This is a genomic window from Microbacterium sp. sgz311019, from assembly GCF_056135325.1.
Genome location: NZ_JBWAXO010000009.1, coordinates 1 through 56,340, shown reverse-complemented (window position 1 = coordinate 56,340; position 56,340 = coordinate 1). Strand labels below are relative to the sequence as shown.

Annotated in this window: 51 protein-coding genes and 1 pseudogene (1 of these 52 only partly in view); 20 read left to right on the top strand and 32 right to left on the bottom strand. The window is 69.2% G+C overall.

The genetic code is table 11. The features are described 5' to 3' along the window. From AC0NZN_RS14700 to AC0NZN_RS14685, 4 genes are all read left to right on the top strand, one after another. A protein-coding gene (locus AC0NZN_RS14700; RefSeq protein WP_474593181.1) for a formylglycine-generating enzyme family protein crosses the window boundary here: on the top strand, positions 1-509 show its 3' portion. Its footprint begins 382 nt before the window's first position; only the last 509 of its 891 coding nucleotides appear in the window; the start codon falls outside the window, past its left edge; its stop codon occupies positions 507-509. 250 nt (positions 510-759) lie between these two features. Next, the gene (gadC, locus tag AC0NZN_RS14695) at positions 760-2,247 is read left to right on the top strand and encodes a glutamate/gamma-aminobutyrate antiporter GadC (protein WP_474593061.1); all 1,488 of its coding nucleotides are present in this window, start codon (positions 760-762) and stop codon (positions 2,245-2,247) included. An 18-nt stretch (positions 2,248-2,265) separates the two neighbouring features. Next, positions 2,266-3,660 (top strand): glutamate decarboxylase, encoded by a 1,395-nt coding sequence (gene gad, locus AC0NZN_RS14690; RefSeq protein WP_474593060.1) that lies wholly within the window; start codon positions 2,266-2,268, stop codon positions 3,658-3,660. 97 nt (positions 3,661-3,757) lie between these two features. Then, positions 3,758-4,285, top strand: a complete 528-nt coding sequence (locus tag AC0NZN_RS14685; RefSeq protein WP_474593059.1) for a DUF1269 domain-containing protein — start codon at positions 3,758-3,760, stop codon at positions 4,283-4,285. Between the two features lie 31 nt (positions 4,286-4,316). On the opposite strand, the gene AC0NZN_RS14680 is transcribed toward AC0NZN_RS14685, so the two are convergent. Next, entirely contained in the window at positions 4,317-5,135 is an 819-nt protein-coding gene (locus AC0NZN_RS14680; protein WP_474593058.1) for a mechanosensitive ion channel domain-containing protein, read from the bottom strand. 149 nt (positions 5,136-5,284) lie between these two features. On the opposite strand from AC0NZN_RS14680, the gene AC0NZN_RS14675 reads away from it, so the two are divergent. Continuing rightward, on the top strand, positions 5,285-6,496 hold the full coding sequence (locus AC0NZN_RS14675) for a glycosyltransferase (RefSeq protein ID WP_474593057.1): 1,212 nt from the start codon (positions 5,285-5,287) through the stop codon (positions 6,494-6,496). Positions 6,497-6,504: 8 nt separating this feature from the next. Continuing rightward, a complete protein-coding gene (locus AC0NZN_RS14670) occupies positions 6,505-7,776 on the top strand; it encodes a glycosyltransferase family 4 protein (protein WP_474593056.1) in 1,272 nt (423 codons plus the stop codon). Between the two features lie 57 nt (positions 7,777-7,833). Here AC0NZN_RS14670 and AC0NZN_RS14665 read toward each other — a convergent pair whose 3' ends face one another. Then, complete coding sequence (locus AC0NZN_RS14665) at positions 7,834-8,244, bottom strand: DUF7144 family membrane protein (RefSeq protein ID WP_474593055.1); 411 nt, start codon at positions 8,242-8,244, stop codon at positions 7,834-7,836. Positions 8,245-8,455: 211 nt separating this feature from the next. On the opposite strand from AC0NZN_RS14665, the gene AC0NZN_RS14660 reads away from it, so the two are divergent. Then, the gene (locus tag AC0NZN_RS14660; RefSeq protein WP_474593054.1) at positions 8,456-10,129 is read left to right on the top strand and encodes a SulP family inorganic anion transporter; all 1,674 of its coding nucleotides are present in this window, start codon (positions 8,456-8,458) and stop codon (positions 10,127-10,129) included. Positions 10,130-10,137: 8 nt separating this feature from the next. Here the strand turns inward: AC0NZN_RS14660 and AC0NZN_RS14655 are convergent, their stop codons facing one another. Further along, entirely contained in the window at positions 10,138-10,299 is a 162-nt protein-coding gene (locus AC0NZN_RS14655) for a hypothetical protein (RefSeq protein WP_474593053.1), read from the bottom strand. Positions 10,300-10,400: 101 nt separating this feature from the next. Here AC0NZN_RS14655 and AC0NZN_RS14650 point away from each other — a divergent pair, with 101 nt between their 5' ends. Then, positions 10,401-12,587 carry an ATP-dependent Clp protease ATP-binding subunit gene (locus tag AC0NZN_RS14650; RefSeq protein WP_474593052.1) on the top strand — a complete coding sequence of 729 codons (2,187 nt, stop codon included), beginning with the start codon at positions 10,401-10,403 and terminating at the stop codon, positions 12,585-12,587. Positions 12,588-12,590: 3 nt separating this feature from the next. On the opposite strand, the gene AC0NZN_RS14645 is transcribed toward AC0NZN_RS14650, so the two are convergent. Together AC0NZN_RS14645 and AC0NZN_RS14640 are read right to left on the bottom strand one after the other, a co-directional pair. After that, a complete protein-coding gene (locus AC0NZN_RS14645; RefSeq protein ID WP_474593051.1) occupies positions 12,591-13,409 on the bottom strand; it encodes an MIP/aquaporin family protein in 819 nt (272 codons plus the stop codon). A 139-nt stretch (positions 13,410-13,548) separates the two neighbouring features. After that, positions 13,549-14,859, bottom strand: a complete 1,311-nt coding sequence (locus tag AC0NZN_RS14640; RefSeq protein ID WP_474593050.1) for an MFS transporter — start codon at positions 14,857-14,859, stop codon at positions 13,549-13,551. Positions 14,860-14,916: 57 nt separating this feature from the next. On the opposite strand from AC0NZN_RS14640, the gene AC0NZN_RS14635 reads away from it, so the two are divergent. Further along, the gene (locus tag AC0NZN_RS14635) at positions 14,917-15,456 is read left to right on the top strand and encodes a helix-turn-helix domain-containing protein (RefSeq protein ID WP_474593049.1); all 540 of its coding nucleotides are present in this window, start codon (positions 14,917-14,919) and stop codon (positions 15,454-15,456) included. Between the two features lie 3 nt (positions 15,457-15,459). On the opposite strand, the gene AC0NZN_RS14630 is transcribed toward AC0NZN_RS14635, so the two are convergent. From AC0NZN_RS14630 to AC0NZN_RS14610, 5 genes are read right to left on the bottom strand one after another with little or no spacing between them, the layout of a single operon-like run. Next, positions 15,460-15,981, bottom strand: a complete 522-nt coding sequence (locus AC0NZN_RS14630) for a phage tail protein (RefSeq protein WP_474593048.1) — start codon at positions 15,979-15,981, stop codon at positions 15,460-15,462. A 14-nt stretch (positions 15,982-15,995) separates the two neighbouring features. Then, positions 15,996-16,493: a phage tail protein gene (locus AC0NZN_RS14625; protein ID WP_474593047.1), complete on the bottom strand. Its 498-nt coding sequence runs from the start codon at positions 16,491-16,493 to the stop codon at positions 15,996-15,998. Between the two features lie 37 nt (positions 16,494-16,530). Continuing rightward, positions 16,531-17,028: a phage tail protein gene (locus AC0NZN_RS14620; RefSeq protein ID WP_474593046.1), complete on the bottom strand. Its 498-nt coding sequence runs from the start codon at positions 17,026-17,028 to the stop codon at positions 16,531-16,533. Further along, positions 17,025-17,540, bottom strand: a complete 516-nt coding sequence (locus AC0NZN_RS14615; RefSeq protein ID WP_474593045.1) for an N-acetyltransferase family protein — start codon at positions 17,538-17,540, stop codon at positions 17,025-17,027. Before AC0NZN_RS14615 ends, AC0NZN_RS14620 begins: the two co-directional genes overlap by 4 nt. Further along, positions 17,537-17,977 carry a DUF6916 family protein gene (locus AC0NZN_RS14610; RefSeq protein ID WP_474593044.1) on the bottom strand — a complete coding sequence of 147 codons (441 nt, stop codon included), beginning with the start codon at positions 17,975-17,977 and terminating at the stop codon, positions 17,537-17,539. The genes AC0NZN_RS14615 and AC0NZN_RS14610 overlap by 4 nt, the downstream gene beginning before the upstream one ends. A 134-nt stretch (positions 17,978-18,111) precedes the next feature. Here AC0NZN_RS14610 and AC0NZN_RS14605 point away from each other — a divergent pair, with 134 nt between their 5' ends. Then, positions 18,112-20,844 carry a beta strand repeat-containing protein gene (locus tag AC0NZN_RS14605; RefSeq protein ID WP_474593043.1) on the top strand — a complete coding sequence of 911 codons (2,733 nt, stop codon included), beginning with the start codon at positions 18,112-18,114 and terminating at the stop codon, positions 20,842-20,844. Positions 20,845-20,927: 83 nt separating this feature from the next. Here the strand turns inward: AC0NZN_RS14605 and moaC are convergent, their stop codons facing one another. From moaC to AC0NZN_RS14590, 3 genes are read right to left on the bottom strand one after another with little or no spacing between them, the layout of a single operon-like run. Further along, complete coding sequence (gene moaC, locus AC0NZN_RS14600; RefSeq protein ID WP_474593042.1) at positions 20,928-21,422, bottom strand: cyclic pyranopterin monophosphate synthase MoaC; 495 nt, start codon at positions 21,420-21,422, stop codon at positions 20,928-20,930. Further along, a complete protein-coding gene (locus AC0NZN_RS14595) occupies positions 21,415-22,689 on the bottom strand; it encodes a molybdopterin molybdotransferase MoeA (RefSeq protein WP_474593041.1) in 1,275 nt (424 codons plus the stop codon). Before AC0NZN_RS14595 ends, moaC begins: the two co-directional genes overlap by 8 nt. Before the next feature lie 3 nt (positions 22,690-22,692). Continuing rightward, positions 22,693-22,941 carry a MoaD/ThiS family protein gene (locus tag AC0NZN_RS14590; RefSeq protein ID WP_474593040.1) on the bottom strand — a complete coding sequence of 83 codons (249 nt, stop codon included), beginning with the start codon at positions 22,939-22,941 and terminating at the stop codon, positions 22,693-22,695. Between the two features lie 90 nt (positions 22,942-23,031). On the opposite strand from AC0NZN_RS14590, the gene AC0NZN_RS14585 reads away from it, so the two are divergent. Both AC0NZN_RS14585 and AC0NZN_RS14580 read left to right on the top strand, forming a co-directional pair. Next, positions 23,032-24,183, top strand: coding sequence for a ThiF family adenylyltransferase (locus AC0NZN_RS14585; protein ID WP_474593039.1), 1,152 nt, complete (start codon positions 23,032-23,034; stop codon positions 24,181-24,183). Positions 24,184-24,259: 76 nt separating this feature from the next. After that, complete coding sequence (locus tag AC0NZN_RS14580) at positions 24,260-24,673, top strand: molybdenum cofactor biosynthesis protein MoaE (protein ID WP_474593038.1); 414 nt, start codon at positions 24,260-24,262, stop codon at positions 24,671-24,673. Positions 24,674-24,686: 13 nt separating this feature from the next. Here the strand turns inward: AC0NZN_RS14580 and moaA are convergent, their stop codons facing one another. The 5 genes from moaA to AC0NZN_RS14555 all read right to left on the bottom strand — a co-directional run bounded on the left by moaA (position 24,687) and on the right by AC0NZN_RS14555 (position 28,998). Beyond that, a complete protein-coding gene (moaA, locus tag AC0NZN_RS14575; protein ID WP_474593037.1) occupies positions 24,687-25,781 on the bottom strand; it encodes a GTP 3',8-cyclase MoaA in 1,095 nt (364 codons plus the stop codon). A 64-nt stretch (positions 25,782-25,845) separates the two neighbouring features. Continuing rightward, positions 25,846-26,961 carry a sulfate/molybdate ABC transporter ATP-binding protein gene (locus AC0NZN_RS14570; RefSeq protein WP_474593036.1) on the bottom strand — a complete coding sequence of 372 codons (1,116 nt, stop codon included), beginning with the start codon at positions 26,959-26,961 and terminating at the stop codon, positions 25,846-25,848. Then, positions 26,958-27,794, bottom strand: coding sequence for an ABC transporter permease (locus AC0NZN_RS14565; RefSeq protein WP_474593035.1), 837 nt, complete (start codon positions 27,792-27,794; stop codon positions 26,958-26,960). The genes AC0NZN_RS14570 and AC0NZN_RS14565 overlap by 4 nt, the downstream gene beginning before the upstream one ends. Beyond that, entirely contained in the window at positions 27,791-28,597 is an 807-nt protein-coding gene (gene modA, locus AC0NZN_RS14560; RefSeq protein WP_474593034.1) for a molybdate ABC transporter substrate-binding protein, read from the bottom strand. The genes AC0NZN_RS14565 and modA overlap by 4 nt, the downstream gene beginning before the upstream one ends. Then, the gene (locus AC0NZN_RS14555) at positions 28,594-28,998 is read right to left on the bottom strand and encodes a TOBE domain-containing protein (RefSeq protein WP_474593033.1); all 405 of its coding nucleotides are present in this window, start codon (positions 28,996-28,998) and stop codon (positions 28,594-28,596) included. Before AC0NZN_RS14555 ends, modA begins: the two co-directional genes overlap by 4 nt. 255 nt (positions 28,999-29,253) lie before the next feature. On the opposite strand from AC0NZN_RS14555, the gene AC0NZN_RS14550 reads away from it, so the two are divergent. Together AC0NZN_RS14550 and AC0NZN_RS14545 are read left to right on the top strand one after the other, a co-directional pair. Further along, positions 29,254-29,766, top strand: a complete 513-nt coding sequence (locus AC0NZN_RS14550) for a nucleoside deaminase (protein ID WP_474593032.1) — start codon at positions 29,254-29,256, stop codon at positions 29,764-29,766. Between the two features lie 39 nt (positions 29,767-29,805). Then, positions 29,806-31,341 (top strand): NCS2 family permease, encoded by a 1,536-nt coding sequence (locus AC0NZN_RS14545; protein WP_474593180.1) that lies wholly within the window; start codon positions 29,806-29,808, stop codon positions 31,339-31,341. Between the two features lie 248 nt (positions 31,342-31,589). Here AC0NZN_RS14545 and xdhC read toward each other — a convergent pair whose 3' ends face one another. The 4 genes from xdhC to AC0NZN_RS14525 form a co-directional block, all read right to left on the bottom strand. Further along, the gene (gene xdhC, locus AC0NZN_RS14540) at positions 31,590-32,408 is read right to left on the bottom strand and encodes a xanthine dehydrogenase accessory protein XdhC (RefSeq protein WP_474593031.1); all 819 of its coding nucleotides are present in this window, start codon (positions 32,406-32,408) and stop codon (positions 31,590-31,592) included. A 19-nt stretch (positions 32,409-32,427) separates the two neighbouring features. Beyond that, a complete protein-coding gene (gene xdhB / locus AC0NZN_RS14535) occupies positions 32,428-34,821 on the bottom strand; it encodes a xanthine dehydrogenase molybdopterin binding subunit (protein WP_474593030.1) in 2,394 nt (797 codons plus the stop codon). Then, positions 34,818-36,272, bottom strand: coding sequence for a xanthine dehydrogenase small subunit (locus AC0NZN_RS14530; RefSeq protein ID WP_474593029.1), 1,455 nt, complete (start codon positions 36,270-36,272; stop codon positions 34,818-34,820). Before AC0NZN_RS14530 ends, xdhB begins: the two co-directional genes overlap by 4 nt. 531 nt (positions 36,273-36,803) lie before the next feature. Beyond that, positions 36,804-37,562 carry an IclR family transcriptional regulator gene (locus AC0NZN_RS14525; protein WP_474593028.1) on the bottom strand — a complete coding sequence of 253 codons (759 nt, stop codon included), beginning with the start codon at positions 37,560-37,562 and terminating at the stop codon, positions 36,804-36,806. Between the two features lie 239 nt (positions 37,563-37,801). On the opposite strand from AC0NZN_RS14525, the gene aceB reads away from it, so the two are divergent. The 3 genes from aceB to AC0NZN_RS14510 are packed head-to-tail and all read left to right on the top strand — an operon-like array spanning position 37,802 to position 41,497. After that, entirely contained in the window at positions 37,802-39,427 is a 1,626-nt protein-coding gene (aceB, locus tag AC0NZN_RS14520) for a malate synthase A (protein ID WP_474593027.1), read from the top strand. Continuing rightward, positions 39,427-40,668 carry a DUF6986 family protein gene (locus AC0NZN_RS14515; RefSeq protein WP_474593026.1) on the top strand — a complete coding sequence of 414 codons (1,242 nt, stop codon included), beginning with the start codon at positions 39,427-39,429 and terminating at the stop codon, positions 40,666-40,668. Before aceB ends, AC0NZN_RS14515 begins: the two co-directional genes overlap by 1 nt. Positions 40,669-40,684: 16 nt before the next feature. Then, positions 40,685-41,497 (top strand): bifunctional allantoicase/(S)-ureidoglycine aminohydrolase, encoded by an 813-nt coding sequence (locus AC0NZN_RS14510; protein WP_474593025.1) that lies wholly within the window; start codon positions 40,685-40,687, stop codon positions 41,495-41,497. A gap of 95 nt (positions 41,498-41,592) precedes the next feature. Here AC0NZN_RS14510 and AC0NZN_RS14505 read toward each other — a convergent pair whose 3' ends face one another. Then, a complete protein-coding gene (locus AC0NZN_RS14505; protein ID WP_474593024.1) occupies positions 41,593-42,771 on the bottom strand; it encodes a DUF8173 domain-containing protein in 1,179 nt (392 codons plus the stop codon). Positions 42,772-43,408: 637 nt separating this feature from the next. Here AC0NZN_RS14505 and AC0NZN_RS14500 point away from each other — a divergent pair. Together AC0NZN_RS14500 and AC0NZN_RS14495 are read left to right on the top strand one after the other, a co-directional pair. Then, positions 43,409-44,334, top strand: a pseudogene (locus AC0NZN_RS14500) (formylglycine-generating enzyme family protein). Positions 44,335-44,485: 151 nt separating this feature from the next. Further along, positions 44,486-46,138, top strand: coding sequence for a SulP family inorganic anion transporter (locus AC0NZN_RS14495; protein WP_474593023.1), 1,653 nt, complete (start codon positions 44,486-44,488; stop codon positions 46,136-46,138). Between the two features lie 69 nt (positions 46,139-46,207). Here AC0NZN_RS14495 and AC0NZN_RS14490 read toward each other — a convergent pair whose 3' ends face one another. From AC0NZN_RS14490 to AC0NZN_RS14460, 7 genes are all read right to left on the bottom strand, one after another. Continuing rightward, complete coding sequence (locus AC0NZN_RS14490) at positions 46,208-46,369, bottom strand: hypothetical protein (RefSeq protein ID WP_474593022.1); 162 nt, start codon at positions 46,367-46,369, stop codon at positions 46,208-46,210. Position 46,370: 1 nt separating this feature from the next. Further along, positions 46,371-46,796 carry a DUF6325 family protein gene (locus AC0NZN_RS14485; protein WP_474593021.1) on the bottom strand — a complete coding sequence of 142 codons (426 nt, stop codon included), beginning with the start codon at positions 46,794-46,796 and terminating at the stop codon, positions 46,371-46,373. 132 nt (positions 46,797-46,928) lie between these two features. After that, complete coding sequence (locus tag AC0NZN_RS14480) at positions 46,929-47,591, bottom strand: hypothetical protein (protein ID WP_474593020.1); 663 nt, start codon at positions 47,589-47,591, stop codon at positions 46,929-46,931. Positions 47,592-47,686: 95 nt separating this feature from the next. After that, complete coding sequence (locus AC0NZN_RS14475; protein WP_474593019.1) at positions 47,687-50,038, bottom strand: sulfatase-like hydrolase/transferase; 2,352 nt, start codon at positions 50,036-50,038, stop codon at positions 47,687-47,689. A gap of 13 nt (positions 50,039-50,051) precedes the next feature. After that, complete coding sequence (locus AC0NZN_RS14470) at positions 50,052-51,062, bottom strand: DUF1254 domain-containing protein (RefSeq protein WP_474593018.1); 1,011 nt, start codon at positions 51,060-51,062, stop codon at positions 50,052-50,054. After that, positions 51,059-51,733, bottom strand: coding sequence for a hypothetical protein (locus tag AC0NZN_RS14465; RefSeq protein ID WP_474593017.1), 675 nt, complete (start codon positions 51,731-51,733; stop codon positions 51,059-51,061). Before AC0NZN_RS14465 ends, AC0NZN_RS14470 begins: the two co-directional genes overlap by 4 nt. Positions 51,734-51,803: 70 nt before the next feature. Next, complete coding sequence (locus AC0NZN_RS14460; protein WP_474593016.1) at positions 51,804-52,487, bottom strand: helix-turn-helix transcriptional regulator; 684 nt, start codon at positions 52,485-52,487, stop codon at positions 51,804-51,806. Between the two features lie 215 nt (positions 52,488-52,702). On the opposite strand from AC0NZN_RS14460, the gene AC0NZN_RS14455 reads away from it, so the two are divergent. Further along, a complete protein-coding gene (locus tag AC0NZN_RS14455; RefSeq protein WP_474593015.1) occupies positions 52,703-53,959 on the top strand; it encodes a cation:proton antiporter in 1,257 nt (418 codons plus the stop codon). Between the two features lie 110 nt (positions 53,960-54,069). On the opposite strand, the gene AC0NZN_RS14450 is transcribed toward AC0NZN_RS14455, so the two are convergent. Both AC0NZN_RS14450 and AC0NZN_RS14445 read right to left on the bottom strand, forming a co-directional pair. Beyond that, positions 54,070-54,288, bottom strand: a complete 219-nt coding sequence (locus AC0NZN_RS14450) for a hypothetical protein (RefSeq protein ID WP_474593014.1) — start codon at positions 54,286-54,288, stop codon at positions 54,070-54,072. 1,186 nt (positions 54,289-55,474) lie between these two features. After that, positions 55,475-56,218, bottom strand: a complete 744-nt coding sequence (locus tag AC0NZN_RS14445) for a hypothetical protein (protein WP_474593013.1) — start codon at positions 56,216-56,218, stop codon at positions 55,475-55,477. Between the last annotated feature and the right edge of the window lie 122 nt (positions 56,219-56,340).

Below are 56,340 nucleotides of genomic sequence, written 5' to 3'. Positions count from 1 at the left end.
AGGATGCGACGGCCTACGCCGCGTGGGCGGGCATGCGGCTGCCGACCGAGGCCGAGCACGAGTTCGCCTCGCGCGGCGGTGTGGACGGGGCCCGCTTCGCGTGGGGCGAGGACGCCTACCCCGGAGGGGTGCCGCAGGCCAACTCGTGGCTGGGCCGCTTCCCCTACGACAACCAGGGCGTGGGCGGCACCGCACCTATCGGCTCATACCCCGCGAACGGCTTCGGGCTGTATGACATGATCGGCAACGTGTGGGAGTGGACCAGCGATTTCTACACCCCGCGCCACATCGTGCTCAGCGACAGCCCCGTGGATGCCGGCCGGCGGCAGAACCTCCTCGCGACCGCCAGCGCGCGCGAGGGCGAGTCGATTCCCCGTCGCGTGCTGAAGGGCGGATCGTTTCTGTGCTCCCCGGAGTACTGCCTGCGATTCCGCCCGGCGGCCAGGTCGCCGCAGGCGGAGGACACCGGCATGTCGCACATCGGATTCCGCTGCGCGGTCGACGCCTGAGTTCCCGCGCGACGTCTCTCGACTCTCATCCCATCCGGATGATGTCGCCCGCCGGTCCCCGGGACTAACGTGCACGGCATGGGCGCCGACTGTTGCGAGGGAATGGTCGACCGTCGATGTTCATTCGGCGGCTCTTCCCTCGGGCGCGAATGCACACTATCGTCACACGGGAATAGTCGTCGAAAATTCGGGGGATCGTCTTCCGGCGACGCATTTGCCCATTTCGGGCATGAACGATTGAGGGGATCGAATGTCAGTGAATAACAGCCCCAATCAGACCCAGAAGCCGAAGACGGCAGCCGCAATGTCGTGGACGACGATGGCGATTCTCATCGCCACGGCCGTGGCATCCGTCCGTGGTCTTCCCGCGATGGCGGGCTATGGATGGGCGTCCATCTTCCTCTACGTGCTGCCCGCGATCGTCTTCATGATCCCGGTCGCACTCGTCGCCGCCGAGCTCGCGAGCGGGTGGAAGGGCGGCGTGTTCGTCTGGGTGAAGGAAGCCTTCGGCGAGCGCATGGGGTTCAGCGCCATCTGGCAGCAGTGGATCCAGAATGTCGTCTGGTACCCCGCGCAGCTGGCCTTCTTCGCGTCGGCGCTGGCGTATGTGTTCAACCCGGCACTGGCCAACAACGGCCTCTTCACCGGACTCGTCATCCTCGTCGTGTACTGGTTCTCGACCTTCATCGCTTTCCGCGGCGTGAAGGCGTTCGCCGGGGTGAGCAAGTGGGGCTTCATCGCGGGCACGATCGTGCCTTCGCTGGGCCTGGTGCTGTTCGCCATCCTGTTCCTGTCGAGCGGCGGCCACTCGAGCCTTCCCCCGGCATCTCAGGGACCGTGGCTGCCGACCTGGACGGGTCTGGCCAGCATCGTGCTGATCGTGAGCAACTTCCTGTCCTACGCGGGCATGGAGATGAACGCGGTCCACGTGAACGAGATGGACAAGCCGAGCCGCAACTTCCCGCGCGCGATCGTCCTCGCCGCGATCATCATCCTCATCGTCTTCGTCTTCCCGACGCTGGCGATCTCGGTGGGTGTCCCGGCGAGCAGCATCAACCTGACCCAGGGTGTGCTGCAGGCGTTCGACGTGTTCTTCAACCAGATCGGCATGCCGTGGGGCACAACGGTGATGGCATTGCTCATCGTGTTCGGCATCCTCGCATCCGTCGTCACGTGGATCCCAGGACCGAGCAAGGGCCTTCTGCTCGTCGGCCGGCAGGGTTACCTGCCGCCGAGCCTGCAGAAGACGAACAAGAACGACATGCAGGTGCCGATCATGGTGATCCAGGGGATCATCGTCACCGTGCTCGCCGTGCTGTTCGCCGTCGTGCCGAACGTCCAGAGCGTGTTCTGGATCTTCTCCGCGATGGCCGTCCAGCTCTATCTGATCATGTACATGATGATGTTCCTCGCCGCGATGCGCCTGCGGCGGACACATGCCGACGTGAAGCGCGGCTTCCGCACGCCCGCCATGGGACTCGTGGGTTGGGTGGGCTTCCTCGCGAGCCTGCTCGCCTTCCTGATCGGGTTCGTCGAGCCCGAGGGCAGCACGATGGGGCAGCTCGGCTACTCGCTGCTGCTGCTCGGCGGCATCATCGGGCTCGGCGTCTGGCCGTTCATCATCATCCTGTTCCGCAAGGAGAGCTGGAAGGTGAACCCGCCCGAGTCGCACGAGCATGAGCCCGCGACGCCACCGGCTGCGGCGAGCACGGCGACCGCACCCGAACCGACAGCCTGATCCAGGGGGAGAGAAAGAATGCTGCATAAGAGAGAGAACATCCGCGACGAGATCCTCGACGAGGTCTTCTCGTCGACCGACATGTCCGTATCGATGCCGAAGTACCGGATGCCGGAGAAGGAGCACCTCGCCCGGCACGCGTACCAGGTCGTCTCGGACGAGCTGATGCTGGACGGCAATTCCCGTCAGAATCTCGCGACCTTCTGTCAGACGTGGCTCGAGCCCGAGGTGCGTCTGCTCATGGCCGAGACGCTCGACAAGAACATGATCGACAAGGACGAGTACCCCCAGACCGCGGCGATCGAGGAGCGCTGCGTGCACATCCTCGCGGACCTCTGGAACTCGCCCGATGCCGTGAACACGCTCGGCACGTCGACCACCGGCTCGAGCGAGGCGGCGATGCTCGGCGGCATGGCGCTGCTGTGGAACTGGCGTGCCCGCCAGAAGGCCGCGGGCAAGCCCATCGACAAGCCGAACATGATCACCGGTCCCGTTCAGGTCTGCTGGCACAAGTTCGCGCGCTACTGGGGCGTCGAGCTCCGGGAGATCCCGATGGAGGGCGAGCGCTTCCACATGAACGCCGAGGAGGTGCTGAAGCGTGTCGACGAGAACACGATCGGCGTCGTCCCGACCCTCGGTGTCACCTTCACCGGCGCGTTCGAACCCGTGCAGGAGGTCAGCGAGGCGCTCGACAAGCTGCAGGCGGACACCGGGCTCGACATCCCGATCCATGTGGACGGCGCGAGCGGGGGGTTCCTGGCTCCGTTCACGGCGCCCGACATCGTGTGGGACTTCCGCCTCCCGCGCGTGAAGTCGATCAACACGTCCGGCCACAAGTTCGGCCTCGCCCCGCTGGGCGTCGGCTGGGTCGTGTGGCGGGATGCCTCGGACCTTCCCGAGGACCTGATCTTCAACGTGAACTACCTCGGTGGCAACATGCCGACGTTCGCGCTGAACTTCTCACGCCCCGGCGGCCAGATCGTCGCGCAGTACTACAACTTCCTGCGCCTGGGCAAGGAGGGCTACCGGAAGGTCCACCAGGCCTGCTACGACACGGCGATGTACCTCGCAGCCGAGATCGACAAGCTCGGGCACTTCGACATCATCAACGACGGCAGCCCGCAGGTCGGGATTCCGGCGGTGTCGTGGAAGCTCAAGGATGGGATGGAACACAACTTCACGCTGTTCGATCTCGCCGACCGTCTCCGCGCCCGCGGTTGGCAGGTGCCGGCCTACACGATGCCGCCCCACCGCGAGGACCTGCCCGTTCAGCGGATCCTCGTCCGGGCCGGCTTCGAGCGGGATCAGGCCTCCTTGCTGATGGACGACTATCGGGCCGCCATGGAGCATTTCGGCAAGCACCCGATCACGGTGTCGATGACCGAGGAGGAGGCGGGGGCCTTCCACCACTGAGAGACATCGGGGTCGGTCCGCTCGGGGGAGCGGGCCGACCCCTGTGACATCGCCGCGCGGAACGCCGTCGGCGATGAGGAAACGAGGAGGAGAGAACATGGGTTCGGACAATCTCGCGCTGGTCGTCGGCGCCTATGACGACGCGACCGCGGCGCAGGACGACTACGACGCGCTCGAGAAGGGCCAGTCGGAGGGCGAATACGAGATCGTCGGCGCCGTCGTCCTTCAGCGCGATGCAAGCGGCAAGGTGACGGTCAAGGAGCACAAGGACGGCACGGTCGGGCGCGGCGCCGCATGGGGTGCGGGCGCCGGCGTCGTGATCGGCCTGTTCGCGCCGCCGCTGCTCGCCGCCACGGCGATCGGCGCCGGCATCGGCGCCATCATCGGCGCGATCAAGAAGGGCCACGACGAGAAGGAGATGGGCGTCGACGTGGACGAGTACCTTCCACCTGGGTCCTCGGCCGTCATCGCGGTCGTCGACGACAAGTGGGCCGACAAGGTCGAGGCCGCGCTCGAGAGGTCGGACAAGCGCATCAGCAAGGCGATCGACAAGGGCGACTACGACAAGCTGCAGGAGGCCATCGAGAAGTCGGTCGACGACGTCTCTGACGCGGTCGAATCCTGATCGACGGCGTCTCGATGAGCGTGCAGGAGTCCTACTTCTGCACGCTCATCACCGTCACCTCGGCGCCCAGATCTGCGAATGCCGCAGCGAGCGCCCGAACGACATCGGATCTGACCACCACGGTCTGACCCGGGTCATGCCAGAGCTGCACCACCCCGGTCACGCGGCCCTGCAGCACCATGGTGGCGAGCGTGCGCGGTGCGGGATCGGCCTGCACGGCCGGCACGGCCGCCGTGACCGCGACCACGCGGGCGAGCAGATCGTCCGCCGACTGACCCTCCGCGGGCGCGAGCCGGAACTGGATCTCGCTGCGACGCGCGCCGTGGAGCGTGTGGTTCACGACCGAGTCGCCGAGCAGCTTGGCGTTCGGCACGACGACGGTGCGCCCGTCCGCGGTCAGCAGGATGACGGCCCGTGCCGACAGCTCGGTGACCGTTCCGATCACGGCGCCGCCGGGGGTCTCCACCTGGATCTCGTCGCCGATGCGCACCGGGTTCTCGGACTGGATGATCACGCCCGCGGTGAAGTTGTCGGCGGTCCCCCGCAGCACGAGCACCGCCACCACGGCGACGATGATGACGACGGCCAGGAGCGGCTGGATGTTGGCGCCGAGGATTGCCAGGGCGACACCGATCCCGAGCGCGACGACGAGGTACTCCGCGATCCGCGCCGTGGGATATGCGGCCGGCTTGGGCAGGCCCGGGGCGCGTGCGAAGAGGGCGAGCACCGCCTTGCGGCTGAGCCTTCCGAGAATCCAGCCGACGACGATGACGATGATCGCGACGATCAGCTGCCACCACTGGATGCCCGCCAGCAGGGTGGCCAGATCGACGTTCACGAGTTGCCGCACGATCACACGGTAGAGCGTCGGCGTCGTCTCCCCCGGAAGCCCCTCCGGGCGAGTGCGCCGTGGCCCGGTGGCGCCTGGCGGGTCGCCTCACTCGCTCCGGTAGAGTTGAGCGGTCCGCGCGCCGCGCCACAGAGAGCAGCCACAGACCCATGACCTCCCCCGCCATGCCCGATTCGCACCCGGAGGGCGATCGACGCCCGCTGACGGTGCTCATCGGAGCCGACACCTTCTGGCCGGATGTGAACGGAGCCGCCCGCTTCGCGGAGCGCCTGGCGGCCGGTCTCGTCCAGCGCGGCCACGACGTGCACGTCATGGCGCCGAGCAAGACGCATGCGCAGCACGGCACATACCGCGAGACGATCGAGGGTCAGGAGATGACCGTCCATCGGCTGCCGTCATGGCGGTGGTACCCGCACGACTGGCTGCGATTCGTGCTGCCGTGGATGTCGAAGCACTACGCCCGCAAGGTGCTCGACGATGTGAAGCCGGATGCTGCGCACATCCAGTCGCACATCGTGATCGGGCGTGGACTCATGCGTGAGGCGCGCAAGCGCAATGTGCCGGTCGTCGCGACCAACCACGTCATGCCGGAGAACATCGTCGACTTCACGACCCTGCCGCCGTTCCTCGACAAGGTGGTCGTGAGGCTCGCATGGGATGACGCGGCCCGCACGCTGCGCATGGCCCGTGCCGTCACGACACCGACGCAGAAGGCGGCCGACTTCCTCACCGCGGCGACGGGCATGACCGGGGTGATCCCGGTCAGCTGCGGCATCGACCGCTCGCACTACTCGCCCGACCTCTCTCCCCGCGCCTCCAACCGGATCCTCGTCGTCGGACGCCTCACGACCGAGAAGCACATCGACGTCACGCTCAAGGCCGTCGCGAAGCTCGACCCGGCGCTCGACGTGACGGTCGAGATCGTCGGCGGAGGCGACCAGCGCAAGAACCTCGAGGTGCTGACCAAGCAGCTCGGGCTCTCCGACCGCGTGGAGTTCGTCGGCCGTGCGTCGGACGAGGAGCTCCGGCGCCTCTACTCCGAGGCGAGCCTCTTCGTCATCTCGTCGATCGCCGAGCTGCAGTCGATCGCCACGATGGAGGCCATGGCATCGGCCCTGCCGGTCGTGGCCGCGGATGCCGTCGCGCTCCCGCACCTCGTCCACGACGGAGAGAACGGCTACCTCTTCCCGCCGGGCGACGTCGACGCGCTGGCCGACCGCATCACCCGCGTGCTGACGGCATCGCCGGAGGAGCGGCTGCGGATGCAGCAGGCATCCCTCGACATGGTCGCCGTGCACGACATCAACCGCACTCTCGACACCTTCGAGGCGCTCTACCGCGGCGCACCGCTGCCCCTCTGAGGCCCGCCGTGCACGTCGTTTTCTTCGGCGACCAGCACCTCGAGTCGCTGGGCGGAGCCCAGGTCTCCATGCGCCTGCAGAAGACCTACCTGGAGCGCGCCGGGCACACGGTGTCTGTGGTCGCGCCGCGCATGCACGGCCGTCGCGCGCGCGAAGCGCGGAAGGATGCCGCGTACCTCGATCTGCCGAGCATCCCGATCACGCTCGACCTGGAGTACGCGATGACGTGGCCGAGCCGGCGCACCGACCGCTGGCTCGACCGTGCGATGGCCGACCGGCCGCCGGTGGACGTCGTGCACGTGCAGGCCGACTTCTGGGGTGCGTTCATCGGCCACCGCTTCGCGGGGCGCCACGGCCTGCCGGTCGTGCACACCATGCACAACCGGGTGGAGGTCGGGATCGAGGCGACGGCGCCCTTCCCCCAGCTCGTCATGCGCGTGCTCAACGCGTGGGAGCGCCGTGCCCTGCGCCCGAGCGCCTCCGGTGCATCGGCGGTGATCCGGCCGGAATCGGGAGGATCCGCGGCAGGGACCCGATTCCCGCCGGATCGCCGACAGGGGCACGACGGGTGGGCGTACCTCCACCGTCTCGCGGCTCTGTCGGCTGCGGTCACCGCACCCTCGGGGCACTTCGCCGAGCGGCTCGAGCTGCACGGCGTGTTCCCGTACGTCGACGTCATCTGGAACGGCATCGACGACGACGTGCTCGAGGGCGTGCTGGCGGCGGCATCCCCCGAGCGTGCGCCCGGCCCGCCGCGCCTCGTGTGGATCGGACGCATGAGCCCGGAGAAGAGGCTGCTGCCCTTCCTCGAGGCGCTCGCGGCATCGGGCATCGACGCCGACGTCGAGGTGATCGGCGGCGGCGGCCAGCTGCGCGCGGCGCGCCGGCTCGTCGCCAAGCTGCGGCCGCGGGCCTCGGTGCGCTTTGCGGGACGCTTGCACTATCCGCAGGTGCTGCAGCGGATCGCCGCCGCCGATGCCGTCGTGCAGACGTCGATCGGCTTCGAGACGCAGGGCATGACGATCTTCGAGGCGGCCTCGCTCGGCACGCCGTCGATCGTCAGCGACCCCGATCTCGCCGACGAGCTCGGAACGGGCCTCTGGCCGGTGCGCGACGACTCGGTCACCGCTCTCGCCGACGCGCTGCGGGCGGCGGCAGCCGACATCGCGTCGGGCCGCCCGCGTACGCCCGACCCGACGGTGCGAGAGCGGTTCCGCCAGTCGTCGCGCACGGCGGCGATGGTTGAGGTCTACGAGCGCGCGCTGGCGCGCGGCCGGTAGACGGCGAACGCCCCGACCCTCGCAGAGCGGGAGCCGGGGCGTCGTTCCGAGTGGGTGTCAGCCCTTCGCGGCGTCGATCTCGCGGCCGTGCACCGTCAGGGCGTAGATCACGACGATGTCGAGCGCGAGGACGGCGAGCGAGAGCCACGGCTGAACGTCGATCAGCGTGATCTGGCCGAACGCGTTGATCGCGACGAGCACGATGGCCGTGATGCGCGCCCACCTCTGGCCGCCGAGCAGCGCGATGCCGATGAGGATGAGCAGGATGCCTGCGATCAGGTGCCACCAGCCCCACCCCTGGACGTCGATCGAGAACAGCCCGATCTTGCCCAGGAAGTAGGCCGTGTCGGGCCCGATGAGTGCCTGCAGGCCGTGGAAGGCGTCGATGGCGCCGCTCACGATGAGGATGACGGCTGCGAACGTGCCCCAGCCCGCCCAGCCCGACCTCGCGGTGGTGTTGTCAGTCATGAAGAGATCCCTTCATCTTGGGCGCGAACACGGCGAGCGGGGCTCGCCGGTCGTTCTCGCGCAGGTGCCTTCCAGGAGCACCGTGGTCACACCATAGCGAACCTGGGAGGAAGCTGGGAGTAACGGGCGACGGCGCGTGTCGCGGCGTTTCGCGGATGGCCGTCAGGGGCGCGGGTGGCCGCGCTGCCGATCGGGTCACTAGCGTGTGACCGTGGGGTGGAATCCGAGGACCTGGTTCTCGCGCACGACGCTGGGGAAGGATGCCGCATCCGGCCTGATCCTCGGCATCGAGGGCGTCCCGGATGGGCTGGCCGCCGGCGTGCTCGCCGGCGTCAACCCGCTCGCCGGCCTCTACGGGTATCTGTTCGGCATGGCGGGCGCGGCGATCCTCACCGGCAGTGCGCTCATGGCCGTGCAGGCGACGAGCGCGATGGCCCTGGTGGTGTCGGATGCCGGCCTCGAGTCGGCGCCCGACCCGAACCGGAGCCTCTCGACGCTCGCCCTGATGACCGGCATCGTCATGGCCATCGCCGGGCTCGTGCGCGCCGGACGCCTCGTGAGCTTCGTTCCGACCGCCGTCATGACCGGCTTCGTCACGGCGATCGGCATCAACATCGTGCTGGGGCAGCTGTCCAACCTCACGGGCTATCAGGGCCGGGGTGCCAACCGCCTTCTGAAGACCATCGACGTGTTCCTGCACATCGGGCAGTGGAGCATCCCGTCGCTCGTGTGCGGCGCCATCACCGCGCTGGTGATCCTCTCATTCCGCTCGACGCGGATCGGGAGCCTGAGTCTGGTGCTCGCCGTCGTCGTCGGCTCGGCGGCCGCCGCACTCCTCAACCTCTGGGTGGCGCATCCCGCCGTCCTCCTGGACGACATCGTGCACGTCCCGCGGTCGCTGCCCGTGCCCGTGCTGCCCGACCTGGCCGACGCGCCGAACCTCCTGATCCCGGCCGTCTCGCTCGCCTTCATCGGCCTGGTGCAGGGCGCCGCGGTGTCGGCCGGCATCCCCACCCCCGACGGACGCCGCCCCGACACGAACCGGGACTTCATCGGTCAGGGCGCCGGCAACATCGTCTCCGGTCTCTTCCAGGGCATGCCCGTCGGCGGTTCGATGGCAGGCTCGTCGATCCTCGTGCAGTCAGGTGCGAAATCGCGCCTGTCGCTGTTCATCGCGAGCGGCGTCATGGTGCTCGTCATCCTGTTCGCCGCCGACGCCGTCGGCTACATCGCGATGCCCTCCCTCGCCGGACTCCTCATCTACGTCGGCGTGCTCACGGTCAAGCCCAGCCGCGTGCACTCGGTCGTGAAGTCCGGACCGCTCCCCGCGGCGATCATGGCGGTCACCTTCGCGCTGACCCTCGTCATCCCGCTGCAGTTCGCGGTGCTGGTCGGGGTCGGCCTCGGGATCATCCTGTACGTCGCGGAGCAGTCGAACCAGATCCGCGTCCGGCAGCTGCACCTCGAGGGCGACGGACGTGCGCGCGAGAGCGATCCGCCGGCCGTCGTGCCCGGCGGTCAGGTGGTGATCCTCCAGCCGTACGGCAGCCTGTTCTTCGCGAGCGCTCCGGTGTTCGAGAAGCAGCTGCCGGCGGTGGATGCGACCTCCCACGGCGCGGTCGTCATCGTGCGGCTGCGCGGCATCGACCAGATCGGCCTGTCGCACGTCGACGTGCTGCGCCGCTTCGCGGGCCGACTGCGCGAGGTCGACGGCGCGCTGAAGGTCGTCGCCGCGGAGGCCGCGGTGATCGCGCGCCTGGATGCCGGCGGCCTCGCCGCCGAGGTCGGGCCCGAGAACATTTACAAGGGCAACGAGTGGATAGGCGCGACCGTTCGCCGCGCCTACGACGACGCGACCGGCGAGATCGAGGCGCGCGGCGGCTGATCCGCCCGCTACTCCTGTCTGCGCTGTGCGAGGCCGATGACCAGGCCGATGACGACCGCGACCAGCAGGATCGCGACCGGGATCCACGCGGGCGTGTAATCCACCTTCTCCCCCAGGGCGCATTGCGCGGCACCGGGGAAACACAGCATGTACGCGTTGATCAGAAACATCGGACCCCCTCTGTCGATGCCCCGATTGTCCTCTACCAGGGTCTGGTGGTAAACTTGAGCGCCGAAGACTCAACTTTGAGCCGGAGACTTCCAGGAGTCGTATGAACGCCACGCAGCAGCCCGGGCAGGAAGACGCGCAGAGCGCCCTCGAGCAGTTCGGGATCAACCTCACCGACCGCGCCCGCCAGGGCAAGCTCGACCCGGTCATCGGTCGGGACAGCGAGATCCGACGGGTCAGCCAGGTGCTGACCCGCCGCACCAAGAACAACCCCGTGCTCATCGGCGAGCCCGGCGTCGGCAAGACGGCCGTGGTCGAGGGCCTCGCGCAGCGCATCGTCGCGGGCGATGTCGCCGAGTCGCTCAAGGACAAGGAGCTCGTCACCATCGACATCTCCGCCCTCGTGGCGGGTGCGATGTACCGCGGCCAGTTCGAGGAGCGCCTGAAGAGCGTGCTCAAGGAGATCACCGAGTCCGACGGCCGCATCATCACCTTCATCGATGAGCTCCACGTGCTCATGGGAGCGGGCGGCGGCGAGGGGTCGGTCGCGGCGTCCAACATGCTGAAGCCGATGCTCGCGCGCGGCGAGCTGCGCCTGATCGGCGCCACCACGCTCAACGAGTACCGAGAGTTCATCGAGAAGGATGCGGCGCTCGAGCGCCGCTTCCAGCAGGTCTACGTGGGCGAGCCGTCGGTCGAGGACACCGTCGCGATCCTGCGCGGCCTCAAGGAGCGCTACGAGGCGCATCACAAGGTCGCGATCTCGGACGGCGCGCTCATCGCCGCCGCATCCATGTCGAACCGCTACATCCCGAGCCGCCAGCTGCCCGACAAGGCGATCGACCTCATCGACGAGGCCGCGTCGCGGCTGCGCATGGAGATCGACTCGGCGCCGCTCGAGATCGACGAGCTGCGCCGGCACGTCGACCGCCTGAAGCTCGAGGAGCTCGCCCTGAAGAAGGAGAAGGACGAAGCCTCGCGCGAGCGGCTCGCGAAGCTGCGCGCGGACCTCGGCGCAGAGCAGGAGCGGCTCGACGACCTGCAGGCGCGATGGGAGCAGGAGCGCGCGACGCTCAACCGCGTCGGCGACCTGAAGTCGAAGCTCGACGCCGCCCGCAGCGAGGCCGAGCGCGCACAGCGCGAGGGCAACCTCGAGCGGGCCTCGCGCCTGCTGTACGGCGAGATCCCGAGCCTCGAGCGCGAGCTGATGGTGGCCGAGCAGGCGGAGTCCTCCGAGGACCGCATGGTCAACGACCAGGTCACCGACGAGGACATCGCGGCCGTCATCGCCGCGTGGACCGGCATCCCGGTCGGCCGCCTCATGCAGGGGGAGACCGAGAAGCTGCTGCACCTCGAGAGGGAGCTCGGCAGGCGCCTGGTCGGCCAGAAGGAGGCCGTGAAGGCGGTGTCGGATGCGGTGCGCCGCTCGCGCGCCGGCATCAGCGATCCGCATCGGCCGACGGGCTCGTTCCTCTTCCTCGGCCCGACCGGCGTCGGAAAGACCGAGCTCGCGAAGGCGCTCGCGGAGTTCCTCTTCGACGACGAGCACGCCATGGTGCGCATCGACATGTCCGAGTACGGCGAGAAGCACACCGTCTCGCGCCTCGTCGGCGCCCCTCCCGGCTACATCGGCTACGAGCAGGGCGGGCAGCTGACCGAGGCGGTGCGTCGGCGCCCGTACTCGGTCGTGCTCCTCGACGAGGTGGAGAAGGCGCATCCCGAGGTCTTCGACGTCCTGCTGCAGGTGATGGATGACGGCCGCCTGACCGATGGGCAGGGGCGCACGGTCGACTTCACCAATGTGATCCTGATCCTCACGTCGAACCTCGGATCGCCTGTGCTCATCGATCCGACGCTGTCGGCCGACGAGAAGCGCGACACCGTCATGGCGATCGTGCGGCAGGCGTTCAAGCCCGAGTTCCTGAACCGGCTCGACGACATCGTCATGTTCTCGGCGCTCAGCGAGGACGACCTCGCGCAGATCGTCGAGCTGTCGGTCGACCAGCTGCACCAGCGCCTGCGGGAGCGCCGGCTCACCCTCGCGGTCACGCCCGACGCCCGGGCGTGGCTCGCCGAGCGCGGCTACGATCCGATCTTCGGCGCGCGACCGCTGCGCCGGCTCATGCAGTCCGAGATCCAGGACCGCCTGGCGATGGCGCTGCTGGCCGGGCGCGTGCGCGACGGCGACGTGGTGCGCGTGGATGTCGCGGCCGACGGCTCGTCGCTCGTGCTGACGAGCGACGGCCCCGCCGTCGAGGAGGTCGTCGAGGCGGAGCTGGTCGAGGAGTAGGGGCTACTTCTTGCCGGGGCGCTGCACCTCGGTGTCGATGTCGCCCTGCGCGGCTGCGGAGCCGCTCTGGCCCCCGCCCGCTCCGCGCAGGACGTAGGCGAGGAGCACCGCGAGGACGGCACCGAGGAGCGGCCCGGCGAGGTAGACCCAGTACGCCGTGAAGTCGAGGCTCGCGAGGTCGGGGCCGAAAGTGCGGGCCGGGTTCATCGAGGTGCCCGAGATCGGGCTGCCCCACAGGCCCGCGAGGGCGATGTAGCCGCCGACGCCGAGGGCGCCGAGGACTCCGATGTTCTGGGCGCCGGACGCGGTGCCGAGGATCACGCTCACGAGGCCGAGGGTCAGCAGCGTCTCCATCCAGAACGCCTGCAACGACGTGGCCGAGGACGCGGGATAGTTCGAGCCGTACTTGGCGGAGACCCCGATGATCCAGGTCAGGACGAGGGATGCCAGCGTGGCGCCCGCGAGCTGGGCGATGATGTAGCCGGGCACGCGCCGCCACGGGAAGTCGCCGCGCATCGAGAACGCCAGTGTCACCGCCGGATTCAGGTGGGCGCCCGAGATCTTGCCCATGAACAGGATGACGCCCATCACCATGAGCCCGGGTGCGACCACGGCGGCGGCACGGCTGATCTGCCCGGGATAGGCCTGGCTCATCATGCCGCCGCCGGCGGCGACGATGACGAGCAGGAAGGTGCCGAACACCTCCGACGTGAGCCGCCGCCACTCCTGTCGTGGATTGCGGAAGTCGTTCATCGGATCGATGACTTCGACCTGAAGCCAGTCCTCGACCTTGCTCCGCACGCTGTCCTTCTGGTCAGCCATAGGTCTCACCTCACACCCGTCGTTCCCGGCACTGATGGAGCGATCGGCCCCGTCGCCCACCCCTCGGTGGCCGCGAGCCTACTCTGGCCGTCCACCCCCGACCAGCCTTCCGGCCGCGACGCGCCGCGCCGTGCGCGGGTCAGGCCGAGGCGGGCTCGGCGTCGGGGAGGGTGCGCATCGCCCAGAACGGGCCCGCCACCACGAAGAGCGCCGACAGCAGCTGGCCGGTCGCGCCGATCCACATGGTCGGGACGATACCGAGCCACGTTCCGAGGGCGCCCGAGAGCAGCGAGGCGATCGGCATGACTCCCCACACGACGAAGCGCACCGACGCGTTCATCCGCCCGAGCAGGCGGGGCGGCGTGATCCGCTGCCGGAAGGTGACCTGCGTGATGTTGTAGACGAGCACCGTGAACCCGGCGATGAAGCCTTGGGCGACGAGCAGCGGGAACGCGATCGCCGGGGTGAGGGCGGCGAGGGGGAGGAAGACTCCGACGATGGAGAAGCCCAGGGCGCTGAGGGGGATGGCGCGCGCCTCGCCGACCCACCGCACGATGTGCGGTGTGGCGATCGCACCGACCACGCCTCCGACCGCGCCGAGCGAGAAGATCAGGCCCATCGCGGCCGCCGTCATCCCGAGCTCGCGCAGCAGGAAGATCGGCAGCATGGTCATCGCGACGATGTTGAAGAAGTTCGAGGCACCGGTCGTGCCGACGATGCGTCGCAGGTAGCGGTTGCCGAACACCCAGCGCAGCCCCTCGCCGATCTCGCGCAGCATCGGCTCGTGCTCGTGGGCCGGGCGCGCGGCCTCGTGATCGCGCGTCAGCAGGAGCGCGATGAACGACACGACGTATGTGAACGCCGTCACGATCATCGCGAACGGTGCCGTCACCAGCGAGATCAGTCCGCCGCCGATCGCCGGTCCGGCGAGCTGGGCCACCTGCTGCGTGGCCTGGAGCTTGCCGTTGGCCTCGGCGATCTGGCCCGGACGCACGAGTGACGGGATGATGCTCTGGTACGAGACGTCGAAGAACACCGTGGCGATGCCGATGACGAAGGCCACGGCGTAGAGCTGCCAGATGTGGAGGGTGCCGAGCATCCACATCACCGGAATCGTTCCGATCGCGACCGCGCGCACGGCATCGGCCCAGATCATCACGTGGCGCTTGCGCATCCGGTCGACCCATACGCCCGCGGGCAGGCCGATCAGCAGGAAGGCGACGAGTCCGGAGGCGTCGAGCACCCCGACCTGGAAGGCGGTCGCGTCGAGCAGCACGACGGCGAGCACCGGGATGCCGAGCATCGAGATCTGCGCGCCGAATTCGCTGAGGGTCTGGCCGCTCCACAGGGTCAGGAAGTTCCCGTCGTGCCACAAGGAGCGCTCGGCGACGGGCGCGGGCTCTCGGGGTGAGCCGTCTTCGAGGGCCCCGGCATCCTGTGATTGAGACATGTCAATCAGTCTGCGCCCTCGATTGAGACATGTCAATCAGTCGCGTAGAGTCTGCGCATGGGGGACGAGCAGCGCATCGAGATCAGCCTCGAGGATGCGGATGCTGAGAGCCAGGCGAAGGCTCGCGCACTGAGCTCGCCCCTGCGCATGCGCATCCTGCGGCTGTGCGCCTTCGAAGCGCGCACGAACAAGGAGCTGGCCGACCTGCTGGGCGTGAATCCCGGCACGACGCTGCACCATGTGCGCACGCTCGTGCAGACCGGCTTCCTCGCGGCGGAGCCCGCGCGCGTCGGGCGGCAGGGCGCGAGAGAGGTGCCCTACCGGGCGACCGGGCTCTCGTGGGGCACGTCGATGCCCGGCGGCGGTCCGGTGCTGGTCGAGACGTTCCTACAGCAGATCGCCCATCTGGAGGCCGACGAGCTCGACATCACGTGGCTCGGGCTGAAGCTCAACGCCGAGCACAAGGCCGAGCTCGAGGACCGCCTCTACGCGCTCGCGAACGAGTTCAAGGAGCGGGGTCCGGATGCCGACGGCGAGACGTACTCGCTGTTCACGGCGCTGCATCCCGACGAGAACCCGCCGTCCGGACGCGGGTGAGCCTCAGGAGCGGGGCGGGAAGATGCCCTGCAGCGCAATGATGTAGTACATCGCAAGGTACGGCGGCATGTTGTTGTGCGCAGCGCCGCCGCCGGTGAACCCCACGGGTGACATGGCGGCTGCGGGAGGCATCCCGTACGCGGCGCGCTGCGCCCGGCCGAGCCGCGGCTCCGCCCACGTGGCGTTCTGCGCGTCGCCGGTGGTACCCGTCGCCGTCGACCCGATCGGCTGGTGCGTGTGAAGCGGGAGCTCGTTCTCGATGAGCGTGACGGCCTCCACCCCGCCCAGGTCGCCGACGCTGCGCGGAGTCAACCCCGGGCCCTGCCCAGCGCCGATCGCCATCGCGCCGTTGAGGTTCGGCAGCGCGAAGGTCGACCTTCCGTCACCGCCGTAGAACGTGCCGAGGAGCGAGAAGAGCGCCGTGTTCTGCGAGATGGGGATCAGCTGGCCTGAGCACAGAGCCCAGCCGGTCGGGGCGAAGTTGAAGCCGACGGTGCGGATCTCGCCGACGAAGGGGTCGCTCATTGTCGTCGCTCCGGTCAGTTGCGCGAGGGGAAGATGCCCTGGAGGGCGATGATGTGGTTGATCGAGAGGTACGGCGGCATATTCTCGTGCGGCTGCCCGCCCCCCGCGAGGCCGATCGCGGACGGATGGAGCGACTCCGTGCCGCCGGTCGCATAAGCGGGTTGCGGGGTGCTCGCCCACGTGGCCCCGGTCGGGTTCACGGTGGTCGCGGCGGCCGTCGTCGCCGCGGGCACGTGGGTGTGCGGCGGGATCTCCGCGACGGTCAGCGTGTGCGTCTCTTCGCCTCCGACGGCGCCCTGGGGCAGCGACGAGCCCACGCCGAACGCGATGCGGCCGCGCAGGTCGGGAAGGGCGAACGTCGTGACCCCGTTTCCTCCGTAGGTCGTTCCGAGCAGCGAGAACAACGCCTGGTTCTGGTTGATCGGGAGGAGCGCGCCGTTGCACAGCGCCCACCCTTTCGGGGCGAACGCGAACGAGACCCGACGGATCTCACCCAGGAAGGGCTCGCTCATGATCCACGCACCTCTCTGCTGTCAGGTTGTTCTTCGATCAGGTCTGCGACGGGAAGATGCCGAAGAGGGAGATGATGTACGTGCTCACGAGGAACGGCGGCATGTTCTCGTGCGGCTGGCTGCCGCCGGCTGCGCCGAGAGCCGTCGGCGCGAGGGGCGCTGCCCCAGGACCCGGCGCGTACGCGGCGGTCGCCTGAGCGGACCAGCCCGCCCCCGCGGGCGAGGTCGTCGTCGGGCTCGCCGCCGCCGGCGCGGCATGCGTGTGAGGCGGCATGGCCTGCGTCGTGACCGTCACCGACTCGGCGCCGCCCATCTGGCCCAGCGGATGACTCGGGCTGGGATGCAGAGGCGTCCGCCCCTGCAGGTCGGGAACCGCGAAGGTCGACTGCCCGTCGCCGCCGTAGGTGGTGCCGATGAGGGCGAACAGCGCGTCGTAGTCGGAGATCGCGAGCAGCCGGCCGTCGCACGGCGCCCACCCTGCAGGTGCGAAGGAACCGGCGAACAGCCGGATCTCGCCGATGTACGGTTCGCTCATCGCGCGTCCTTTCGGCGTGTGGGGGTGGATGCGGAAACCCGTCGCATCCCACGGTGCAGCGGGTCCGGTGCGGCGACGTCGTCGAGGGCGAAGCCGTGGGCGGCGTAGAGGTGCGCGGCCGGACTGCCGGGGGTCACGGAGAGCGCGATCGCGCGGGCGGAGCCATCCGCCTCTTCGATCAGTTCGTCGAGGAAGGCGGTGGCGACGCCGGTCCGGCGGGAGTCGGGCCGTACGACAAGATCCACCAGACGAGTGTCCGGACCGGAGTCGTCGACGATCGCATACCCCACGACGCGTCCGTCGCGCACGAGCAGTCGCGCCGTCGACCGCGGGAAGGCGTCGGCGAAGCCGCCGAGCCGCGCGCGCAGCTGCAGTTCGACGAGCGGGCCGCGCATCCGCTCGTCGACGGCGGAGAACTCCTGCGCGCAGTGCTCGGCGAGGACCTCGGCGACGGCAGGGTCCTCGAGCGTCGTGCGACGCAGCGCGACGTGCGGGCGGATGTCGGTGGTCATCGCGTGCGGTCGACGATCGCCTCGAGCGTGCCCGCGGAAGGGCCCACGCGTCCGAGATAGATGATGTGACGGGCCCCCGTGGGCGAGGTCACGTGGTAGATGCCGTCGCGCGCGGTGTCGTCGGTCGAGAACGAGAGCCGGAAGGAGTTCTCGCCGTCCGTCCCCGACGCGAGGTCTGCCACGCCGTCGAGACGGAGTCGGTGCGGCGCCCACGGCGACAGGGCGTCGTAGATCTCGCCGATGTGATCGGTGAACTCGGAGCGCACCGGGCGAGACGGATCCGAGGCGGCGCCCCTGGCCGCGGCCGCGATCTGAACGGGTGAGCCGGTGGCGGCCCTCGAAGCCGCGACGGCGGCGCTGCCGGTGGGTGCCGCGACCACGGCGATGCCCCCGACCGATGCCGCCAACATGACGCGTCGCGAGATGCCAGTCCCCATGCGATGCCCCTCCCCAACCGCGACAATACTGCACGGTGAGGCCGCTGCACACGGACCTTCTGCACGATGACCCGTGACGTGGCGCCCCTCGGGCCGATAGCATCTGGCGAGGTGCATGACTGAGGGGGGTCTTCATGCCCACGAAGGGGACTCGGCGGCGACTGGGGGCGATGGCCGTCGTGCTGGCGGCGGTCGCCGCGAGCGTGGTGGTGGCGGTTCCGGCCTACGCCGCGACGATCTCGGTCACGACGACCGCGGACGGCGACGCACCGGGCGCCTGCACCGACCCGAGCTTCGTGACGATGCCACCCGACCCGGTCACGCTGCGCACCGCGCTGTGCGTCGCCGGCAACCTCGGCGGGGCGCAGACCGTCAGCGTGCCCGTGGGCGACTACACGCTGACCGACGGAGCGCTCGTCGTCGGAACGAAAGCGGGCTCCGACATCACGGTCGCCGGTCCCACGTCGGGAACGGCGCGCCTCATCGGCAACGGCTCGACCCAGCTCATGACGACCGACCCCGATCTCGTCGGCGGCGTGTCCGTGACGGTCCAGGACCTCACGCTCCAGGGCGGCCGCGACAGCGTGGTCGGCGGCGGGGCGATCATCGCCGGCTCCACGCTCACGAGCGCCGGCGATGCGCTCACCGTGCGCCGATCGGTGTTCACCGACAACCGGTCGTCCGCCCCGGCGGGCCCGGGCGGCGCGATCCAGTTCATGGGCGGATCGCTCACGATCGAGGACTCGACCTTCAGCGGCAACGACAGCGGCACCTCGTCGGGCGGCGCGGTCTCGTACCTGGCCACCGGCGCACCCGGAGAGAAGCTCACCGTCACCGGCTCGCGGTTCCTGACGAACACCGCCCAGACCGCGCACGGCCTTGCCGGCGGCGGAGCGGCGATCGCCTACTCGGTCGACTGGGGGGCCACGGCATCCATCCAGATCTCCGGCAACACCTTCGACGGCAACACCGTTGCGACGGCGGATGCCTCGCCCGCGCGGGGCGGCGCGATCTGGCAGCAGGGCGGCACCGCGACGGTCACACGGAACGTCTTCACGTCGAACGCAGCCGGCACGGGAAGCGCGATCGACGCCACCGGCGGGTCGGTCGACGCGAACTTCAACGTGTTCTTCGGCAACACCGCGCCCGCGTTCGCGACCGACGCTGCCGTCACCGCGGATGCGACCGAGAACTGGTGGGGGTGTGCGACGGGCGCGGGAACCGCCGGATGCGATGTCGCCGCGACGACGGGGGCGACGCAGCCGTACCTCACGCTGACCACGAGCGCGTCTCCCTCGACCGTGGCCTCCGGCGGCACCTCCACGCTGACGGCATCGCTCCTCACCGACTCGGCGGGCGCCGCGGTCGCGGCATCCGACCTCACCGCCTTCGCCGGCCTCCCGGTCACCTGGACCGGCGCCGCCCCTGCCGGCTCGACCGTGACGTCGCCCTCGAGCTTCGGCTCGGGCGTCGCGTCGTCGACCTTCACGGCGGGATCGACGGGCGGGGCAGGAGGGGCCGCGGCGACGTTCCAGAACGCGAGCATCCCGGTCACCGTCGACGTGCAGCGGGTGGGCGTGAAGCCCGCCTTCACCAGCGTCGACACGGCGACCTTCACCGTGGGGACGGCCGGGTCGTTCATCCCGGCGGTCGATCCCGGCTTCCCCGCTGCGGCGACGCTCAGCCTGACCGGGACGCTGCCCTCGGGCGTCGTCTTCACCCCTGGCGCTCCGGGCACCGCACAACTTTCGGGGACGCCGGATGCCGGGGCGGGAGGGTCGTATCCTCTTCAGTTGATCGCGACGAACGCCACCGGCTCGACGACCCAGGCGTTCACGCTCGTCGTGGACGAGGCACCGGCCGTGACGGCATCACCGTCGGCTGCTTCCGTGCTCGCCGGCGACCCGGTGACGCTGACCGCCGCCGCGAGCGGCCACCCCGCTCCGACCGTGCAGTGGCAGCGCTCCGACGGCGGCCCCTGGACGGACGTGCCGGGCGCGACCTCGACGACCCTCGGGTTCACGGCAGCGCTCGCCGACGACGGCGCATCCTTCCGCGCGGTCTTCACGAACGTCGCGGGGTCTGCGACATCGACGGCGGCCACGATCACGGTGTCGACCGAGCCCGCGATCGCTCCGATCTCCCCGGTCACCGTGCTGCCGGGAGCCGTGCGCACCATCGACATCACCGCCTCCGGCCACCCGACCCCCGCCATCACGGCGACCGGCCTCCCGTCCTGGCTCACGCTCACGGACAACGGCGACGGCACGGCGACCCTGCACGGGACGCCCGCAGTCGCAGACCACGGGGCCAGCACGATCATGGTCACCGCGACGAACTCGGCCGGATCGTTCCTCACGACGGTGACGGTGACGGTCGCGTTGCGGGTGTCGCTGCCGGCCACGGTCCCGTCGGGCGACGGGCCCCTCACCCTGACGCCGGCGCAGGTGGCGGCCGGTGGGGCGATCGCGGTGTCCGGAACGGGATTCCTCCCCGGCACCACGGTCGAGATCGGGATGTACTCGACACCGACCGCGCTGGGGTCGGCGGTCGTCGATGCGGGCGGCGCATTCTCCGCCAGTGTGACGATCCCCGCCGATGCACCGGTCGGGGCGCACACTGTCGTGGCGATCGGCGTGTCCGCGACGGGCGGGACGCGCACGCTGACCGCTCCGCTCACGGTGCTGGCGCCGGCCGCGGGCTCCGGCTCGGCGTCCGGCCCCGGTTCGACCACCGCTTCGGGATCCGGCGAGCTGGGCCCCACCGGCGGGACCGTGCCGATCGAGCTGATCGTCGGCGGACTGCTGGCGCTGGTGGTCGGACCCCTCCTCGTGTGGCGGGTGCGCCGCGCGCGCAAGTCGTACTGACTCGACCGTCGCCGGGCGTCGTATCGACGCCCGGCACGTACGTGGGGGCGGACCCGGACGGCGTGCTCGCCGAACGCGGAGAGCTACTCGATCGACCAGTCGCCGCTCTTGCCGCCGGACTTCGCCAGCACCTTCACATCCGTGATGACCGCGCGGTTGTCGACGGCCTTGATCATGTCGTAGAGGGTCAGCGCCGCGATGCTCGCGGCCGTCAGCGCCTCCATCTCGACGCCGGTCACGCCGTCGGTCACGGCCGTCGCGACGATCCGGACGCGGTCGTCACCGGGCTCGAGATCGACCGCCAGCTTCGTGAGGGGAAGCGGGTGGCACAGCGGGATGAGGTTCGACGTCTGCTTCGCCCCCATGATGCCGGCCAGGCGCGCGGTGCCGAGGGCCTCGCCCTTGGGCAGGGTGCCGTCGGCGATGGCCGCGACGACCTCAGGGGTCGTGATCAGCACGGCCTGGGCGCGCGCCTCGCGGCGGGTCACCGCCTTGTCGGTCACATCGACCATGTGCGCCGAGCCATCGGCGCGCAGGTGGGTCAGCTGCGGGTCCCGCGGCTCCGCCGTCTCAGTCATCGATCCTCCAGATCTCGACCTCCGCGCCGGTGGGGAGGGACTCCACGCCGACCGGGAGGTGCACGAACACGTTCGCCAGCGCGTAGGCGTGCAGCAGGTGCGAGCTCGGCGCCCCGACCTCGACGGTGCCGTCCGCGCGCAGCGTCGCCCGGCGCACCTGGTGCCGCGCGGCGGGCGATGACACGGGATGCGCCAGCACGGCGCGCTCCACAGGCCGACGTGTCGGCAGGCCCGCGAGGCCGCGCAGCACCGGCCGCAGGAAGAGCTCGAACGACACGAGGGCCGAGACCGGGTTTCCCGGGAAGGCGACGACCGGCACCGAGCGTCCGCTCGGCAGTGCGGCGGTCCCCAGTCCCTGCGGACCGCCGGGCTGCATCGCGACCGGCCCGAACTCGACGCCGAGCGGCGCCAGCGCGTCGCGGACGACCTCGAAGGCTCCCGCGCTCACGCCCCCGGTCGTGACGACGAGGTCGGCCTCGGGGTGCGCCTCGAGCACGGCGACGACCGCAGCCGCGTCGTCGGGGGCGGCATCCGTCACCGCGACGGCGCCCGCATCGGCGATCGCCGCGGCGAGCATCGTCGAGTTCGCGTCGTAGATCGCGCCGCTGTCGGCGTCGGGATCGAAGGCGACGCCCGGGTCCCGCAGCTCCTGTCCCGTCGAGAGCACGAGCACGCGCGCGCGCGGCCGCACGGGCACCTCGACCACGCCGGAGGCGGAGAGCGAGCCGAGCTGAGCCGCGCCGAGACGGGTGCCGGCACGCAGCAGCACGTCGCCCTCAGCGATGTCGGTGCCGATGTCGCGGATGAAGGTGCCGGGTGCGACGGGGGCGGTGAAGGCCACCGCCGTGCCGGCCGGAGCGTCGTGCGTGCCGGCGCCGATGCCGATGAACCGCGGTGGATCGGCCCGCTCGATCGGCACCACCGCGTCGGCGCCGTGCGGCACCGCCGCGCCGGTCATGACGGGGGCGGCGGTGCCCGCATCCATCGTCGCGATCGGATCTCCCGCCGCGCTGGTGCGGCCGACCGGCAGGCGCACGGGGGATTCGGGGGATGCCGATGCCAGGTCGGCCGAGCGGACCGCGTAGCCGTCCATCTGCGAGTTCGCGAAGCGCGGCAGCGAGGTCGGCGACGCGATGTCGGTGGACAGGATGCGTCCGGGGGCCGCGCCCACCGGGACGACCTCGGCGACAGCCGGGTCCGCGAGGTGCTCGGCGAGGGGCGCGAGCAGAGCTGCCGCCGCATCCTGATGCTCGAGATGGGTGCGCACGCGTCACCCTCCCGCGAAGGGAGGGAGGACGTCGACGCTCGCACCGAGCGGTGTCGACGGCGAGCGTCGGACGATGCCGTCGACGAGGAACGAGCCCGAGCGCAGGACGCGCTCCATCGCGGTGCCGTAGCGCTCGAGCAGAAGCTCGCGGAGGATCAGCACGGTCGCGTCGGGTCCGAGCTCGAGCTGCTCCTGTTCGCGCCCCGCCGCGTCCGCCGCAGCGGCGAAGTACCGCACCGTGACCGTCGCCATAGGCCCATGATACCCAGGATGCGGAAGCGCGCATCCGTAAAGCGGAAAAGAAAGTCCGCCATGCGGAGCGGTCGGCGTAGAATCGCAGGCATGAGTCCGCTCGTCGAGCCGGGTCCGCCGCTGGATGCCGACCGCATCGCCCGCTACAGCCGCCAGCTTATGCTCCCCGGCTTCGGCGAGGACGCGCAGCGGCGCCTCGGTGCGGCCCGTGTGCTCGTGATCGGCGCCGGCGGCCTCGGCAGCGCCGTCGTCCCCGCGCTCGCCGCGGCCGGTGTCGGCACCATCGGAATCATCGACGACGACGTGGTCGAGGCATCCAATCTGCACCGCCAGCTCAGCCACGGCGTCGCCGACATCGGGCGCGCGAAGGTCGACTCGCTCGCCGAGACGGTGGCCGCGATCGCGCCGGGATGCCGCATCCACGCGCACGCGGTGCGGGCGACGAGCGCGAACCTGCCGGAGCTGCTCGCCGGCTACGACCTGCTCATCGACGGCAGCGACAACTTCCCCACGCGCTACCTGGCCAACGACGCGGCGGTGCTCGCCGGCATCCCGCTCGTGTGGGGTGCGATCCTGCGCTTCCACGGGCAGGTGGGCATCTCGTGGCACGGCCACGGGCCGACGTACCGCGACCTCTTCCCCGTGCCGCCGGCCCCGGACGAGGCTCTGTCGTGCGAGCTCGGCGGCGTGCTGCCGACCCTGTGCACGGCGGTCGGCTCCTTCCTGGCGACCGAGGCGATCAAGCTCATCACGGGCATCGGCGAGCCGCTGCTCGGCCGCGTGCTCGTCTACGACGCCCTCACCGCGCGCACCCGCGAGATCGGCTACGGCGTCTCGGACGAGACGCCGGAGATCACCGAGCTCGTCGACTACGAGCTGTTCTGCGGCCTCGACGCGGGAGACGATCTCGAGGCCGTCTCGGCGGCCGACCTCATGCGACGGATGCGCGCGGGTGAGGGGATGCGGCTGCTCGACGTGCGCGAGCCGCACGAGGCGCGGGCGCGCCGCATCCCGGACAGCGTCCTGATGCCGATCGGCGAGCTCCGCGACGGCGCTCTCCCCGAGCGCACCGCCGTGCCGCTCGTCGTGTACTGCGAGCAGGATCCCCGCGCGCGGCAGGCGGCGCGCATCCTCCGTGACGCCGGCGTCGCCGACGTCGTCTACCTCGCCGGGGGCATCCAGGCGTTCGCGGCCGTCGGCGGCGAGACCGTCTCCGACCCCCCATCCGCTGACTTGCCCTAGATGCACGGCACGCCGGGCGTGTCGCGCGCACGTCAGGCAAGTCAGCGGGGTTTGCGCACCTCAAGAAAGGCGTTCCATGACCGCTACGTACGCACTCGTCTCCGAGCAGCCGCTCGACGAGGCGGCCATCCGCCGTGCGGTCGAGGCCGACGCCAGCGGAGCCGTCGTCATGTTCTGCGGCGTCGTGCGCGACCACGACGGGGGCAAGGCCGTGCGCTCCCTCGACTACCGCGCGCACCCGGAGGCCGAGCGGTTCCTCGCCGAATGCGTCGAGCGCATCCATGCCGAGACCGGGCTCGCGCTCGCGGCGGCCCACCGCGTGGGCGACCTTCGCATCGGAGATGTCGCGCTGTTCGCCGCCGCATCCGCCCCTCATCGCGCCGAGGCGTTCGACGCGTGCGAGCGGCTCGTCGAGCTCATCAAGCGCGAGGTGCCGATCTGGAAGCGCCAGCACTACGACGACGGCGTCTCGGAGTGGGTCGGCCTGTAAGCCGGTCCGGCGGTCAGCCGCCGATGTACGACATCTCGACGCGCTTGCGGTGCTCGCGCAGCTCGGGTGTGAGGCCGGAGCGGATCTCGGAGTAGCGGTCGTCGCGCGCTCCCCAGATGGATGCCATGGCCCCGGCGAGCTCGTCATCCGTGGCGCCGCCGCGCAGCAGCGCACGCAGGTCGTGCCCCTCCGACGCGAAGAGGCACGTGAAGAGCTTGCCCTCGGTGGAGATGCGGGCGCGGTTGCAGGTGCCGCAGAACGCGTTCGTGACGCTCGAGATCAGGCCGATCTCGCCGCCGCCGTCGACGTACCGCCAGCGCTGCGCGGTCTCACCCGGGACGATGGCTCCGACGGGCTCGAGCGGATGCACGGCAGAGATCCGGTCGACGACCTCGGCTGAGGAGACGACGTCGTCGAGCGTCCAGCCGTTGGTGTTGCCGACGTCCATGTACTCGATGAACCGCAGGGTGTACGGCGTGCCCTTGAAGTGCTCGGCCATCGCGACGACCTCGTGGTCGTTGAGGCCGCGCTTGACGACCATGTTGATGCGGATGGGCGCGAGCCCCGCGTCGTGGGCCGCATCGATGCCGTCGAGCACCCGGCTCACGGGGAAGCGCACGTCGTTCATGCGCTGGAACAGGTCGTCGTCCAGCGAGTCGACGGAGACGGTGACGCGCGTGAGCCCCGCCTCCTTGAGTGCGGCGGCCTTCACGGCGAGCGCGGATCCGTTGGTGGTGAGCGCGATGTCGAGCGGCTCGCCGTCCGGCGTGCGGAGCGCGGCGAGCTGCGAGATCAGCTCCTCGACCCCGCGCCGCAGCAGCGGCTCCCCGCCGGTCAGCCGGATCTTGTGAACGCCGTGGGCGGCGGCGACCCTCGCGATACGCGTGATCTCTTCGAACGAGAGCAGCTCGTCACGGTCGAGGAACGCGTAGTCACGCCCGAAGACGGCCTTCGGCATGCAGTACACGCAGCGGAAGTTGCAGCGATCGGTGATCGAGATCCGCAGGTCGCGCAGCGGCCGGCGATACACGTCGACGAGCCCGGCGGGCATGCCGGTCGACGCCAGTCGCCGCGCCCCGTCGGGCGCACCGAGCCGCGTGATCGTCATCGGTCACCCCCTTACGGATCGTCAACCGTAGCACCGGAGCCTCCACGTTGGATCCGAAAACAAGCTACCGCATTGCGGAAACGCGTATGGAGACGTCGTCGGCGTGGATCGTGAAGCCGAGACGGATGCCGGGCGCCACCCCGTTCGCGACGGCGATGGTCGACGGGCAGTCGATCGCGATGGCGGGATGCTCGGCGGTCCGCAGCCGCATGCCTCCCGGCAGGGGCTCGAGGGTGGCGACCGTTCCGGTCCACGAGTTCGGCGCCGATGTCAGTTCGCCGGCACCGCTCGAGCCGCCGATACCGTTCGGTCCGCCGATACCGTGCAGCCGCACAGAGCTCGGGGCGAAGACGACGGTCGCGTCCGCTCCCTGGGGGATCGCATCCCCCACGCCCGTCCACTCGATGCCGGCGACCCGGACCGTTCCGTCCGCGGTGCCGGCGCCCGCGAGGAGGTTCACGCCGGCGAGCGCGGCCACGAACGGCGAGCGCGGGTGGCCGAGCACCTCGGCGGTCGGGCCCTGCTGGATGATGCGGCCCTCCTGGACGATCGCGGTCCGGGAGGCCAGCAGCACGGCGTCGAGCGGATCGTGCGTCACCATGACGATCGGGATGCCGGCCGCATCCCGCTGTTCGGCCACCAGCTGTCGCGCGAGCGACGCGGTCTCGACGTCGAGCGCCGCGAACGGCTCGTCCAGCAGCAGCGCCGCCGGCCGCGCCGCCAGCGCGCGGGCGAGTGCGACGCGCTGCTGCTGACCGCCGGACAGCTGGGCCGGCCGTCGCTGGGCGAACGCGCCGACGCCGAGGCGGTCGAGCCAGGCCGCCGCATCGGCCCGAGCGTGAGCGCGCGACACACCGCGTGCGCGCGGGCCGAACGCGACGTTCTCCAGCGCGGACAGATGCGGGAACAGCAGGGGGCGCTGGCCGAGCAGGCCGACGCGGCGCTCGGCGGGGCGGACGCGGACGGAGGGTCCGTTCGCGCCGACGTCGTCGAGGACGCGACCGTCCAGCGAGATCGCCCCGGTCTCGAGCGGCAGGAGCCCGGCGAGGGCGGCCAGAAGCGTCGACTTGCCCGACCCGTTCGGGCCGAGCACCGCGAGCACCTCGCCGTCGTCGGCCGAGAGCGCGGCCTCGACGACGAAGGCGCCGGCGCGCGTGCGGAGGTCGGCCTGCAGAGTCATCGGACGGCATCCGCTCGCCAGCCGCGCATCAGCACGAGCACCGCGATCGCGACGAGGATCAGCATGAGCGACAGCGCGATGGCCGTGTCCTCGCCGACCCCCGCGCCGTTGAAGGCCGTGTAGATCGCGAGCGGCATCGTGCGGGTCACACCGGCGGCGTTGCCGGCGAACAGCGCCGTCGCACCGAACTCGCCGAGCGCGCGCGCGAAGCACAGCACCGTGCCGGCGAGGAGCCCGGGCGCGACGAGCGGCAGCGTCACCCGGCGGAAGACGGTGAACGGCCGCGCGCCGAGGGTCGCTGCGACGGCCTCGTGCGCGGTTCCGCCGGTGCGCAGCGACCCCTCGACCGAGATCACGAGGAAGGGCATCGCCACGAACGTCTGCGCGATGACGACCGCGGGGGTCGTGAAGGGGATGTGGATGCCGACCTGCCCGAGCAGCCCGCCGAGCAGGCTCTGGCGTCCGAGGAGCGCGAGGAGCGCGATGCCTCCGACGAGGGGCGGCAGGATGAGCGGCAGCGTCGTGAACGTCCGCAGCACCGCGGCGAGCCAGCGCGGCGCGCGGGCGATGAGCACGGCGAGCGGCACGCCGAGCAGCAGGCAGACGATGGTGGCGGCCGTCGCCGTCATGAGCGACAGGCCGAGCGCCTGCAGCGCCTGCGGTGAGCTGATCGCCGTGGGGACGCTGACCCAGTCGAGCTGCGCGAGGAGTGCGACGAACGGCAGGACGAGCAGTGCCGCCCCGACGGCGGCCGGGACGACGAGCCAGACCGGCAGCCCCGCGGACGGGGCTGCCCCGGCCCCCGCGAGGGGCGCGGCGGGCGCATCCGTCATGGGGCTCCGAAGCCGAAGGTCTTCAGCACCGCCTGGCCCTGCGGGCCGGTCACGAAGGCGACGAATGCGGCCGCGGCCGCGGGGTTCGGAGCGTTGGTCAGTTCCGCGATCGGGTAGACGTTGGTGGCGGCATCCGCCCCCTCGATCGGCACGCCGGTGATCGAGGACCCCGCCGCTTTCACGTCGGTGACGTACACCATGCCGGCGTCGGCATCCCCCGATCTCACCTTCGTCAGCACCGCCGTGACGTTCTGCTCCTCGCTCGCGGGGGTCAGCGCGACCTTCGCGTGCTGGAGCAGCGTCTGCGCGGCGCTGCCGCACGGCACGGCGGGGGCGCACAGCACGACGGTCGGGGCGACGCCCTTCGAGGTGGGCTTGGCGAGGGATGCGAGGCCCGTCAGTCCGAGCGGGTTGCCCGGAGCGGTGGCGATCTCCATGACGTTGGTCGCGAAGTCCGTGGGCTTCGAGGCCAGCTTCGCGTCCGTGACCTTCTGCATGTTCTTCTGGTCGGCCGAGGCGAACACGTCGGCCTGGGCGCCGCCGGTGATCTGGATCGCGAGAGTGGACGATCCGTCGTAGGTGATCGGCTTCACGGTGACGCCGGGATGCGCCGCCCCGAACTCCTTCGCGAGCTCGTCGAAGGCGCCCGAGAGGGATGCGGCGGCGTAGATCGTGAGCTCGCCGCTCAGTGCGTCGGCGCTCCCGGTCGACGGCCCCGCGGGCGCGGTGCTCGCGCAGCCGGTGAGCGTCAGGGCCGCGGTGATCGCGAGGGCGATCGCTGCGAGTCGGGGCTTCACGGTCACGACTCCCTGCTGGGGGTCTCGATGATGACCGTGGTGGCCTTGACCACGGCGACGCCGCGGTCGCCGACCTCGAGCCGGAGGTCGCGCGCCGCCTCGGCCGACATGAGCGACACGATGCGGAACGGCCCGCACTGCAGCTCGACCTGGGCCATGAGCCCCTCGATCTCGACCTTCGTCACGAGGCCGACGAACCTGTTGCGGGCGCTGGTGCGCACGCCCGCGGCATCCGTCGCGCCGGACGCCAGGGCCTGGGCACGCGCGGCGAGCTCGTCACCGCGGACGACCTGCCGGCCGGCGCTGTCGCGAGACACGGAGAGGACGCCGTCGTGCACCCATCGACGGAGGGTGTCGTCGCTCACGCCGAGAAGATCGGCTGCCTCGGCGATCCGATAATGCGTCATGAATGCCACGTTAGAGCAGTAGATGCGGAACTTCAATCGTGGATACCACGATGCGGAAGTGACATTCCGAATTCTCTGGACGGAAGGACGGTTCGTTGTTATGCTCGGACCGTCCCGCATCCACACCGATGCCCGGCAAAGAAGCACACCCTAGCGGTTCGACGTATATCTCGTGGAACGATCCGATCCGGGTCCGACCCGATAAGCCGTATCACTGCGACGACAGCAAGGAAGCTCTTCGTCATGAATCACGTCATGAGCAGCTCTGCCACGCCTGCAACCGCACCGCAGCCCGGCCCGGCGGAGTACCTCGCCCGAGCGGTGCAGATCGCCGTGGACAACGTCCACAACTCGGGCGGCCCGTTCGGCGCCATCGTCGTCTCGGCCGACGGGCAGGTCTTCGAGGGGGTGAACCGGGTCACCGCCAACCTCGATCCGTCCGCGCACGCCGAGGTCACCGCCATCCGGAACGCCTGCCAGGGCCTCGGCACGTTCGATCTCTCGGGCGCGACGCTCTACACGAGCTGCGAGCCCTGCCCGATGTGCCTCGCGACCTCGCTCTGGGCGCGCATCGACCGCGTCTACTACGCGGCCAGCCGCGACGACGCGGCCGACGCGGGCTTCGACGACGCACTGTTCTACCGCTACTTCGAGGGCGAGGCCGCCGACCGGCTGATCATGCCGGTGGCCGACATCGTCCTCAGCGACGAAGAGCGCGTGGCGCCGTTCACCGCCTGGAGCCTCAACCCCACCCGAACCGAATACTGAAACCCACCCGAACCGGACACTGGAAAACTGGAGCCGATGATGTCTTCGCAACCACCCGCAGCCGACGGCGACGCGACGCCGCCGTCCTCGTCCTCACCGTTCTCGCGCAGCTCGGAGACCCTCCCGCCGCTCGCGACCGGTACCACCACCACCGTCGACGCGAAACCCAAGAACGCGTTCGACAAGTTCTTCGAGATCACGCGCCGCGGCTCGACCGTCGGCCGTGAGTTCCGCGGCGGCATCGTCACCTTCGTCACGATGGCGTACATCGTCATCCTGAACCCGCTGATCCTCGGCGGCGCGAAGGACATCGCGGGCAACACCCTGAACCCCGCCGAGATCGCCGCATCCACCGGCCTCACCGCCGGTGTCATGACGATCCTCTTCGGCCTGATCGCCCGGCTGCCGTTCGCGATCGCGGCCGGCCTGGGCATCAACTCCTTCCTGGCCGTCTCGGTGGTCCAGCAGGTCACGTGGCCCGAGGCCATGGGTCTCGTGGTGATCAACGGCCTGTTCATCGTGCTGTTCGGTGCCACCGGCATCCGGACCGCGATCTTCAAGGCGGTGCCGCAGCAGCTGAAGGCCGCGATCACGGTCGGCATCGGCCTGTTCATCGCCTTCATCGGCTTCGTGGACTCCGGGTTCGTGAACCGCACCCCGGGCGGCCCGCCCGTGCAGCTGGGCGACGGCGGCTCGATCACCTCGGTGCCGACGCTCATCTTCGTCTTCGCTCTGGTGCTCATCGGCGTGCTGGTCGCGCGGAAGGTTCCGGGCGGCATCCTGATCGGCATCCTGGTCTCCACCGTCGTCGCGATCATCGCCCAGGCGATCCTGCAGCTCGGCTCGGCGGCCAAGGACCCCAACGGCTGGCACATGACGATCCCGCAGCTGCCGACGCAATGGGTCACGATCCCGAACTTCGGGCTCGTGGGGCAGTTCGACCTGTTCGGCGCCTTCTCTCAGGTCGGCGTGCTGTCGGCGACGATGCTCGTCTTCACGCTGGTGTTCTCGAACTTCTTCGACGCGATGGGCACGATGACGGGTCTCGCCAAGAACGCGGGCCTCGCCTACAAGGACGGCACGTTCCCGCGGCTGCGCTCCGCGTTCGTCGTCGAGGGCCTCGGCGCCGTCGCCGGCGGTGCCACCTCGTCGTCGTCGAACACGGTGTACGTCGACAGTGCGTCGGGCATCGGCGAGGGTGCCCGCTCGGGCGTGGCATCCCTCGTCGTCGGCGGCTTGTTCCTGCTGTCGATGTTCTTCACGCCCCTGACCCTGGTGGTGCCGATTGAGGTCGGCTCCGCGGCCCTGGTCGTCGTCGGTGCGATGATGATGGCCCAGATCAAGGCGATCAAGTTCGACAACTTCGCGATCGCGCTGCCGGTGTTCCTGACCATCGTCACGATGCCGCTGACCTACTCGATCGCGAACGGCATCGGCGTCGGCTTCATCTCCTGGACGCTCATCAACGCCCTGTCCGGACGGGCGCGCAAGGTCCACTGGCTGATGTGGGTCGTCTCCGCCGGCTTCCTCCTCTACTTCGTGCGAGGGCCGATCGAAATCGTGCTCGGGCATTAGCCGCCCGCTCAACGGGAAGACCCCGGCTCCTCAGGGAGTCGGGGCCTTTCCGCATCCTTCGCATCCTTCGCCACTACCCGCCCCTACCCGCGAGCCCGCATCCGATTCCCGAACCCGCACGCAATTCGTGCCGATTGAATGCGGGTTCGCGAAATGAATGCGGGCTCGCGGGAACCGCGGGAATGGCGGGAGGAATGGCGTAGGGAACGGCGCAGGGAATGGCGCAGGGAATGGCGCAGGGAACGGCGCTATTCGGATGCGACGGGCGCGGCCTCTTCGACGAGCTGCAGCAGTCGGGCCACCACGCTCACCGCGATGACGGCGGGCTGCTTTCCGGAGACCTCGGGGATGCCGATCGGCGTCGTCACGCGCTCGAGCTCGGCGGGCGTGTGCCCCGCCTCGGTGAGCTTCGCGCGGAAGCGCGCCCACTTCGACGCCGAGCCGATGAGGCCGATCGTGCCCACGCCGGCGGTGCGCAGCGCCTGGTCGACGACGGCGAGATCCTCGACGTGGTCGTGGGTCATGACGAGCACGTGCGCGCCGGCCGGCAGCGAGGCCAGCACCGACTCGGGCACGGGCGCGTGGTGCACCTGGATGCGGGCGACCGCGTCGGCGAGCGCGGGCCGGAGGCGCTCGGCATCCAGCATCTCGGCGCGGGAGTCGACCAGGTGCACATCCAATTCGTGACGGGAGAGGATGCGGGCGAGCTCCAGCCCGACGTGACCGAGACCGAACACGGCCACGGTGGGGACGACCCGGACGGGTTCGAGCAGCATGGTGACTTCGCCTCCGCAGCACTGCACGCCGTATTCGGTGGTGGCCTTGTCGCTGAGCGTGAGCGTCAGCAGGTCGGGCTCAGCGGTGCCGGCGGCGAGCATCACCCGCGCGCGGTCCACGGCCGTGGCCTCGAGGTTGCCGCCGCCCACGGTGCCGAATACGGCATCGGGGGAGACGACCATCTTGGCGCCGCCGTTGCGCGGCGCGTGGCCGCGCACCATGGCGAGCGTGACGATCACCGCGGGTGTGCGCGATTCGCGCAGATCGCGCAGGGCGTCCAGCCAGTCCATGATGTGCGCGCCTTGGGGCTCAGACCGAGGCGAGCTCGGGCTCGGCGCCAGGCTCGGCCGCCGGTGCCGGCTCGGTCGACGGGCTCGCGGCGTCCCGCGCGGCCTCGATCGCCCAGTACACGGCCTCGGGGGTCGCGGGCGAGCCGAGCTCGACGCTGTGCCCGGAGGGGCCGAAGGCGCCCACGGCCTCGCGCAGCGCCTCGCGGGCGCTGAAGGCCAGCATGAACGGGGGCTCGCCGACGGCCTTGGAGCCGTAGACGGCGCCGCCCTCGCGGGCGTTCTCGAACAGCCGCACGTGGAACTGCGTCGGCATCTCCGAGAAGCTCGGCAGCTTGTAGGTCGAGGCGGACTGGGTCTGCAGGCGCCCGCGGTGCGGGCCGTCGCTCGTGTCCCAGCGCAGCTCCTCGAGGGTGAGCCACCCGACGCCCTGCACGTAGGCGCCCTCGATCTGCCCGATGTCGAGCATCGGTGACAGCGAGTCGCCCACGTCGTGGATGATGTCGACGCGGCGCAGCGTGTACGCGCCGGTGAAGCCGTCGACCTCGACCTCGGTCGCCGCGCATCCATACGCGAAGTACTTGAACGGCGAGCCCTGCATGCGATCGGGGTTCCAGTGCAGGCCCTCGGTGCGGTAGTAGCCCGCGGCGAACAGCTGCACGCGCTGCAGGTACGCGGCCTCGGCGACCTCGGCGAATGTGAAGCGCTGGTCGATGTTGCCGAGGCCCGTGACCCAGCCGCCCGAGAAGCGCACGTCACGCTCGTCGACGCCGAGCATGCGCCCGGCGACCTTGGCCATGCGGTCGCGGATCTGCTCGCACGCGTTCTTGACGGCACCGCCGTTGAGGTCGGCGCCGGAGGATGCGGCGGTCGCCGACGTGTTCGGCACCTTGTCGGTGCGCGTCGGTGCGAGGCGCACCTGGTGCAGCTCGAGCCCCAGAGCGGTCGCGGCGACCTGCATCATCTTCGTGTGCAGGCCCTGGCCCATCTCGGTGCCGCCGTGGTTGATCAGCACCGAGCCGTCCTTGTAGACGTGCACGAGTGCGCCGGCCTGGTTGAACGCGGCGAAGTTGAACGAGATGCCGAACTTGATCGGCGTCATCGCGATCGCGCGCTTGACGTCGGCGTGGGCGGCGTTGAACGCCGCCACCTCGGTGCGGCGGGCGTCGAGGTCGGACTCGTCGCGCAGCTGGTTCCAGATCGTGGGGAGGCGCTCGGCATCCTTCACGAGCTGTCCGTACGGAGTGGACTGACCCGGGCGGTAGAAGTTGCGCTGCCGCAGCTCGACCGGATCGATGCCGAGCGCGGGCGCGACGCGGCCCAGGATGTCCTCGATGAGGAAGACGCCCTGCGGGCCGCCGAAGCCGCGGAAAGCGGTGTTCGACGTCTTGTTGGTCTTCGCGATGCGGCCGTGGGCGCGGACGTTCGGGATCCAGTAGGCGTTGTCGATGTGGCACAGCGCCCGGCCGAGCACCGGCTCGGACAGGTCGATGCTCCAGCCGCCGTCGGCGGTCAGGGTCGCCTCGAGGGCCTGCAGGTAGCCCGCGTCGTCGAAGCCGACGGTCCACGAGATGTGGAACGGATGCCGCTTGCCGGTCATCGTGATGTCCTGCGTGCGGTTCAGCCGCAGGCGCACCGGTTGGCCCGTGAGCTTGGCACCGAGCGCGGCGATGGCCGCGAACCCGTGCGGCTGCATCTCCTTGCCGCCGAAGCCGCCGCCCATCCGCAGCTGCTGCACCGTGACCTGGTTCGACGAGATGCCGAGCACGTGCGCGACGATCTCCTGCGTCTCGGTGGGGTGCTGCGTCGAGCACTGCACGAAGTACTGCCCCTCGGAGTCGACCAGGGCGAGGGATGCGTGGGTCTCGAGGTAGAAGTGCTCCTGGCCGCCGAACTCCGTGACGCCCTGGAAGACGTGGGCCGAGCCGGCGAGGCCGGCCGCGGCATCCCCCCGCTCGACGGTGCGGGCGATGCCCTGATACGACTCGGCGGCGATGGCGTCCTGCACGGTGATGAGCGACGGGAGGGGCTCGTAGTCGACCTTCACGGCGGCAGCGCCGAGGCGCGCGGCCTCCTGCGTCTCGCCGAGCACCCAGACGAGTGCGTGCCCGTAGAACATCGCCTCGGAGGGGAAGAGCGGCTCGTCGTGCTTGATGCCGGCGTCGTTGATGCCGGGCACGTCGTCGGCGGTGAGCACGCGCACGACTCCCGGCACGTCGTACGCCGGCGCGACGTCGACCGTCACGCGGGCGTGCGCGTTGGTGGACTGCACCGGCCACGCGGTCAGCACGCCGTGCGTGTGGGCGGCGATGTCGTCGGTGTACATGGCGGCGCCCGTGACGTGCAGCACGGCACTTTCGTGCGGCGCGCGGATGCCGACGACGGGGTTCGCGGGACGGTCGGCGAGAGCGCTCATGCCGACACCTCCTTCGACTCGATGACGGTCTGGCTGTAGAGCTTCAGCAGCGAGGTGCCGAGCATGTGCGAGCGGTAGTCCGAGCTCGCGCGGTGGTCGGACATCGGCGTGCCCTCCGCCTGGAGGATCTTCGACGCGGCCTTGACCACGGCGACGTTCCACGCCTTGCCGACGAGCGCCTCTTCGGTGGCGTACGCCCGGAGGGGGGTGGCGGCGACGCCGCCGAGCCCGATGCGGGCGGCGGTGACGGTGCCGCCCTCGATGTCGAGCGCGAACGCGACGGCGACCGACGAGATGTCGTCGAAGCGCCGCTTGGCGATCTTGTGGAAGGCGGTGGTGGATGCGAGGGGCAGCGGGATGCGGATCGACTTGATGAGCTCGTCCGTGGCGCGCACCGACTGGCGGTAGCCGGTGAAGTAGTCGGCGAGGTCGACCTCGCGCTCGCCGCGCGCTGAGACCAGGACGACGCTCGCGCCCAGCGCGAGCAGTGCAGGGGGCGTGTCGCCGATGGGCGAGCCGGTGCCGAGGTTGCCGCCGATCGTGCCGCGGTTGCGGATGAGGCGCGACGCGAACTGCGGCAGCAGCTGCGCGAGCAGCGGGATGCGTCCCTCCAGGCGGCGCTCGACGTCGGTCAGCGGCAGCGCCGCGCCGATCTCGACGTACTCGGCGGTCTCGGTGAGTCCGCGCAGCTCGTCGAGCTGGTCGATCGCCACGACGAACGGCGCGCGGCTGCCGCGGATGTTGACCTCGACGCCCCAGTCGGTGGAGCCGGCGACGACGAGGGCTGACGGCTCGTCGCGCAGGAGGCCGAGGGCCTCGTCCAGCGTGGCGGGGCGTACGAACCGCATGCCGTCGACCTCGGCGTCGGTCGCGACGGCCACGGGTGCGGGCTCGCTGAGCCGCTGCTGCAGCGGATCGTCGGCCTCCGGCATCCCGAGCGTGTACGCCGCATCCCGGATCGGACGGTAGCCGGTGCACCGGCAGAGGTTGCCGCTGAGGGCGTGCAGGTCGAAGCCGTTGGGGCCGTGCTCGGCGTCGTGCACGGGGCAGGAGTCATCGGGCGCGGTGCGATCGGCGCGGTAGTACTCGCCGGCCATGCTGCAGGCGAACCCGGGGGTGCAGTAGCCGCACTGCGATCCGCCGGCCTCAGCCAGCTTCTCCTGCACGGGATGCAGCGCCTCGGTCGTGCCGAGTCCCTCGGCGGTGACGATCTCCTGCCCGTTGAGGGCGTACACGGGGACGAGGCACGCGTTGACCGGCGTCCACGCCGTGCCGCCGTCGGTGCTCGGCGTCGCGAGCAGCATCGCGCAGGCGCCGCACTCGCCTTCGGCGCACCCTTCCTTGCTGCCCGAGAGGCCGGTGTCGCGCAGCCAGTCGAGGGCAGTGGCGTGGGCGGCGACGCCGTCGAGGGGGCGTCGGCGTCCGTTGACGGTGACGGCGATGTCGGTCATTCTCGATCTCCTCAGGTCCGGCGTCGTGCGCCATACGGCACGACTCCAACGTGCTTGGGGGATCCCGAGTCCTCGCGCCGCCCTGCGCTCGCATCCGCGGCTGCGTCTGCGTGGTGCGCCGGCGGTGTGCGCGGATGCGGCGAGTCTACGCCGGGCGGGTGCCGCGCCAGAGGCCTCGGAATCGCGGGATGCGTATTCCGTCAGAAGGCGTCAGGCGCCGTGGGCGAACCAGTTGCGCCACGAGAAGGAGCGGATACGGCCGCGATCGGCATCCATGCGCATCGGCGTCTCCTCTCCATCGAGTTCCGCGGTCACAAGTTCCGAGATGCGGAAGGTCAGTTCTGACTCCCGGAAAGAATAGTGGATGCCGCCCTTCCCGGTCAACCCTTGCGGCGCGCGCAGCGGCGAACCCCTCCGCTGACTTGCCCTAGATGCACGGCACGCCGCGCGCGTTGCGTGCACCTAGGGCAAGTCAGCGGCGACGGGATGCCGTGCGGCGCAGGGATGCCGTGCGGCACAGGTGAATCGCGCCTACTCGGCGTTGGCGAGGGCGGAGATCTCGTCGGCGATCTCGTGCAGCACGGGCACGGCCCGCTCGCCGAACGCGTCGTCGACGCGCGTGCGCGGCCCCGAGACCGACACCGCCGTCGGCACCGGCATGTTCGGCACGGCCATCGCGTAGCAGCGGACGCCGATGTCCTGCTCGCCGTCGTCGATGGCGTAGCCGCGGCGGCGGATCTCGTTGAGGTCGGCGATCAGCTTGTCGACGCTGTCGATCGTGTGCTCGGTGGCCCGGGGGAGGCCCGCGCGACTGACGATGTCGCGCACCTCGGCGTCGTCGAGCTGAGCGAGGATCGCCTTGCCGACACCCGAGTTGTGCATGTAGACGCGGCGTCCGACCTCGGTGAACATGCGCATGGCGTGGGGCGAGGGTGCCTGCGAGACGTAGATGACGCGGTCGCCGTCGATCGTGGCGAGGTTGGCGGTCTCGCCGAGGCGCTCGACGAGGTCTTTGAGCTGCGGCATCGCGATGTGACCGAACTGGCGGTTGGCGACCTCGCCTAGCCGCACGAGGCGCGGGCCGAGCGCGTAGCGCCGGTTCTGCAGCTGGCGGGCGTAGCCGAGCGAGACGAGCGTGCGCAGCAGGCGGTGGATCGTCGGAAGGGGCAGGCCCGCGGAGGTCGACAGCTCGCTCAGCGTCACGCTTCCGCCTGCATCCGCGATGAGCTCGAGCAGGTCGAAGACGCGGGCGACGGACTTCACGCCATCGCCGGCAGCTGCTGTCGCCATGTGTGGCCTTCCTCGATGGATGCGGGCAAAGATATCCGCATGGTGGAAAACATCATGCCGTGCCACACTACCCCACGGAAGAGCCGGCTCAGATCGCACTTCGGTGGGTCTTTGCGTTTCCGTATTGCAGACGATAATATCCGTAATGCGAAAACAGGGCGCGTTCGACGAGAACGCCGCCGAGCCGTGGCGTCGTCCGTCGCCGAGGCAGCCCGTGCAGCAGAAGGAGCACTTCTCACATGACCATCGAGATCACCCGACCCGCCCGGGTCGAAGGCGCCGATGAGATCCTCACTGCCGAAGCCCTCGCGTTCGTCGAGGAGCTGCTCCACCGCTTCGCCGGCCGCCGCAACGAGCTGCTCGCCGCCCGCACGGTCAAGCGCGACGAGGTCGCACGGACCGGCACCCTCGACTTCCTCGACGAGACCCGTGACATCCGCGAAGCGGAGTGGCAGGTCGCGCCGGCCCCGGCCGCGCTGATCGACCGCCGTGTCGAGATCACGGGGCCCGCAGCCGACCCCAAGATGGCCATCAATGCGCTGAACTCGGGTGCGAAGGTGTGGCTGGCCGACCTCGAGGATGCGACGAGCCCGACGTGGGAGAACCAGGTCGGCAGCATCCGCATCCTGCGTGACGCGGCCCGCGGAACGCTGACGTACACGTCGCCTCTCGGCAAGCGGTACGCCCTGCGCAGCGACATCGAGCGTCCGACGGTGGTCGCGCGCCCGCGCGGCTGGCACCTGCCCGAGTACCACGTGCTCGTCGACGGCGAGATCGCGGTGGGCGCGCTGGTCGACTTCGGCCTGCATTTCTTCCACGTCGCCAAGCTCCTCATCAAGAACGGCGCGGGCCCCTACTACTACCTGCCCAAGATAGAGAGCCACCGCGAGGCGCGACTGTGGAACGACGTCTTCACCTATGCGCAGGAGGCGCTCGGCATCCCCTACGGCACGATCCGTGCCACGGTGCTCATCGAGACGATCACGGCGGCGTATGAGATGGAGGAGATCCTCTACGAGCTGCGCGACCACGCGTCGGGCCTCAACGCCGGCCGTTGGGACTACCTCTTCAGCTTCATCAAGGTGTTCCGCGACCAGGGTGCGCGGTTCACCGTGCCCGACCGGGCCGACGTCGCGATGACCGCGCCCTTCATGCGGGCGTACACCGACCTGCTCGTCAAGACCTGCCACAAGCGCGGTGCATTCGCCGTCGGCGGCATGGCCGCGTTCATCCCGAGTCGCACCGACCCCGAGGCCGCCGAGGCCGCCTTCACGAAGGTGCGGGCCGACAAGACGCGCGAGGCCGGCGACGGCTTCGACGGCTCGTGGGTCGCGCACCCCGGTCTCGTCGAGGTGTGCCGCGAGGTGTTCGACGGCGTGCTCGGCGACCGGCCGAACCAGCTCGACAAGCAGCGCCCTGAGGTGTCGGTGACCGCCGAACAGCTCATCGTCGTCGCCTCGGCGCCGGGCCGCGTCACCGAGGCGGGCCTGCGCACGAACCTCTACGTCTCGGTCGCGTACATCGCGGTCTGGCTCTCGGGCAACGGCGCGGTCGGCATCCACAATCTGATGGAGGATGCCGCGACCGCCGAGATCTCGCGCTCGCAGGTGTGGCAGCAGCTGCGCAACGGCGTGGTGCTCGAGGACACCGGCGAGGTCGTCACGCCCGAGCTCGTCTCGCGCGTGCTGGCCGAGGAGGTCGAGCGCCTGCGCGGCGAGGTCGACCCGGCCAGGTTCGAGCGCTACTACGTGCCCGCGGCCGCTCTCGTGTCGGACATCTGCCTGAGCGAGGAGTACGTCGACTTCCTGACGCTCCCCGCGTACGAGCTGCTCGACTCGATCGAACTCGAGGATGCCGCTCTGTGATGCTCACACCCGATGACCTCGCGCGGATCGACGCGAAGCTCGCCGCCACCGACGAGCTGCTCGAGACCGCCTACCCGGGCGACAGCGGCGCCCGTCAGCCCGTGCACACCGTGTATGTGCCCGCAGACCGCTACACGCCTGACCTGCCCGCGCGCTGGGCCGCCGACGCGCTCGCGGCGGTCGATGCCGCGGGCGGCATGGAGTCGCTCGCCCAGCGCGTCGGCATCGCCCCCGAGCTCGTCGGTCCGGTCGCCGCCCGTGCCGCGGCGAAGCTCGCGGCCGAGCCGATCGAGGATCTGCGGATCGACTTCGAAGACGGCTACGGCGACCGGGGGGATGCCGAGGACACCGAGGCCCTCCGTGCCGCGCAGCTGGTGGCGCAGGCCGTCGCCTCCGGCCAGGCGCCGCCGTTCATCGGCATCCGGTTCAAGTGCTTCGAGCGCGCGACGCGCGCCCGCGGCCTGCGCACGCTCGACCTCTTCATCGGGGGACTGATGGATGCCGGCGGCCTGCCCGACGGTCTCGTCCTCACGCTGCCGAAGGTGTCGACCGTGGAGCAGGTCGAGGCGATGGCGGATGCTGCGGCCGCGCTCGAGCGCGGGCACGGCCTGCCCGAGGGGCGCATCCGGTTCGAGGTGCAGGTCGAGACGCCGCAGCTGATCCTCGGCGCGAACGGCCGGTCGCCGCTCGCCGAGCTGCCGACGGCCGTGCCCGGCCGCATCTCGTCGTTCCACTACGGCACCTACGACTACAGCGCCTCGCTCGGGATCGCCGCCGGCTACCAGTCGATGGAGCACCCGGTGGCCGACCTCGCCAAGGGCGTGATGCAGCTGGCCGTGGCCGGGACCGGCATCCATCTGTCCGATGGGTCGACCAACATCCTGCCGATCGGCGACCGCACCGAGGAGACGTGGGCGCTGCACGCGCGACTCGTGCGGCGCTCGCTCGAGCGCGGCTTCTACCAGGGCTGGGACCTCCACGCCCACCAGCTGCCGACGCGGTATCTCGCGACGTATGCGTTCTACCGCGAGGGCTGGCCCGAGGCGGCGTCGCGCCTGCGCGCGTATCTCGAGCAGACGCCCGGTGCCGTGCTCGACGAGCCGGCGACCGCCCGCGCCCTGGCGTGGTTCGTCGCCCGCGGCGTACAGTGCGGAGCCATCGGCACGGACGACGTCGCCGACGGCATCGGCATCACCGAGAGCGCACTGCTGGCGCTCGCGCACCCGCGTCGCGCGGCCTGACACCCGAAGGGACACCATGGGTTACTACACCCCCGCGGGCGGACTGCCCCCGCAGACCGACCTGCTCACCGACCGCGCGGTCGTCAAGCTGGCGTACACGTTCATCCCCAAGGGCGTGCTGCGCGACATCGTCACCTCGAGCCTCCCGGGGTTCACCGACACCCGTGCGTGGATTCTCGCCCGGCCGACGCCGAGCTCGGCGACGACCTTCTCGCAGCTGATCGTCGAGATCGCCCCCGGTGGGGGTGCGCAGAAGCCCGAGGTTGAGGCGGGCGTCGAAGGCGTCCTGTTCGTCACGACCGGCGCGCTGACGTTGACGCTCGACGGTGAGCGGCACGTGCTCGAGGAGGGCGGCTACGCCTTCCTCGCCCCGGGGGCGGAGTGGTCGCTCGCCAACGAGGGGAGCGAGCTGACGAGCTTCCACTGGATCCGCAAGGCGTATGAGTTCCTGGACGGCGTTCCGGCCCCGGCATCCTTCGTCACGCGCGATCAGGATGTCGAGCCCGTCGCGATGCCCGACACCGATGGCGTCTGGGCCACGACCCGGTTCTCGGATGCGTCGGACATGGCGCACGACATGCAGGTGAACATCGTGACGTTCCAGCCGGGCGGGTCGATCCCGTTCGCCGAGACGCACGTGATGGAGCACGGCCTGTTCGTGCTGCAGGGCAAGGCCGTCTATCGCCTGAACGACGACTGGGTCGAGTGCGAGGCCGGCGACTACATGCTGCTGCGCGCCTTCTGCCCGCAGGCCTGCTACGCCGGCGGCCCCGAGCCTTTCCGTTACCTGCTCTACAAGGACATGAACCGCCAGATCCGCCTGACCTGAGCTTCGGCGGCTGCGGAGCGCAACTGATCAGTGCGGTCGGCGCTCGGCGATGCGTTCTCCCGCGCCGCACATGCTCATGCCGGCGACGACTGCCGTCACATCGGACCGCTATGGTCGCCGACCTGCGGGTGAGCGGGGGCGGGCGTCATCCTGGCTGCGTCAGCGTCGGCCCGGATCGCCCACGGACGCTGGCTGTAGAACTGCAGCAGCTGGGCGCCCACACCGAAGAAGACCATCGCGAGCCACACCAGGATGTTGAGCCACGGAATCTGCAGGGCCGTGATCAGGATCAGCCCTCCGACCAGCGATTGCAGCGCAGGATGCACCGAGCCGCGCAGCACCAGCCGCCCGAGGTAGAACGCTCCGTACACGAACGTGGCAAGCGTCACGACCACCCAGATCAGGATTCCCGCCAGCGCCAACGGCGCGCCGACGATGGTGATCAGCAGGCACAGCAATCCGATGGGCACGACGATGGATGCCACGAAGCCCACCAGCAGCGCCTTCCACGGCGACGGCACGAGGTGGTCTGTCACCCGGCGCAGCCAGCGCGGAATGAGGAGGCCGGCAACCACGGCGACCAGGCTCAGCGCGACGAGAGCGTAGAGCAACCCGAAGAACCAACCGAGCACCGCCAACCACGGCGACAGCTGGACCGTACGCGTCGGCGACGGCGCTGGCTTGATGTGCTGGACGGTACCCGACACCGCTCCACTCGCGATATGCGCGGTGTTGTCGCTGTAGTACGTGACGTCTCCGCCGACGGACCCGTCGATGCTGAGGCGCTGGACGCTGGCGACCAGATCACGGCCGACCTTGCCTGCGATCCCGATATCGCCTGCTCCGGCCACCACATCCTCGCCGAACGATCCCGTGTCGCTGACGCTGACGGTCCCGGCGAACAGGGTGCCGCTGCGCCCGACGGTGCCGGTGATGCTGACGTCCTGCCCAGCGAGTCGCACATTGCCCTCGACGGTGCCCGTGATCGTGACGGTCTGAGCCGCGGCGATCACGTCGCCGGTGACGTCGCCGCTGATCGTCACGCTCTGTCCGGCAGCGTAGACGTCTCCATCGATGTTGCCCGTGACGTCGACGAACGTGCCGGCGTAGAACTGGGGGCCTGTGCGATCCTCGGCCGCGGCCGCAGGTCGCCCGACGGACTCTGCGGTCGGCGACGCGCCGACCGCGCCCGTGGCTGAACCGAGCACCAGAATGCCCGCCAGGAGGGCCGCACCAGCCCCCGCGAACCTGCGACCGCGTGTCCATGCGCTCATGGCAATGCCTCTCGTCCGCTGTGGCGAATCACCAGAAGTACCGGCGCTGCTCAGTGGCCGCCCGTCGCAGTGACCGCTCGACTCACTGTGCGCGGCGTCGCCAGCCGGCGGCAGGGCCGAAAGTCCCGCCGACCGGCCTGTTGCCGTCGGCCCAGAGGCGAGGGCGAAGCGGGTGCTGCTGCCTTCTGCCCGCGGGCCTTCTGCGTGGGGGGACTGAAACCCCTGCTCCCCGCTTGCTGTCGAAGGACATGAATCGCCAGATCTGATTGACCTGAGGGGTAGGGATGCGGCGCGGCCGGCGCCCATCGCGGGAGCCGGGGCATTGTCATAACCGCGTTGCAGTTGTCGCCCGGTCGCCGGGCATTGCCCTGGGCCGGTCTTACGTGCGCGCCGACGCCGTACATGCTCGGGGCTCTGCTCACACCGGCGTCCGCGCGGTGCCGGACCGCTCATCGAACCCTGGAGCCGGTAGCGACGGCGACGGTTGCGCTCATGTATTCACACCGTTCGGGTGGTGTATCGCGGGGACGCATCGTCCAGTGAACGCGGGAGGAGTATGGGCGACGAAGCCCCTGAGTAGGGGTGCGGCCTCGAGTGCACGTGCACCGGACCGTCACGCACCCCGACTCCTGTCACGCTGAGCGGGCCTAGCCCCGGCCCAGCATCCGGCCCGCCTCTCATGGATGTCGCGAGCAACCATGCGGGGTCCGTGCATCTCATCGACCGGCCTGCATCCCCGCGGGGGTTTTCAAGATGGGAGACTCGTCGGCGCACCGCAACCCTAGGGACGGCGAGGTTCCCGTCCATGCGGTCGCTCTTGACGGCTTCCAGATCGAGGTGACGGCGGTCACCAACGGGAGCTTCGCGCGCTTCGTCGATGCGACTGGCTTCGTGACCGATGCGGAGCGGTGGGGTTCCTCCGCAGTCTTCCACCTCGCACTTGCGGCGCCCGCTGAGGATGTCGTGGGCCAAGTGGGTGGAACGCCATGGTGGCTGGGAGTGCGTGGCGCCGACTGGCGGCATCCGCCTGGGCGAGGCTCCGGCATCGAGGAGCTGGAGGACCACCGGTCGTTCATGTGAGCTGGAATGACGCCGCGTGTCGGCGGCGTACTGTTCGTGGGCCCGGTGCCGGCTGCCCACCGAGGCGGAGTGGGAGCGCGCCTCGCGCGGCGGCCTCGATGGTGCGAGGTATCCGTGGGGCGATCAAGGGGTGGACGCCGGGGGCTGGCGCGCGAACATCTGGCGGGGGTCGTTCCCCACGATGAACACGCGTGAGGACGGCTGGCTGACGACGGCGCCGGTGCGCACCTTCGCCCCCAACGGGTTCGGACTCTGGCAGACCAGCAACATCTGGGAGTGGTGCAGACTGGATGACCCGCGATTCTATGGGCGATCTCCCGTGGAATCTCCCACCGGCCCGTCGATCGGATGACGCGGATCCTCCGCGGCGGCTCGTACCTCTGCCAAATCTCGTACTGCAATCGCTATCGCGACTCCGCCCGCTCGTCCAACACGCGTGACTCGTCGATGGGGAATGCGGGATTCCGGACCGCTGCCGCGTAGGGATCGCGACCGCTCCGGTGGCCCCGCCACGGCGTCGTGGCCGAACGCTCACAGTGGGGCGGTTTCCGTCGCATATTCACACCGTTCGGGTGGTGTGCCACGCGGGCCCATCGTCAAGTATGGACACCAAGTCGCACGAAGGGAGGCGCTCGTGGAGCGACCGCTCGCCGGATTGACGCGCCGCAACTTCGTCAGGGAGGTGCTCGCAGGAATCACCCTGATCGCGATCGCGATCCCGCTGAACATCGGCTACGCGCAGATCGCCGGGCTCCCGCCGACCGCAGGCCTCTACGCGCTGATCGTGCCCACCGCGATATATGCGATCGTTGTCTCGTCCCGCCAGCTCGTGGCATCCCCCGATGCAGCTGCCGCCGCGTTGGTCGCGTCATCGGTCGGTGGCCTGGCCGTCGCGGGGTCGGCCGATTACGCCACCCTGGCCTTGGCGCAGGCGATCATCTGCGGCGTCCTGTTTCTGCTGCTCGCGGTGTTCAAGCTGGGGTTCCTCGCGAACTTTTTGTCCAAGCCGATCCTGGTCGGCTTCGTCGGTGGGCTCGCGCTGGACATCCTGGTGAGCCAGATCGCCAAGATGCTCGGAATCACCATCGATTCCGGCGGCGACTTCGTGGCAAAGCTGACAGGACTTGTCACCGGACTTGCAACCATCAATTGGGTATCGACAGCCATCTCGGGGTGCTCGATCGCCATCCTCCTTCTCGGCAAGCGCTACGCGCGGATCATCCCGTGGGCACTCGTCGTGCTGGTGATTTCCACAATCGCGGTAAGCATCGGCAGTCTCCAACAGCATGGTGTCGCGGTGCTGGGACCCGTGCCACCCGGGCCTCCTTCACTGACGTGGCCGATTCTTGACTGGACGCTCTGGGCGGCCCTGATTCCATCGGCAATAGCCCTCACGATGGTGGCCATGGCGGAGGGCCTGCTGGTTTCGCGCGCCTACGGCGAGAAGAACCACTATCCGACGAGCCCGAACCGCGACCTGCTCGCCTTCGGGCTGGTCAACATCGCGGCCGGCGCACAGGGCAGCTTCAGCGTGGGGTCCTCAACGTCTCGGACCGCAGCAATGGACCAAGCCGGCTCTCGCACCCAGCTGCCATCTCTCGTGCTGGCGGGCGGCACACTGCTGCTGCTGCTGTTCGGCACGGAGCTTCTGGCCGGGATTCCGTCCCCTGCCATCGGGGCGATCGTCGCGGTCGCAATTATCCCGTTACTCGGGGTCGGCGAGTTCCGGACGCTGTGGCGTCTAGATCGCTTCGAGTTCGCTATTGGTACGGTGTGCTTCCTGGTGACGCTGTTCATCGGGTCGATTCCGGGCATCCTGCTGGCGTTCGTGCTGTCGCTCGTCAATCTCGCTCGGCGGGCCGCGAACCCGGCGATCGACGTCCTTGCCGCCGACGATGATCCCGAGCGCTCGCTCCTGGAGGACGCCCCTGCGGGAGCGCTCACCGCCCCCGGGCTCATCGTCGTGCGGTTCGCTGCGCCACTCTTCTTCGCGAACGGGGATGTCTTCCTGGAGGCTGTCAAGAAGGCCGTGCGCGCGCTGCCCGAGCGTGCCGTGCAGAATGTCGTGATCGACTTGGAGGCGGTCACCGATGTGGACGTGACCGGCGCCGAGTCGTTCTCTGCGCTTAAGACGTGGCTCGCCGAGCAACGCATAGCCATGGCGGTGAGTCGGGTCCGTCCCCCCGTCGAAGCGAGGCTCCGCCATCTGGGGGTTCTCGAGAACGAGGAGATCTTCTCAACGAATCGCGACGCCGTCCGCGCCCTCACGGCACGCGAGCCAGAGTGACGTACACGAATCGATGGCTCGAAACATGGCGACGGGCGCCTTACCGGACCGGGGGTCGCTGGTCGGTTGCTAGATGCGCCGACGGCGTCCCGGCGTCACTGCCGCGCCGACGACCGCCGCCTTCGCGACAGGGGACGGACCGGGGCGGACAGCCGCGGTGACGACCGCAGCCTTCGCGACGGGCGCTCCGATGACGCCGACCCGTCCAACGCGTGCTCGCCTGAGGGGCATGTCAGTCTCCTGTCGTTTCGAGGGATTCATCTGCCTCGATCGAGGCGATGATCGCTTGGGTGGGGATGCGCCCGTTGGCAATCAGCTGACCGCCGGCCCGACGTGCCGCGGAGGCGAACGGACCGGCCCAGGTGTTCTCGTACACGAGTACCCCCGCGACGCTGCCGGGATCCATAGCGTGGGCGAGATGCTCGACATCCTCCTCCGCCAGCAGCTCAGCGAGTTCGGCCTCGAGCTCAGCAAGCTGACCGAGGTCTCCGACGTCAGACAGCTCAATGGCGTCCACACTGCCGTCCTCGGCTTTGGTGATGATGATCGCATCGATGACTCGGATGGTGCCGGCATCCACGAGCTTGAGCAGCTCCTCGGCCATCCCACCGGTGAAGTTCTGTTGTCCGGGCGGGAAGTCGATGACCAGATAGTCCACAGGACCCAGCGTCGTAAGGTCTCGCTCGTCCATTTTCTTCCCCGTTCTCGTCGGTTCGAGATGAGTTATCTCTAGAACCGACGTTCGTCCAACTCGATGAGTACCGCATCATCTGTTCTGGGTGAATCGCGTTCAGGCAGGTTGCGGACGGTAGTTGAAGATCAGGATGAGGATGCTGACCGCGAGCACCCAGGCGGGAAAGATAAATGTCACCCACAGGCTCAGGCTGGTCACGAACAACAGGACGAGTGCAACCGCGTAGGTGACGACCGCGAGCCACTTGGGCATCACGCCTGTTCGCAGCCACATGGTGCCGAGTGAGATCAGCAGCACACCGGCCATTCTCAGCGCGTAGATGTTGCTGACCTGCAGCATCATCGCTCGGCTGACGTTCGCGACCTCCGCGCGGGCCGCTTCGTTGCTCACAGTGGGCATGGTGGCGATGATGCTGCCGGCGACGGCGGCGGAAACGAAGATCATCGCGAGGAACAGGAGGCCGCTTCCGATGAGGACCGATGAGAACAGCTGGTCTTCGGTGTCCTTGAACCGGTCGCGAACCACCCCCATGAACCAGAGGAAGGCCACCCCCGCAAACGGCATCAGCCCCAGGCCGACGGTAATGCGTGCCGTCGTGGCGTCGTCGAGGCTCCCGTCCACCGTGGCTTGTTCGGGCAGAGACGTCTGGATCAGGATGATCGATGCGGTGAAGAGCACGGCGAACAGGACACCGGCCAACGCGGCCGAGCGTGGGGAGGTCAACGGTCGTGGCGACCGCGCAGCCGGGGTCTCAGCCATCGGATGTCGCTTTCTCCACGACCGTCCCGCCCTGCCCGGGCGGAGCGGTCGTGATCACATGCCAGCGCCGCACCATCGGTCGATGCATCACGGCGTCAGTCGAGCAGGAACCACCCCCGCACTTCGGACTCGTGGTCGACGTAGCGCTCACCCGACACATCTACGACGACCTTGTCGATCTTCCCGCCGGTGAACCGGTATGGCGCCGTGTAGGCGGGGGTCACCGGGGAGGCGTCGTCACGTCCGACGCACAGGCCGTCGCCGACAGCGCAGAACAGGCCGGGCTGGGTGACGATCTCACCCGAACCCACGACGTCGCCGTCGATGTACAGCGAGAGCGTGCCGCGCGCCCCAGGCATCGCGGGGTCGGCGTTGCGTCCACTCGCGGTGAACTCGGCGGTGACCACGCGCGCACCGGGAGCGAGATCCCGGTCGGCGGTGATGACCTGCAGAGCGGTGCCCAGCCAGTTGAACGCGTAGGTGACCCGGTGGCCCTGCACGTACAGGCTGTGACCGCCGGCGACACCGCCATGCGCGAAGAGCACGCCCTCAGCATCCGCCCCCGCCTCCACGCCCGCAGCGATCGTGTAGGAGCGGCCCGGGATCGAGACCGCTGATTGCTCAGGCACCGACGCGCAGTTCGGGTAGTACACGTACCGTTCTCGCTTCGGTGAGCCGCTCGGGCGCTCGGCGAGGGTCTGCTCGAGCGCGGTGCGGTCGTCGAGCGGCATGCCGTTGTACTGCTCGGCGAGTTCGAACCAGCGGGCGATCATCGCCTGCAGCCGGTCGGGCTCGGCGTCGGCGACGTTGGTGGACTGCGAGCGGTCGGTCTCGACGTGGTAGAGCTCCCACACGTCCAGGTCGAACTTCCCCCAGCCGCTGAGCGGCGGGTGGAGGGTCGCTGCGAGCCATCCGTCCTCATACAGCGCACGCTGACCGAGCATCGCATAGAACTGCCTGCTCTTGGCCGGCGCGTCGATGTCGGTGAGGGATGCCGCGAAGCTCTCGCCCTCGATCGGGCTCTGCGTGAAGCCGTTGAGCGTGTCGGGCGGGGTGATGCCGATCAGGTCGTAGATGGTGGGGACGACGTCGACGGCGTGGACGTACTGGGGACGCGGGCTGGTGGACGGCTCGATCTTGGCGGGCCACGACATGATGCACATGTCGGCGATCCCGCCCTCGTAGCCGGCCCAGCGCTTCCAGTACGGGAACGGGGTGTCGAAGGCCCACGCCCACCCGGTGTTGTAGTGGTTGTACGAGGCCGGCGAGCCGAGCTCGTCGATGTGCTGGAAGGTCAGCTCGGTCGGCGTCGGCGCACCGTTGAAGAAGCGCCACTCGTTGAAGGTGCCGTTCGGCCCGCCCTCACCGCTCGCGCCGTTGTCGGAGACGACGACGATGATCGTGTTGTCGAGCTGTCCGGAGCTCTCGAGGAAATCGACGACGCGGCCGACCTGGTCGTCGGTGTACTCGACGTACCCGGCGAAGACCTCGGCCATGCGGGCGAACAGCTTCTTCTCGTCGTCATTGAGTGCGGCCCAGGGGCGCACGGTGTCGAGCATCGGCCACGGCTGCCCGTCAGGACCGGTCACACCGGGCTCGCCGTGCGGGTTGATGCCCGACAGTTCGGTGTCGTCCGGGAGAAGCCCCAGCTCCTTCTGGCGGGCAAGGATGCCGGCGCGGATTGCCTCGTAGCCCTCGTCGAATGTGCCCTTGTACTTGTCGGCCCACTCCTTTAAGACGTGGTGGGGCGCGTGTGCGGCATCCAGTGAGAAATACAGGAAGAACGGCTTGTCGGGATCGACCGACTTTGCATCCTGGATGAACTCGATCGCCCGATCGGACAGGTCTTTCGCGATGTGGTACCCCTCGTCGGGCGTCGCGGGCGGGTCTACGGGGTGGTTGTCATGAATGAGGTCGGGGTACCAGCCGCTGGACTCGCCCCCCAGGAATCCATAGAAGCGCTCGAACCCGCGGCCGAGTGGCCAGCGCTTCTTCCAGGCCGCCATCCCGGTCTCCTCACCCGGCGTGAGGTGCCACTTGCCGACGCAGTAGGTGTTGTAGCCGTTCTCCACCAGAACTTCCGAGATGAAGCCGTTCTCGAACGGGATGCGCGTAGAGATCCCCGGGAATCCCGACGAGAACTCGGCGATCGTGGCCATGCCGTTCGAGGTCGCGTTGCGGCCCGTCAGCAGTGAGGCACGGGTGGGCGAGCACAGTGCCGTCGTATGGAAATTGGCGTACTTCACGCCTTGAGCCGCGATGCGGGTCATCGTGGGCGTGCGCACCGGGCCGCCGAAGCTGTCCATCGTGCCGTAACCCACGTCGTCCCACACGATGAAGACGACATTGGGCGCCTCGGTCGGCGCCTTCGGAGCCAGGAAGGGCTCCCAGTCGGGAACAGAGTCACGGATGTCGACTGCGATCTTGCCAGCGAATTCGTTGGCCATGATGAACATCCCTTCACAAACGCCCCGGCGCATCTGCGGGGCAGGATCGATGACTGTCCGACGATCTGCGGACAGCGGGTGCGGCCTCGACAGCGGGGAAGCTCCAGCTTCCGTCCAGGACCGGAGGCCGGGGGCGGTAGAGCCGGACGGTGTAGTTCCACCCCTCCATGAGCCGCAGGCAGTTGGACTGTCCGTCGGAACAGCCGCCGAGGTTGACCACGACCGAGCCGTCTTGCTCGGGCACGGCCGTGAACTGGTTGATGCTGCAGCCGCCGTCCTCACTGTCCTCGAAGAAGCCATCTGCGTTGTAGAGGGAGATAGACCAGAATCCGTCGACGGGTACGTCGCGGATGACGATTCGGTACTCGCCCACCGGCAGCCCGGGACTCACCGTGGCGTAGAACGCTTCACTCTCAGGGAGGCCACCCCAGCCCATGGCTGTGCCGATGAGGTGATGCACGGGGTCGACGTCATCGACGGTGCCGAACATGCCAGTGGCACCCCGCAGCGTGCTGCCGAGTGTCAGCAGCGCGGTATTCACGACATCGAACGAATCTTGGTCGTACACAGGCGTGAGCATCGGTTCTGCGGAGTCGGCGCGGACGGACAGCGCGTCCTGCACCTGGTGTGCTCCGGAAAGGTCCACCGGTTCCGCCGGGTCTGCCAGAACCCGGGCGGCGAGGGTAACGTAACGGGTACCGTGCTCGGCGACGTCGAGGCGGTACTCCCCCGGAGCGTGGAAGATCTTGTTCGTGTAATGGTCCTGGTTGATCACCGCGACGGACAGGTACCGACCCCCCGCGTCCGGAACGGCGAGGATCGCGCCGGCGGCGAGGTCGACGACTGCGAAACTGTACAGGGTGTCGCGGTTCATGCGGATGACCGTCTGCTGGTCCAGCGGTGTCGGCACCCGGTTGTGATGGAACCGGTTGAGACCGTCGGCCTGAGCAGCGAGGGCCGACATCATCTTCGCGGTGGCCGCGCGCACGAAGTTGTCGACATCGACCCTCGTCGTGTCCGTCATGGCGCTGATTCCCAGGGATCAAGATTGCCGACGCCGGCGATCAGGCCCTGATACATGTCCGCCAGGTCATCGGGGACGATGTTCGCCACTCCGGTCGTGGTGATCGTCAGGTCCTGTGGGATCGTGACCGCTCGGAACGTCCAGCCATCCGGCAGGTTGAGTCGTTCGCCCAGCGAAGACAGAACTGCCTCGGTGAGGTCGCTCGCCACGTGGTTGGTATAGGTCTGCATCACCCAGGTGACCGCGTCGGGCGAGCGCAGCAGATACACGGGCCGTCCGCCCGCGAACTCATAGACGTTCACTCGGTGGATCTGAGTCGGCCGGTATGCGAGCGCGGATTGGTCCATGCTCGGGTCGAAACCGGCTGGCATGTGCATCGTCGCCACGAGGTTGAATGGTACGCCGCCGATGTCGGCCGGCTCGCCGACCAGGTCGATGGTCAGCGCGTCCATCATCCAGAACCTGCGGGGGTTCTTCCACACCAGGTCACAGCCATAGTCGGCGGCCACCTCTGCGGTGTCGATCGCCGCGAATGCCTCGTCGGGGCACGGCCCCCGCCCGGTCGTGTTGTAGACCAGTGCGTCGAAGCCGTCCGCGGTCTTCGTCAGGAGGAACAACTCACCCTGCGGATAGTTGCGCATCCCCTCGACTCGTATCGTCTTTACGCTCATGGGCCGACGGTAGGACGTGCGGGAGAGCGGCGCATTATCCGATCTGGGTGATTCTTCGGGGCAGTGGCGCTCACCCAGCCACGAGTCCGAGTCGCCGCGAGACACGAACGGCTTCCGAGCGGGAGCCGACCCCCAGCTTTCGATAAACGGAGGACGCGTGCGATTTCACCGTGTTGCGCGAGATGTGCAGGCTGGACGCGATCTCTATGTAGCTCGCGTGACTGGGCAGCAGGTTGAGTACTCGCGCCTCTGCCGGGGTTATGAGGTCGAACCCCAAGGGGGCACGATCCCGCTGTTCGATGATGGCAGCCATCACCGTGTCCGCATCGTTGCGGAGGTTCTCGCCGTCGGGGAGCAGCTGCAACAGCTCCTGCACCTCGCACACGGCGGAGCGCGCCGCCTCGAGAGCCCCGAGTACGATCTGCGTCCGAGCGATCGCAAGCCGCACGCGGACCGCGAGATGCGGGTTAGCCTGCCCGACCGTTGACAGCAGGTCAGTCGCCGCCTCAACGGCTTCGACAGCGTCGACACGTCGGCCTTCGCGGGCGACCGACAGTGCAAGGATCGCGTAGCCGAGCGCAGCGTGCGCGCAAAGTTCTTGGCTCGATCGGTCCGAAGACGGCCAGGAAGCGGGCGCGTCCGAGGGGCGGGTAATCGTGGTCAGGGATCGAAGTGCGATCCTTGTCGCACGTTTTCGATCGGCGGCCGTGGCGGTGAAGTCGGTTATCGGTCGGTGCACTCTGTGTGCGCTCACGTCAACCCCCCCAATCAATCCATCACCCGAAGTGTGAACGCGAAGGCGGCTGAGGATGAGAGTCGAAAGTCCCCTAGTCGTGCTCGGAAGATACTGCGGTTCGGGTGATGTGTCCTCGCGGGCGCCGGTCTACCGTGGGTGCTCTCGCCGGCCTTTCGGCATTCGGCCTCTGGTCGCCGGGGGCCGATCTTCAGATCACGAGAAACGGGGTACCGATGGAGTCAGTACTCGCGGCGCTTAGCCTCGTCGTGCTGGGCTGGGCTGTCCTCTCCAATCGCCTCGCTCGATGGAACATCACGGGTCCGCTCGTTTTCACGGTCGCCGGCTTCCTGCTCGGGAACCCTGTGTGGGGTCCGGTTGCAGTCGATATCGAGGCGCCCTCGGTGCACGTGCTCGCCGAGTTGACCCTTGCGCTCCTCCTCTTCGCAGACGCATCAAGAGTCAACTTCTCGACACTCCGTCGTGACATCGGGTTTCCCGCACGGCTCCTGGGGATCGGGCTCCCGCTATCTGTGGCCCTCGGTTCCGTTCTCGCGGCTCTGCTGTTCCGCGATTTCGTATGGGCGCTCGCGGTCTTCGTCGGCGCCGCCCTGGCGCCGACCGACGCCGCGCTCAGTGCTCAAGTCATCAACGACGAGCGAGTGCCCACGCGTCTGCGACGCGCGCTCAACATCGAAAGCGGACTCAACGACGGGATCGTCACACCCGTAGTCGTGTTCGCCCTCGCCGTCGCCGGGAGCAGCCTCGGTGGTTCCGGGGCGGGAGAAAGCGAGCTCGGCGCAGTGCTCGAGCTCGTGATCGGCATGTCCGTCGGGCTGGTGCTGGGCTTCATCAGCGCGAAGCTGATCGCCTTCGCCTCCCGCCGGGGGTGGATCCTCCCTGGCGGTCGTCGCCTCGGTGCGCTCGCGACGGCGGTGGGGGGTTACGCGCTCGCCACGAGCCTGGGCGGCAACGGCTTCATCGCGGCGTTCATGGCAGGAATCGCGTTCGGCGCGGCGTTCCCCCGCGACATCGCCGAGGTGTCTGAGGTCGGGGAGCTGCCGGAGCTGCTCGGCGAAGTCTTGGCGCTTGGAGTGTGGTTCCTGTTCGGTGCAGCACTCGTCCCGGTCGTCTTCGAGTACTCCTCCCTTTCCACCTTTCTCTACGCGGCCCTCAGCCTCACCGTCATCCGGATGCTGCCTGTCGCCGTCGGCCTGATTGGAGCAGGGTTCGATCGCGCGACGGTTCTGTTCGTCGGGTGGTTCGGACCACGCGGACTCGCTTCCGTCGTGTTTGCTCTTCTCGCCATCGAACAACTGCCCCTGTCGGATGTCGTCGGGCAAGCGGTCTCAGTCGTTGCCGTCACCGTGCTGATCAGCGTGATCGCCCACGGGGTATCGGCCGCGCCGCTAGGACGTCGGTATGCCGTGACTCACGGTGACGCGGATTCCAGCGGCGGTGCCGAGCTGCGGGCCCGCCGCAGCAGTGTGTGAGCACTCTTGATGACCGTCGGCGCGTCCTGCCGGGGACGCACCCCGACGAGGCCGCTGCAGTCAGGAATTGACTGGTTCGATGATCTTCTCGTCGCCTTCGGTGACGGCCTTCACGACGGGTTGTAGTCGCCTTTGTCGCGCGTCGCCGATCTTGTTCGTCGCCTGTTCGAATGCTTCGTCAACACGGTCAAGTAGAGATCGTCGACGACCGCGACGATGGCTGAAGCGTCGGCCGGCAGCCATTCCTGCACGTCAACGCCGATCTTCTTCTCGTCGTAGTGCAAGGCGATCGCCCCGACGCCCGCGCCGGCGACGCCCGACAGTAGCAAGGGCGCCGCGAGAAGACTGACTCATCGAGTCCGCCGACGGCGCCGACTGCCGTACCTATGCGGACGAGTCCGCCGCCGTGCTGCTGCACTCCGACCCGGCCCGCCGCGTCACGCGAGAGAACCACCGCGGCGACGACGCTCACGTCGTCGAGGTCCTTGATGGTGGCGAAGTCAGCGGCCGCGGATGCCTCGTCGTCGTATGCGGCGACGAGGAGCGAGTCGTTGCGCCTCTCCGCCGTCCGCTCGATCGGTCCTCAACTCGGGTCTGCACGCAACAGAAAATGCGAAAGGCTCCTGCAATCAGCAGGAGCCTTTCGTGTTATTCGACTCTGTCCCTTTGCGAGGTTCAGAAGCATCAAGGCACGCAAGCCCCCGCCAACGTGCAACGCACGAATAGGGATGGCGTCCGGCCGGCGCCGGCTCGCAAGACCCCCGGCCTCAGGGGCGGCGTTTGTGCTCCTGTTCCTTCTTGCCCAGGCCTAGATTGCTCCCATGGATCCCGCAGTTGGAGCAGTGATCATCACCGGCCTGTTCGCACACGTTCTTCATCGATAACACCGAAGCATCCGTCTGGTACGGACTGGGTGTGCTGACCGGCTCGATCGCACACGCTCGGTTGGCACACGACCGCGCGCTGCACGTGCGCTGCTTCAGGGGCGACCCGGCCTCTCATTGCGCCTGCGGGTCGAGGGCCGCACCCCGCGTGCGCGCCCAGAAGTCGACCGCGTCGACAAGCTAGATTCCACACATGTGGATTGCAGTCATCGTCGGGTTGCTGGTCGCGCTCGCGATCTGGAACCGCCGCAAGGTGCGCGCTCGTCCAGTGAAGGGCTCGCGCAAGGGTCCTGAGCGATAGTCGCGCCGACGCGCCGCGTCGGGTCGATGTCGAATCGGGCGACCTGGCTCAACCTCGGGGATCTCCGCAAGCAGCTCACACAACGGTCCATCTGCACGACCCGGCACACTATGCAGTACGTCGTACGCCCACCGCTATCGCCCCATGACCGGCGACAGCTGAATAGCCAACGGTTCCTTGGGCCAGCGAGCACTATCGACGGTTCAGATCGAAGAAGGTCAAGCTGCCGCCGAGCGCGCGAGGCCACCCGCTGTACCGCGGGGCAGCCTCCCTCCAGCGCGCAAGGCCCGCCTCAGGATGGAGTCTGATCGATGGCTGGATCTGTGCGGCTCATGCCCCGTTTCTCAGCGCCGCGATCAGAACGGCGGGCTCCTTGATCGTGGTCGTGGCAGCATCCTGCAGGTCGCGGTCGAATGCTCTGCGTACCGAATTTCCCGAGAGGTCCTCGAGTCGAGTGTCGATGCGGAGGTGCCATTGATCGATGGGTGCGATAGCCGCGTGTGGGGCGTGCGCTCGAAACCTCCACTGCGTCGAATCCGCATTCTGGGCGCGAGTTCCGGGCACTGGACGACCGTTCCTATCGACCAAGGTCACATAGCGTGCCACGAGGGTGCGGTCGAGTGGTCGATCGAAGTTCACCACCAGGTCGGATGCCGGATCGCTCGGCCAGTGGACGTGCCACGTGCGGGGATCTACCCGAGTGCGAACGGCGGCGGTGACGCGGTAGGTGCGCTGGGCGCCCGCGACGAGAGGCGCGCCGCGTGAGTCCTTCACCCGTGGCTCGATCACGAGGGTGATCGAGGTCCCTTCGCGGATCGGCGCGCCGGCCTCACGGTTGGGGCGGAGACCGCGCTTGATGCGACCAGGCTCGAGGAGCACCGTGAGGCGCCGCCGATCACTGTCCCAGAGTTCCGGCGTCATCGAGAAGAGCGCGCCCGGAATCTCCTGACCGCTCTCGTCGCGGAGGACGACGTGTCCGTCGGCGGAGCCTTCCGCCATCGGCTCCGAGAAAGTGACGGTGAAGCGCAGCAGGTTGCTGGGCACCTCGCCGACGGCGGGGTCGATGCGTTCCACAGTAGTGCCCCTTAACGTGGTGTAGCCCGCGGTGGCCGAGCTCGTCGCTTGCGATGTGAGCGCGGTCACCGTGTGATCCTTCGAGGAAACTCTCACATCCCACTCGAAAGGCATCATCACGA

Bases quoted from the DNA above. Each gene is read 5' to 3' on its own strand.
- gadC (WP_474593061.1), top strand. From the start codon at position 760: ATGTCAGTGAATAACAGCCCCAATCAGACCCAGAAGCCGAAGACGGCA.
- gad (WP_474593060.1), top strand. From the start codon at position 2,266: ATGCTGCATAAGAGAGAGAACATCCGCGACGAGATCCTCGACGAGGTC.
- AC0NZN_RS14685 (WP_474593059.1), top strand. From the start codon at position 3,758: ATGGGTTCGGACAATCTCGCGCTGGTCGTCGGCGCCTATGACGACGCG.
- AC0NZN_RS14675 (WP_474593057.1), top strand. From the start codon at position 5,285: ATGACCTCCCCCGCCATGCCCGATTCGCACCCGGAGGGCGATCGACGC.
- AC0NZN_RS14665 (WP_474593055.1), bottom strand. From the start codon at position 8,244: ATGACTGACAACACCACCGCGAGGTCGGGCTGGGCGGGCTGGGGCACG.
- AC0NZN_RS14655 (WP_474593053.1), bottom strand. From the start codon at position 10,299: ATGTTTCTGATCAACGCGTACATGCTGTGTTTCCCCGGTGCCGCGCAA.
- AC0NZN_RS14650 (WP_474593052.1), top strand. From the start codon at position 10,401: ATGAACGCCACGCAGCAGCCCGGGCAGGAAGACGCGCAGAGCGCCCTC.
- AC0NZN_RS14645 (WP_474593051.1), bottom strand. From the start codon at position 13,409: ATGGCTGACCAGAAGGACAGCGTGCGGAGCAAGGTCGAGGACTGGCTT.
- AC0NZN_RS14640 (WP_474593050.1), bottom strand. From the start codon at position 14,859: ATGTCTCAATCACAGGATGCCGGGGCCCTCGAAGACGGCTCACCCCGA.
- AC0NZN_RS14635 (WP_474593049.1), top strand. From the start codon at position 14,917: ATGGGGGACGAGCAGCGCATCGAGATCAGCCTCGAGGATGCGGATGCT.
- AC0NZN_RS14630 (WP_474593048.1), bottom strand. From the start codon at position 15,981: ATGAGCGACCCCTTCGTCGGCGAGATCCGCACCGTCGGCTTCAACTTC.
- AC0NZN_RS14625 (WP_474593047.1), bottom strand. From the start codon at position 16,493: ATGAGCGAGCCCTTCCTGGGTGAGATCCGTCGGGTCTCGTTCGCGTTC.
- AC0NZN_RS14620 (WP_474593046.1), bottom strand. From the start codon at position 17,028: ATGAGCGAACCGTACATCGGCGAGATCCGGCTGTTCGCCGGTTCCTTC.
- AC0NZN_RS14615 (WP_474593045.1), bottom strand. From the start codon at position 17,540: ATGACCACCGACATCCGCCCGCACGTCGCGCTGCGTCGCACGACGCTC.
- AC0NZN_RS14610 (WP_474593044.1), bottom strand. From the start codon at position 17,977: ATGGGGACTGGCATCTCGCGACGCGTCATGTTGGCGGCATCGGTCGGG.
- AC0NZN_RS14605 (WP_474593043.1), top strand. From the start codon at position 18,112: ATGCCCACGAAGGGGACTCGGCGGCGACTGGGGGCGATGGCCGTCGTG.
- moaC (WP_474593042.1), bottom strand. From the start codon at position 21,422: ATGACTGAGACGGCGGAGCCGCGGGACCCGCAGCTGACCCACCTGCGC.
- AC0NZN_RS14590 (WP_474593040.1), bottom strand. From the start codon at position 22,941: ATGGCGACGGTCACGGTGCGGTACTTCGCCGCTGCGGCGGACGCGGCG.
- AC0NZN_RS14585 (WP_474593039.1), top strand. From the start codon at position 23,032: ATGAGTCCGCTCGTCGAGCCGGGTCCGCCGCTGGATGCCGACCGCATC.
- AC0NZN_RS14580 (WP_474593038.1), top strand. From the start codon at position 24,260: ATGACCGCTACGTACGCACTCGTCTCCGAGCAGCCGCTCGACGAGGCG.
- moaA (WP_474593037.1), bottom strand. From the start codon at position 25,781: ATGACGATCACGCGGCTCGGTGCGCCCGACGGGGCGCGGCGACTGGCG.
- AC0NZN_RS14570 (WP_474593036.1), bottom strand. From the start codon at position 26,961: ATGACTCTGCAGGCCGACCTCCGCACGCGCGCCGGCGCCTTCGTCGTC.
- AC0NZN_RS14565 (WP_474593035.1), bottom strand. From the start codon at position 27,794: ATGACGGATGCGCCCGCCGCGCCCCTCGCGGGGGCCGGGGCAGCCCCG.
- AC0NZN_RS14555 (WP_474593033.1), bottom strand. From the start codon at position 28,998: ATGACGCATTATCGGATCGCCGAGGCAGCCGATCTTCTCGGCGTGAGC.
- AC0NZN_RS14550 (WP_474593032.1), top strand. From the start codon at position 29,254: ATGAGCAGCTCTGCCACGCCTGCAACCGCACCGCAGCCCGGCCCGGCG.
- AC0NZN_RS14545 (WP_474593180.1), top strand. From the start codon at position 29,806: ATGTCTTCGCAACCACCCGCAGCCGACGGCGACGCGACGCCGCCGTCC.
- xdhC (WP_474593031.1), bottom strand. From the start codon at position 32,408: ATGGACTGGCTGGACGCCCTGCGCGATCTGCGCGAATCGCGCACACCC.
- xdhB (WP_474593030.1), bottom strand. From the start codon at position 34,821: ATGAGCGCTCTCGCCGACCGTCCCGCGAACCCCGTCGTCGGCATCCGC.
- AC0NZN_RS14530 (WP_474593029.1), bottom strand. From the start codon at position 36,272: ATGACCGACATCGCCGTCACCGTCAACGGACGCCGACGCCCCCTCGAC.
- AC0NZN_RS14525 (WP_474593028.1), bottom strand. From the start codon at position 37,562: ATGGCGACAGCAGCTGCCGGCGATGGCGTGAAGTCCGTCGCCCGCGTC.
- aceB (WP_474593027.1), top strand. From the start codon at position 37,802: ATGACCATCGAGATCACCCGACCCGCCCGGGTCGAAGGCGCCGATGAG.
- AC0NZN_RS14515 (WP_474593026.1), top strand. From the start codon at position 39,427: ATGCTCACACCCGATGACCTCGCGCGGATCGACGCGAAGCTCGCCGCC.
- AC0NZN_RS14510 (WP_474593025.1), top strand. From the start codon at position 40,685: ATGGGTTACTACACCCCCGCGGGCGGACTGCCCCCGCAGACCGACCTG.
- AC0NZN_RS14505 (WP_474593024.1), bottom strand. From the start codon at position 42,771: ATGAGCGCATGGACACGCGGTCGCAGGTTCGCGGGGGCTGGTGCGGCC.
- AC0NZN_RS14490 (WP_474593022.1), bottom strand. From the start codon at position 46,369: ATGCCCCTCAGGCGAGCACGCGTTGGACGGGTCGGCGTCATCGGAGCG.
- AC0NZN_RS14480 (WP_474593020.1), bottom strand. From the start codon at position 47,591: ATGGCTGAGACCCCGGCTGCGCGGTCGCCACGACCGTTGACCTCCCCA.
- AC0NZN_RS14475 (WP_474593019.1), bottom strand. From the start codon at position 50,038: ATGGCCAACGAATTCGCTGGCAAGATCGCAGTCGACATCCGTGACTCT.
- AC0NZN_RS14470 (WP_474593018.1), bottom strand. From the start codon at position 51,062: ATGACGGACACGACGAGGGTCGATGTCGACAACTTCGTGCGCGCGGCC.
- AC0NZN_RS14465 (WP_474593017.1), bottom strand. From the start codon at position 51,733: ATGAGCGTAAAGACGATACGAGTCGAGGGGATGCGCAACTATCCGCAG.
- AC0NZN_RS14455 (WP_474593015.1), top strand. From the start codon at position 52,703: ATGGAGTCAGTACTCGCGGCGCTTAGCCTCGTCGTGCTGGGCTGGGCT.